The sequence below is a fragment of the Rhizobium sp. BK181 genome (genome assembly GCF_014193305.1).
In the GTDB taxonomy this organism is placed as follows: domain Bacteria; phylum Pseudomonadota; class Alphaproteobacteria; order Rhizobiales; family Rhizobiaceae; genus Rhizobium.
The window spans coordinates 1-57671 of sequence record NZ_JACHZA010000023.1 but is presented as its reverse complement, the minus strand read 5'-3'; the positions used below and the strand labels follow the sequence as shown (position 1 = coordinate 57671).

The following is a 57671-nucleotide window of genomic DNA, read 5'->3' as shown; positions in this document are numbered from 1 at the left end:
TCGTCAACCTCGATCATCAGGCCGGCGGCCCTGGCGTGATCGTCGGCGATCCATTCCTTCAGCCAGCGCTGCGGCGCACCCGGAAACAGCCCTTCCCCGAAGACGCACTCCCATTCGGCCGCCGTCCTGGTCAGGAAAACCTCCTTCATGCGGGCCGCAATCTTGTCTGCCCAGAATTTCGGAAGCGGATAGACGCCGAGCGAAACATCCGACGACCATTGCGACACCGGCAGATAGGTGTCTTCCTCCTCACGCAGTCCTTCAGCAACCAGTTCGTCGTAAATGCCGAGGGCTTGCAGGCAGCGCTTCGCATGGTTCTTGTGGCTGGGGCAGACGACGTAGAACATGCGCCCGTCGGCGCACACATAGCTGCGATAAAAGGGATCGAGGAACTCCTGGAGGGCGTCATAGGACATATCCATCGGCAGGCCCTCGCTGCGCCGCCGTTCGATCTCCCGCTCGCGCTGGGTCTGGTAGCGCAGCGGATAGTCGTCGATCAGGATGGAATTGTAGGAGAGGCCCTCCATCACCGCGCTTGCCAGCGGCACTTCGATGTGGTCGCCATGACCCGTGCGCTCCCGCGCCTGAAGCGCCAGCACCGTTGCGGACGCTGCAAGCATGGTGCCGTAGGCGGAGGACAGCGGCAGTGGCGAGAAAGACGGGTTAATGCCCATCAGGACGCGATTGAGGCCCATATCCGTAAAGACGCCGGACGAGGCCGCGATCACCGTCTCAAAGGCCCGCCAGTCGCGACGAAGCTCATCGTCGGAGGCGAAGCCGGGAATCGACAGGGTGATCAGTTCCGGCCGTGCTTTACGCAATTCGGCAAAATCGATCCCGAGTCGGGCAAGCACGCCAGGGCGGAAATTCTCGACGATAATATCGGCCTCGGCCACCAGCGCTTTCGCCTCATCCAAGCCCTGCTGCGATTTGAGATCGAGGGTGACGATCAGCTTGTTGCGGTTGAGGATGGCATTGGCAGGAGTGTCCCAGAGCGGACCACCGGGCGGATCGACATGCACGACGGTCGCGCCGAGATCGCCAAAGATCATGGCGACGGCCGGGCCGGCGATATATTGCCCGAAATCAACCACCCGAATGCCGGAAAGTGGAAGCGCGGAACGTGCGATCGATGTCATTGCTCTTATCTCCCCAAGACTTTTCTATGCGCGCGCATCGGCGACGATCCAGCCGGCCGCCTTTTCGGCGATCATCAGCGTCGGTGCGTTGGTGTTGCCGCTGGTGATCTTTGGCATGACGCCTGCGTCGACGACGCGCAGGCCCTCGATGCCGCGCACCCTGAGACGGCTGTCCACCACTGTCATCGGATCGTCGTCGCGGCCCATCTTCGTCGTCCCGACCGGATGAAAGATGGTGTTGGCGATATCGCCCGCCAGCCGCGCCAGTTCCTCGTCGCTCTGGAACTGCAAGCCGGGCTTCCATTCCTCAGGCTGGTATTTTGCAAGCGCCGGCTGCGACACGATCTTGCGCACTTGCCGCAGGCTCTCGGCGGCAATTCTGCGATCCTCTTCCGTGCTCAGATAATTCGGCGCAATCGCCGGGGCATCCGACGCCTTGCCGGAACGAATGCGCACGTTTCCGACGCTGGCCGGGTTGAGATTGCACACACTCGCGGTGAAGGCGGGTAAGCTGTGCAACGGCTCGCCGAAGGCGTCGAGGCTGAGAGGCTGGACGTGATATTCGAGATTAGCGTGGGCCTGTCTGTCGTCCGACCGGGTGAAAGCGCCGAGCTGCGAGGGCGACATGCTCATCGGGCCGCTGCGTTTCAGAACATATTCGAGCCCGATCATCGCCTTGCCGAATAGGCTGTTGGCGAGCGTGTTCAGCGTTTTTGCATTGCCGACCTTGAAGACGGCGCGGATCTGCAGATGGTCCTGGAGATTTTCCCCGACGCCCGGCAGGTCATGCACAACCTCGATGCCATGTCGCTTCAGCAGTCCGGCGGGGCCGATACCGGACAGTTGCAGGATTTGCGGCGAGCCGATTGCGCCGGCGGACAGGATGACCTCCCTGCGGGCACGGACCTCCGCGCTCTGCCGTTGGCGTTGGACCACGACGCCAGCGCAACGCCTGCGGCCGAAACCGTCGGTTTCCAGGATCAGCCGTTCGACATGGGATTGCGTCCAGACCGCCAGGTTTGGGCGGTTCTTCGCGGGGCGCAAAAAAGCCTTCGACGTATTCCAGCGCCAGCCGGAGCGCTGGTTGACCTCGAAATAGCCGACGCCTTCGTTGTCGCCGCTGTTGAAATCGTTGGAGCGCGGAATGCCGGCCTCGACGGCGGCCTCTGCAAAGGATTCGAGGATATCCCATTTGAGCCGCTGCTTCTCGATCCGCCACTCGCCGCCGTGGCCGTGCATGTCCGAGAACCGGCTGTTGCCGCCAGTCTTCGGGTCCTCACCGTTGTCCAGCCGGTAATGATCCTCATGCGCCTTGAAATCAGGCAAGCAATTCTGCCAAGACCAGGCGTCATCGCCGGTTGCCGCCGCCCAGCCGTCGAAGTCGCGGGCCTGGCCACGCATATAGATCATGCCGTTGATGGAGGAGCAGCCGCCGAGCGTCTTGCCGCGCGGGTAGCGCAGCGAGCGCCCGTTCAGGCCAGCGTCGGGCTCGGTCTTATACAGCCAGTCGGTGCGCGGATTGCCGATGCAATAAAGATAACCGACGGGAATATGAATCCACGGATAGTCGTCCTTGCGGCCGGCCTCCAAGAGAAGCACCCGCATCGCCGGATCGCGGCTGAGGCGGTTGGCAAGCAGGCAGCCGGCGGAGCCGCCGCCGACAATGATGTAGTCAAAAGCATGCTGTGTAGATAGCGAAGCGTTACGCGTCATTGTGCTGCCCGCCCGTTCAGACGGAACCACCCACACTCATAAGCTTCGACATCCTGTCGCTGCATGCCAGCCTCCCTGCCTACATCGTTCAGAGCCATAGCGGAGGTGCGGTCGGAAAATCCAATGACAAATAATAGAAGGCATTATAAATGAAACTAATATGCTGCAATCGGCCGACCTGAGAACATTGAGGGCATTCGTCACCGTGGCGCGGGAGGGCAACGTCACCCGCGCCGCGGAGCTATTGCACCTCACCCAGCCGGCCGTGACGCTGCAACTGAAACGTCTTGCCGCAGAGACCGGCCTCTCCCTGTTCCGACGGACTTCCACGGGTTTGGAGTTGACGCAGGAGGGCGCGCTGCTGGCTGCCAAGGCCGAGCAGGTGCTGGCGGCGCTGACGGATTTCCGCCAGACAGCCGGGCATCTGGCAACGCGCGTGCGGGGCAAACTCCGGATCGGCACCATCATCGACCCGGAGTTCACGCGACTGGGCGCGTTTCTGAAGGCGCTGATCGAAAACGGACCGAGCATTGAGACAACATTGCGACATGGCATGAGCGGCGATGTGCCGGAAGGGCTTCGGCGGAATGAACTGGATGCCGGATTCTTCCTCGGAGACCCGAGGGACTACGATCCTATAGTCGAGCGTTCTGACGAAACTGCCACCAAACTGTTTTATGGCAAGGAACTGGCACAACTGACCTATCGCGTCGTTGCCCCGCCGTCGCTTGCAAGCTTCGTCCGTGGTGCGGATTGGGTACAGTTGGCAGCACTGCCATGGATCGGCACACCGCCCGCCTCGGTGCATAACCGGCTGCTGGCACGACTGTTCACCGATCTTGGCCTGCGTCAGAACATCGTCTCCCAAGTCGATCAGGAAGCGTCGATGGTCGCCATGGTCCGCACAGGCGTCGGCTTGAGCCTCTGCCGCGAGTCGATCGCCCTCCATGAACAACAGGCCCACGGGCTCTTCATCGCCGATGCGGTGAAAATTTCGACGACATTGAGCTTCATATGCATGGAAGCTCGTAAGGGTGATCCCACTGTTGTGGCCGCATTCGATGCAATCAAACGTGTTTGGGGTTAAGCACCTTGAATTTGCACAACATCTTTCACACGGCCTCGGAGCCAACCCCTCGGACTGGACGACGGGACAGGTAAAAACCCGATACGCTCTGGGTCTCAATCGTAGAGGACTCATGAAGTCCCGAGCGCGATATCGGCGGCGCTCGACCCTGTCTAAGCTGCAGCTTTGCCAGGATATTCGAAACGGCGTACGAGATCACCCACTTACCGCAGCGCGCCTTCAACCGCGCTTCCTGGACGATGCGTTCGATAAGGGAATGGCGGGGCATGGAGCGCTTGTGCCGTGCTGGATCGTAGTTTCGGCTATTTTTGGATACTGTAGCGTGGTTGCGGGGCCTGATCGCACCGAGACTTGTCAAGTCGATGCACTGGCGCCGATGTCATTTTAGCAAGAGCGTACCCGCAGTAGGCGTCATTGCCACCCGTAGGCGGCAAATAAAAAGCACAGGATAGCAGCGATGTAGGCAATGTGGCCCGGTGTCTCGGTTGCAGTCTTGCGGAGCACATGCGCCATGCAGGCAGCTTTGATGATCTGGTTGCCGTAAAGCTTGCTATAGCCAGCAGGACGATGAATCGAGGTAGGCCCCTATTTCGCCCGGTGCCGACCGGCATCCTCCCCTTTTCCCCAAGGGGATTTGTCAAAGACTCAGGCTGACGTACGCGGCATGTCATAACGTCTGTGGCCACCGCTGATGGGCGTGCATGACGGTGATGATCTCAATATCTCGACTGACGCGGTAGGGGATGATGTAGGGAATATCGGCCAACACCACTTCGCGGGTGCCCTTGATACGGCCGGGTCGCCCACCGGCGGGTAAGTCGGCGAGCATATCCACGGCCGTCACAATTCTGGCAATCACGCGCGCTGCCGCATCCGGATTGTCTTGCTCGATATGAGCGCCGATTTCATCAAGCCGCCGCAACGCCCGAAGCGTCCAGCGAATGCGTTTTCGGCTCATGATTGGCGGTCAGACTTGACGTACTTCCCAATAACCCTCGCCACGTCTTCGCCGCTGGCGAATTCGCCGCGATCGGCCTCATCCAACCCGGCTTCGATCTCGGCAAGCTGCCACTCCTGCTGCTCAACGAAAGCCTCGATGGCCTCGGCAGCCATATAGGCGCGGGAGCGATCCAGCTTTTCCGCAATCTGATTAAGCTTGCTCGCGGTTTCATCCGAAACCCGCACGGTAAATGCAGCGGTCATGGCACCTGTCTTTCCTTGGTTCACTTTTATTATTGGTGCACCATGATGGTTCGTCAAGGTTCTCGCCACACGTGTTTTCGGGCGATTGTTAGGAATACGCGATGCCACCCTCCAGATTGACCGGCGGCAATACATCGTTGTCGTTGAGTGAAATTTGGTTGCGGGGGCCTGAGCACACAGAGACTTCTATATTCAACCAACTGCGTGTGGATATCACGGTGGCGAGCGAGGTGAGTGATCAGGTTCTCGGGCTGCGGTGCGGAAGATGATGCCGATGATGGGCAGGCGCCGCATAGGCCCTACGCGTCGAAACCGGAAAGAGATCAAGCACTTGCCAGTAACAATCACGATGGAAACCTCGATGCGACACCACCATCTGATCTCGACCATCGCCGTACGAAGGACGGTCTAAGTCGTACAGACTCAGTTGAACTGTCGCGCGGCCGCGTCGATGATCCCCTTGGCGATGTCGATCAGCAGCGCGGCCTCCTCATCGACGAAATCATGGTCAACGATGTCTTTCGACTCGTAGATCTCTTCATAACGCAGCTTGAGATTATGCGGCGGCTCTCCGCCACGGATCTTGAAGACCTTGTCGCCCTCCTTGATCCTCATCTCCCGCCGTGCCTTGAACATGTCACTGAGCGAGTTCCACCCCGTGGTAGAGTTCTTGCGCTTGAGGCCCTTTGCCGAGAGATGCATCTCGCGGGGGATTACCACGCAGGGCATCGTATCGTAGATTCTCTTGACGCGCTCGTAGGCGGATTTGTCGATCGCGTCGAACTTGAAGAATGATGCGGGGTGGACTAGTTGCGCGTAGGCTAGATCGGCGAACTCGACGATATGATGCTTATCGAAGTCGCTGTGCCGCTGCAGGATTTCTCCAAGGAACTTGTCGTCCAGGATCTTGCGGAACTCGGGTGACTTGGTGGCAAGGTACTTTGCCCGCTCAGGACCGGGGCGCTTGGCCACCTCGCCGAAAACGCGCGTCAACTCGTTGAGGTCCTCGTAACGGCCCACGATTAGGCCACAGTCGAAATTGAATATCTCGTATTGTTTCGTCGGATTGCTCTTTAGGTGCTTGAATGGCAGCCGCTTGCCACCATGCTTCGCCAACTGGGTCTCAAGCAGGTCGCTAACGACCATGCGCCATTTGGCGTAGTCCCACATGCTGGATAGGTGGCGCAGGCGCGGGATCAACTCGTCGCTCAGGGGGCCCCTGCCGCGAGCCTTGATCCAGATGACGTCGGTCGTTTCGTAGTAGCTGGCGGCGCTTTCCTTTGTGATCGTGAGCGGACTGGCCCCGGCGACCACCATCGCGGCGTCCTGTGGCATGTTGGCGAACTCATCGTACGATGGCTCGGCGGCGTCGAGGCGCGACCGGCTTTCGAGCATCTTGCGGTCGATCAACGACTCGCTCTCGTCGGCGGCCTCGTCTATGGCCTTGCGCATCCGTTCGGACAACCAGCCGGCGGCTTGCTCCAGAAACTCGCGCGTGGGTCGCTCGAGCTTGAGGAACTTTTTCAGGCTGGTGAGGAGTTGATGGGTCTGACCCGAGACAAAAGGGACAATGACGTCGATCGCCTGAGTGAGATGCTCGGAGACCGCCTTGAACAGTTCGACCGCTCGGTGCTTAAGCGTGACGGACTCGAACTCCTTGCGCAAGAACGCGATTGGGTCGCCTTTGCCGAGGTTACGTACAAAATCGGCCAGCCTGCTTACAAGTTGACCGCGCTTGCCCGCCAAATTCCGCATTTGATTCAGCAGGATACGCGCCGCCCCAGCGACCGCGCTGCCGACAGTCGGCACGAGGCCGATCAGGCTGATCACGAGCGCGACCCAGTTCAAGACCTCCTTTGTCTCCTCGGGGTCGGAAAGGCGCACCGAGACCGCGATCACGTCGCGCAGGTCGAGCACTTGGTCGAGGACTGGAACCATGGCGAGGCCCGCGTCGAAGAAGATCTGCCAACCGGTGCGGTCCTCGTTGAACTCACCCGCGAGAGCGCCGGCCATCCAGCCGACGACAATGTTCGCGGCTAGCACACTACCGAGGCTGGTGGTGCTTTGCAGATCGGCGAGGGTCTTGATCTCGCTCCTGTGCCGCCCGGTTGTTTTCTCGAGGATCGCGTCGATGTCAAATGGCCCGCCATCGGCCTTATATACGGGGTTGGGATGGGTTGTCAGGAAGGGTTCCCAGCCGCCACCAGGCCCCTCGCGCACCTCGACGGAGGCGACTGCGCGGTCCAGGGGGAGGACGGCCTCGCCGGCCGCATCGGCGGTCATGCTAGCAGTGACGCCGTCTTCAAAGACGATGACGATGCGCGCCCCGTCCATGGGCGAACCGTCAGCATGGCGGGCGACGATCCGGCGCTCGGAGGGCGCCGCCGAAGGGCCGGCATCGCTTAGGCCGCCTGCGGCCGGGGCGTTGGCGACCTGGCCCACGGCCCCATCGGGGGCGGGCATGGCGCCGCCGCCGGCTAGGCCGTCCACTCCAAATTGGGGCTGGGCCTTCGTGAATCTGAAGGTGCACGTGCAATGGAAAACGGCTCCGCTCTGGTCGAGCAGCATGCCGCTGCAGATGCCCGTGTCGCGCTCGAGCAGGACCTCACGGCTGCCGCAGCGGGCCTTATGGTCTCCGTCTAGCGACACCGTTCCGGAGCCGGCGCCCGTCGCCGCGCCGCCATTGGTGCATCCCACCATTTGGAAGGCGAGCGGATGTAGCACCACGGCCGAACCCACGCCGGATAGGGAGCCAAGATGCTCGATAGCCGTGAATTTGCCGTCCCCTTGGCCGACGGACTTCGGGTCGAGCTTGTGCTCGTAACCCTCTAGCACCGCCTTCGAGCCGACAATGGTGATCGCCATGGAAGGTCACTCCGCTCTGTTGTCGTCTAAATAGTGAAACGCACCTCTCCTGTCCCCCTGTCTGTCGCCTTGCCGGCGTTTCTGAGACAGCGGCCTAGCTGGCCCCTGCTCGGACTTACCCCCGGCGGTGCGATGCGGCGAGGTGCTGCGCGACATGAGCGAAACCATGCAGCGGACGGGCGCGCGCCACATGCCCATCCTGGACGTGCTTGAGAATAAGGACTTAGTCTAGCAGCGGTCTGGCGCTGGCTCGGGCCTCTAGGCTGTCTACGAGCGTGCCAAGGCTCTCCAGCCGCACATGCGCGTGGCGCGAGCCTAGGAGGCGGCGCGTCACGGCCGGGGTCGACTTCCTGATTCACGAGCATCTATGTCGTTCCCATCTAAGGGGCTAGCGTGCAAGCCGGGAGAACCATATCGCAACGATTAATTGAAACGTCGGACTAATTGTGCTCTATTCTAGTAAAATAGACTACAATAATTGCGTTTAGCGTCCGCTGTCTGCATGAACGTATATTTGAAAGCATCTCGGGGAACTTCGACCACTACACGTTTGGATCTGAACAGACTACGTCCGCGGGTGTCTGCTTCAGGCCGACTGATTACTCACGCATCCGCATGAGGCTGCTCTAGCTGCGGCCGGCTGAGGCGTGAGGCGTGAGGCGTGAGGCGTGAGGCGTGAGGCGTGAGGCGTGAGGCGTGAGGCGGAGATAGCACCATAGCGGAGAGGGACGCAAGTGAGCATAAGCGCCACGGTGACCTTGGTGATGCGGCCGACCGTCGAAGCCTTGGGCCGTGACTGGCCAAAAAGCGGCTGGCACCGGCTCGTCGCACTTACCGCAGAGGATGGGGGGCGGCTGCCAGAGAGCCCAACTCGGACGGCGGGGCTGCGGCTGCACCATACGGACGTAGGGCTCCGTCTCGTGCCGGTGATCGCGAGCGGTGGCACGCGTTCGCAGGTGGACAGGCGCGAGATTCGACGCGAATTGCACTACAGCCGCGGCACGCTCTGGCTATGCGACCCGGCGCTGCGAGTGCTTGACGGTTTCACTCTGCGCGACGAAAATGCCGCGGCCGCCGGGGATCCGCGTGGCCGCTGGCGGCGCTGCCTGCCCGTGGCGGACGTGTCGAAGCAGGTCCAAGCGCTGTTGCAGCCAGTCGATGCGAGCGATCCGTTTTGGCGGCAACTCGACGCGCTGCATAGCGGAAGTTTCTTCCGCTTCGATGCCGAGGCTGCAATCGGGCGTGACGAAATCATCGTCGCTATAGGCGATGTCGAGGACGAGGACGCAGAGGGCAGCCAGCTATCGGACGATGCCGAGACGACCGGCGGAGCCTTTGCCGGCTGGTGGAACCCGATAGTGCTGCAGTTCTCGCCGGATGCCGGCGGGGTTAAAGCGCACCCAGACGTGGCAGCACTGATTGGCGATCGCACCGCGCTCCTCGACGTACAGGTCGCCCTCGCTAGGAAGCAAGCGGACGCGGCCGACGGGGCGCTGGCCGCGCGACTATGGTTGCACGAGGAGTTGCGCCGGCGGGCCAACGAGGTGGGCATTGCCGGGGCGCCACTGCCCCGCCTCATCTTCGGACCAGACACGTCGCCCGAGCAGGCGCTGGCCTTCCTGTTGCTGGACATAGCGAGCGGCACCTTCCTGCTGGACGTGGCCTCCGGGCCCAGCGCGCGGCCGACGGTTTGGCTGCCGCCGGACTGCGACGGGGCCGGGTCAGAAGCGCGGGGCACGGTCGCGGACTGGCTGCGCGCGACCTGCTGCGCGCGACTAGGTGTCAAGATCGCGCAGGCCGGCATGACTGCGCCCGAGCCGATCAAGCCGGTGCCGCAGGGTACGCAGTTGGATGTCGGCGGGAGCCAGTCGGGGGGAGGCGCGCCGAACCTCGAGGGCCCGACGGGGCTAACGGCCATAGCCGAGGACCTACGCTTGCCCGCATCGCTCTCGGCACTGGCGCGCGCGCTCGACCATCCACGCGTGGACACCTCCCCCGGCGCCGTGATAGCGGCCGAAGCTGCCGCGGTGCTGCGCGAAGCGTTGGCTCCCGGTGCTGGGCAGACGGGAGGGCGCGTGGCGCTGATCGAAGGCTTAGCGGGCGCAGTCGCCCTGCCGAGTTCGGCAATCCTGCTGCGTTTCCCCGGCCCTCCCGATGCGCTTGGCCCGGCGCAGCGTGAGTTGTGGCAGGAGCAAGCCGAACGCTACTCCATCTCGCTGACCGAGAGCATGCACGCGCCCGGCTATTGGTGGCTCAACGGTCTCGGCGAGGCGTTCGCTGCGGGCAGTTCCGAGCCGCCCTGGAGCGTGCACGAGGTGCACTGGGCCGCGCGGCTGTACGTGGCGGCCTTCGTACAAGCGGCGCCCTCTTGGCGACCGACCTGGTACGTGGCGACCGAAGTCGGCCTCGGCGACGCGCAGCTGGGCGAGATGATCCTCGGCGGCGGCGGAGGCGCGCGCACGCCTATACTACCCGCACGTACGCGGATCCACAATTTAGTCTGGAACATGCACCGGAGCGGGCAATCATGAGCGGCAGGGGCGGACCGACAGCGGCGGCGAGCCTGCTGCAATCGAGCGCGAAGGCGTTTCGGGAGCAGCATCCGGACGCGCTCTGCTGGGCGGCGGTCCTCCATCTCTGCCTCGACCGAGCGAAGGAGTATTCGGCCTACGGAAAGGATCCACGCGTACCGCAGCTCATGAAGGCGATTGAGGTCGAAATCTTTACGCAATATCATGGCGTTGCCCTTGGCAGCGGGCTGACGGATGACGACCTCGCTGCCTCGCGCGAGAGTCTGGTCGCGCGCTACGGCGAGAACGCCCAGGCGGCGGGGCACGAGTTGATCCTCGCGTGGCGCTCTAGCTCCGAGAGCGGGACCGAGGATTGGTCGGTGGGGCCTTGGCAGGAATTGTTAACCCGCTTCAGAGTGACGCCAGAGATGTTTCTGGCGCAGAAGGCCTGGCCGTCGGTGCCCGAGGAGAGGCCACAGCCCATCGATTGGCGCGCGCAACTCGATGCGCTCGTCGGTCTCGGTGCTGTCAAAGAGCAGGTCAACGAACTGCGCGATCTCCTCTATCTGCAGCGGCTGCGAATGCGCCGCCGACTGCCGGGTGTCGAGCCCCTTGAGCTCTCAATGCACCAGATCTTCAGAGGCAATCCTGGCACGGGAAAAACGACCGTCGCGCGCATCCTGGGCGCGATCTACACTGAGTACGGGTTGCTCAAAAGCGGCCATGTTGTCTCGGTTCAGCGCTCGGACCTCGTCGGTGCGGTGATCGGCAAGACCGAGGAACTGACCAAGGGCTGGATCAAAAAGGCTCAGGACGGCGTGCTCTTCATCGATGAAGCATACAGCCTGACTGGCGGCGGGGCGCAGGATTTCGGACCGCGCGCCATCGACACGCTGCTGACGGAGATGGAGGAGAGGCGCAACTGCCTTGTAGTGATCGTCGCCGGGTACCCGGCCAAGATGGAGGAGTTCTTGAACAGCAATCCGGGGCTGGCCAGTCGGTTCAACGACGAGCTCCATTTCGAGGACTACTCCGATGACGAGTTGCTGGAGATATTCAGGCGACTGATCGCCCGCCACGGCATAGCCGCACCCTCGTCCGCACTTGAGAACCGAGTGGCAGCCTGGCTAGCAGCACGGCGTGCGGGTGCGGGGGAGCGCTTTGGCAACGCGCGCGACGTCCGCAACCTCGTGGGCGTGCTCTTCCGCCGCCAGGCGCGGCGGCTTGCGAAAGCGCATCCGGATGAGCAGCCGCCGGAAGCAGATTGGGACAGTTTTTCGCCGGACGACGTGCCGCCACCACCTGGTGCGATAGCCGGCCTAGGGTCGGAGAGGGGAAAAGGGAGAGAGGGAAGATGAAGCTCGACGAGATGGTGCAGCGCACGAACCGCCACGTGGCGATCCTCGGCGCGTTCAATCTGGAACAGCCCAAGGTGTTGCGGGGCTCCGCCACCGAGGTGCTCGATAGGCTGAAGTTCAGCCTGAAGTCCGAGAGAGTCTTGCTGCGGAAAAACGGCAACATAGGTTTCTACAGCTACGACGTGACCTCCCCGGCTGAACTGATGGGCCGAATTTCCGCTGGCATGACGGTCGATCAAAAGAAGCTGGATGTGCTGCCCGACGGCGATGGGGTCCTTGCGCGCTACCTGGGGGATACCGACAGCGGGCAGGAGGCGGCGATCGGCGCCGCCTTGCTGGCCACTCTGCTCGATGCGGCCGATGACCTGCGAGCCTACGACCACCCCGCCTTCGGCGTCCAACTGACCGAGGGCCTATACTACGCATGGGACGCCCGGGGCCTACCGCCCGAGATCGTCAGCGCCTCTATGCTGCGCGAGATCCTCTACCATCCTACCTTCAACCTAGCGCTGCTCGATTACCTCCGCGCCAATGCGCGTCGGCACGAAGGCGGAGCATTACACGCAGCGCTGCTGGAGGGAGCGCGCAAGGCGCTGGCCGATAGGGCGCCGTCGGTGACGGGCCAGGACAAGGAGCGGCTGGCCGAAGCCTTCGCCACCGAGACTGCCGCCTATCGCGAATGGCTGCTGACTCCCGCCGCGCCCAAAGAACCGCTGGCGGCGCTCCAGCATTTCGCGGTGCTCGAGGAACGCAGCGGCCACGGAGCCGAGTACCAGGCGGTGCGTAGCACCCACCCGATCCCGGAGCATCACTCAGGCAGCTTGCGCGAAGTCTACGGGCTATTCCGCGTGGCGCACGACCGCGTGGCAGATCTCGCTCAGTGCGAGCCGCTGATGGCCTTCGTCAACCAGTGGTATCTCGAGAGCTTTTCAAAGGACAAAGCGGGCGCAAAACTGGCAAGTGCGATCTTCCAGGCGATCTACAAGGACAACGACGAGGCCCGGCCGAGTAAGATCCCGCAGCGCGTCAAACGCGAGGCTGCGGCGGGCCATGCCGAGGCGCTGAAGGCGCTTTTGGACAATCCCAGCAGCAAGCCCCAAGACGTTATGGCCCGTGAGATCGCCGAGACGGCGCTCGAGGCCTATCTCAGCGCTCGCCGTCCGCTGGCCGCGTTCGAGCGCGAGGAACTGATCGGGCTGATGCGTGATGAGCTAGTGGCGCTTTCGATGAAACTGTTCCCCGGGCGCGACGCAGTCGACCGCAGCAACCGCAAACTTGTTGAGGCATTCCACAAGGCCGAGCGACTGGTGGAGCGCTGCTTTGATGTCCAGGCAGGCGACCAGGCGGTCGAGAAACTGCGGGCCGCAATGGGGCCGGTTTTCGCGACCCTCGGCGAGGAGGTCAGCGCCGTGGCGGGCAATGAGGAGGGCGCAAAAGCCTTAGCGATACTCGACAAGGTGCTGTCGGCGGCCGGCGAAGGCGCCCAGCCCGCTACCGTAGCCGAGGCACTGGTGCTGGCGCTCGGCCCTGCCGAGGGCGCGGCCAAAGCGGTGCTGATCAACGGCTTCAGGAACGCGGAGGGTGGCAAGATCGACGAGGCGGGCAACGCGTTACGCGACGCCTACGAACAGTTGCTCTCGACACCTGCGGGCCTTAAAGTGGCAGGGAGCCTCGCCGCCGTCGACGATCCGGATCTTCCGGCAGAGGATGCTCGTGAGGCGAAAGTGATTGTCGAGATCGGGCGCCTTATCTTCGCCGAAGGCGATGAGATCCAGGTCAAGCCAGCGGATGCAGCAGAGGCCGATGAGATGGGCGCTACGGCGGCTGCCAGTGTAGGTGGGGGCGCGGCGGATGGCGGCGATGGTGATGGCGGCGACTCTGTCGATGCCAAAGACAGTGAGGACGGCGAGTTGCCCGTCGTGGCCGCAACGGAGGGAGACGCGGCGGCGGAAAGGCCGCGCCGCTCTCCGGTCCCGGTCTCGCTGCCGCTGACCGCCGAGGAGCGCCACGGCCTCTTCCAAGACGCCCAGACGAAACTGAACGAGGGCAGTCGCGGCAAAGCCGCTGGCGTGCGCCGCTGGGCCGAGGCGCTGGTGGATGCGCGCGCCCGGGTCATGTGGGCCAAGGGCGAGATCGGCGCCGATCGGCGTGTCGACGACGAGAACGACGCCGTCGGCAAGCAACTTGCGGCCGGCAGCCGCTTCGTGACGCTCGGTGAATTCTTCCTCGCTGCGCCATCTGCCAACTCGCCGATCGGCAAGCCCGACACGTCCTTCAACGCGATGATCGCGCTCCATCTGATGCGCCAGACCGGCCGGGAGCACGGCCGGGGCGTTCGCGGTTTACTAAAGGACTGGAAACAGAAAGACGCGGACCCGAACGACCCAGCCGCTACCCCTGACCCGGCGACGACCGACATCCGCAAGGTGCCACTCTGGCAGATCTGTCCGGCGATCTTCGATACCGACGGACTGGACGACAAGCAAATCGCCAAGAAATTTCGGGAGGTCGCGCAACTGCAGATCTCGAGCTTCATTTCCGAGGTGCGCACGCAGACCGCCAAGCTATCCAGGCTTGCGGGCTTCTACCGCGACGTTGAGGAGGTAAAGGCGCTTCTGCGGCTCCTCAAGGCCGCCGGCAACTGCCAGGTCACGGTAGTGAACACCATCGCGAGCGACTATGCAGTGGCCGACGAGACGGGCGCCTATCCCACCGGCGGACCGCTCTTTAACGGTCGCAAAAACGCGATCGACGACTCCCCGCCTGGGACCGTCTTTGTCTCGGCGCAGGCATTCCCGCCGGGCGGCGTCAGGAATCTCGACATCCTTACGGGGCCTCTCGGCCTAGCTGACGGCGCGTCGGGAGAGGAACCCCTGCGCGCGATGGAAGGCTCGTCGTGGCTGCGCACGCAGCCCCACCCGGGCGTCTTCGGTGTGCCGGTCTTGATCGGGCGGGGCGTGCAGAGTGCCACGCTGCCGGTGGTGGGCTTTGACGTGCCGGGCCTACCTGCGCTTGTGGCGCTGGTGACCGGCAACGGAGTCGAGGCGCTCGGGCCTTTCCGCGAGACCTGGGGCAGTCATACCCGGGGAGGCGGCATGCCGTTTGAGATCGGGTCGGCCAACACGGTCCTAAAGGCGCTAGGCAAAATGCTTGAGGCCCCGGCCGTACATGGGCCGATCATCACCGCCCGGGTGTTGACGGCGCTGGCTCATCAACGCCAGTTCGGGCCTCTCGAAAAACGCGGCCGTACACTCGCCAATCCCCGCGACTTTGGGCCGACGGCAAAGGCGCCGTTGCTCGTTCAAGCGGTCGACGCGACGCTCGCTGCGCTCAGCCCGCTCGCAGGTCATCTGGACGGCAAGGATTTGGGAACGATGGTCTTTATGCAGTCCAACAATGGCTGGGAGAGCCGCAAAAATCGGCCCGAAGCCTCGGGGGATCCCAAGGAGTGGATCGCCTTCGCACCCCCACCAGCGCCCGGTACGAGTATCGCGCCGAACACAATCTTCACCCGCCTCTGAGTTCTCGCTCGGCCAGTATAAGGGAGGAACGATGCCTTACTATTTCTCGCACCACGACGGTTCGCCTATCGAAATCGCCGGCTATTACTACGTCCAGCCGTTCAGCTTCCGGAACAGCCTACTTCAGCGCAATCCCCGCTCGGCGCGGTTGGCGGTTACGGTCGCACTGACCGGCCATGACGACGACAGCTACCCCTCGGTAACCCAAGGTCTGGCGACCACCGGCGACATCACCATCGCCGACGAGGTCGAGGGCGCAATCCTGAACGCGAGTGGGTTCAAAGCCACTGCTGTCTCGTCCTCGCAGTCGCGGGACCTGGCGCTCACGACCTGGATCTTCCAAGGCTCCAACGACTCCTCTATCGGCTTCACGCCTGCCAGCATCAATGACGAGCCGAACCCGGGACGCGTTCACGCCGAGGAGCGTGTGCGCTGGTACGGCCATGCCGATACCGAGGGGCCGGGTCCAAATCGCTTAAACCTCAGCTATCTCGCGGCACAAATCAGCTATGGCCAGACGCATGACCTGACGGCGATGGACCTAATCGGTATAGCGAACATGAGAGGCTCGGGCAGTTTGGTGGCTTGGCTTTTAGGCCAAGCGTTGAACCAAATGCTGGCTACGGTCACTGTGTCGGACGTCTCGCGCGGCACGATCAGCAGCATTGCCGGCAATGATCCGGACGCAAGCCGGCAGATGGCAAGCGCACTCGGCGCAGCCTACGTCTTCAACGGCGTGTTCAAGGAACTACCCGCCGCCGAACTCGCCGCCTTTTCGCGACGCTTCAACGATCAGTCAGCCAGCGTCGTTCGCGACGCCGCACATGAAGGCAGCGGGATCTTCGTCGACATGACGCAGCGCGTGTTGGACACACCGGACGGCACCCGGAAGAACCCGAATTCTTATGCCATCAACGGGCCGGATTTTGAGGGCCTTTCGTTCTGGGGCCTCGAGCCACGCGGCACGACGGACGCCGCGCTCCTTTACTAAGGCGGGGCGGAGCATGACTGAGACGCTGGATATCGGCGACCCGCTCTGGATCGAGATGGTCGTCGAGGATGGCGAGACGGCGCGTCTCGACTATCGCGTCGTGCCCCGTGGCGCTGCGTTCAAGGCAGCGCTGGTGCGCGGCGTAGCACTGCACTCGAGCGTTGATCCAGACGAGCCGCATGGCCGGCTGGCTGCGCTCGCTCATAGCAGCGGCAGCCTGCACGAGAGCGCCGAGCGCGACCACCACGGGCTTGGCTACCTGCTCCGCGCCGAGAGTAAGGAGCTTTTCGCCGAGTCGATCGCGGTTGACCAACTCGCCAGTCTTGAGGTCGTGCAGCGGCAAAGCGAGCAAGCAGCCGAGGACTTCATCGGTGCGGCGGGGCGATTCGAAGTTTCGCCTTCGACCGACCGGCTCGATATGACCATGTTGGACGCCGCGTTACCGGACGGCGTGGTGTTCCTTGCCCGCACGGGCGAGAGCGCGCGGCGGCGGCGAGATCGGGTGCTGGCGCTCCTCTCGGCGCGGGCCGCGAAATACGTAGGTGCTAGCCGAGCCATAGGCGACAAGCACTGGCGACTCACTGCCTTTCCTGAGACCGAGATGGGCCGGCAGGTGACGCTAGCCGAGCCATGGGCACTCGAGGGCTTAAGCGACACGGCGGGCGGCTGCCGCCTGCGCCTCTCGCTTCGGGTGGCCACGGGCCGCGCGATTTATGCGGAACTGCTGAAGACCTCGAAGCAGGGAGACACGGCGGGGACTATCAAGCTGACCGATAAGCACCGCCTTCCGCGGGAGCCAATGACGGTGGTCTTCGGCAAAGAGACGCACTTCATGCGGCGGATGGCTCTGCGCTTCATCGGCGACGCGCTGGACGACAGTCCCCAGGAGAGAGGCGATGTCAACATCGAGATCGTGCTCGACCTGGTTCCAGACCCCGCGGTGGCGCGCCCGGCGCGAACACTGCCACAAGTCTCGGCGCTGCTGCTCGGGAGGCTGGTCGACCCTGTCGAGGCGGGGGCGGGCCGGCGGTTGATGGCGGTCGAGCCTGCGCCGGGCGACGCGTTCGAGGAGCCGGCACTCAAGGCACTGGCAGACTGGGCGACGCCCGACGGCACCTCCCTGCGCGCCGTGATGGCCGCTAACGCCTACGAGCGCCCTGGAGGCGCCGGGCTTCAGGTGCGCTGGCAGGCTGGTGACCTTGTCCTCGTCTCGGTTGCCGACGGTCTACTTCCAGTGATCCTGGGCGCGCCGCGCCTCTCGCGCGCGGCGCTCTCCGGCAGCGAGGCGGTGGACATGGCGATGCAAGGCGCCTGTGTCGCCCTTGGTGCACATGCTCCGGATGCGGAGCCTGATACCATGCTAACGCTCGAGCAAGGCGGGCAGGTCAGTATTAAGGCCGTGGGCGTTAATCTGGCCAAGCGGGTGGTGATCAAGGAAGACCTAGTGACGATTACTACCAACACCACAGTGCAGGGCAATCTGGACGTTGAATAAGGACCCCACGGCGCCGCGGACATCATCAGCAGGAGGGCGACAGCATGAGCGAGCTTCGGAAATGGCAGACGGCCTGGCCCGTCCCTGCGGACGGCAGCCCGCTCAATTCGGCTCATCTACGCGCACTGGCGCTAGGCACGGTGGCAACTGCGGCGGCGGGCATCGGCCGGCTCGGTTGGGGGCTGGCACTGCCGGCGAATGGAGGCATGGGGTCCGCTGCCACAGGGGCGGTGAATGTGCCAACACTGAGCGGCGGGAAGGTCCACGTTAAGGATCTTTCGGTCGTGTTGCCCGAAGGTGTTTATGTAACTCTGGACACGGCCTCGGCACCCCTGCCTGACGGTGGTATTGGGGTGCTCGGCCTCATCTACACGCTACCGGCTCATGCCAACGCGCCGAACCGGCCCGCCCCCGTTGAGCCATCGCTCGTCTGCTTCGCCGATCGCGACGCCGCCACGGCGACCGGGGCGACGGTGCTGGCCGAGATCTGCTCGCCGCGGCGGGGGAAGGCCGGGGGGCTGCGTTGGCTGGTGCCGGCGCTTGAGATCGGTGCCGCGCCCGAGAGCGCGGCCGCCGCCGCCGCGCTCGGTGACGCGATGCTGGCTGCGGCGGCCGCGGCAGGGGCCAATCAGCGTTACGAATGGCAGACCGTCGCGGCGGCGCTCCGCCTCGCTGCGGCACAGCCTCTGGAGACCTCGTCCGCATTCTACAATCGCGATGTCGCCCGCGCCCTCAGTGGCGTCGTCGCGCTCGTGAGGGGCGCGTCATCAGCGGCGGATAACGGGGCGCTGGAGGCAGTGGCGGAGCTAGCAAAGGCGATCGACGCTGCGCCGGGAGCCGCATCCCTTCCCGAGGCGCTGGCCGCTTGGGATGCGGCGCTGGCCGCGCCCTTTGCCCAGCACGGCCCGCTCATGGTTTGGCTGCGCGGCACGAGCGTTAAGCGACACCGGTTGCCCGGTTACCCGCAGGCCAACGGTATCGGCGGCAGACTAGACCGGTTCGACGTCGCGGGCGCCAAGCGCGTCGAGTTGCGCCTGCTGCTACGCGACCGGGTGGCGCCGACGGTGCGCGTGCGCGTCGACGAAGCCTCATTCAGCACCCTCGTGCTCGCGACCGTTCCCGGGGGCTTTGCGGGAATGCTGAGCCTTCCCGACAAGGCACAGTATCTCGATCTCGAGCTGCCGGCGGAGGTCGAGGCCGAATTGCGTGAGACGGTGGGCGACGGGAAATATGGTCATGAATGATGCGCAGTTGGCAGATTACCACGCGAGACCGGCGTACTGGACGCCCGAGCTGGACGACCTGTGCCGTAGTCTGGACGAGCCGGCGCGGGGGGTGAGCGCGCTCGAGCAGCAGGTGGTCGCGGTCGCGGAAGCGGCGACGGCGGCAGGCTCTTGGGCATCGATCTTCGAGGCTTGGGGAATCCTTGCACGACGACACGAACACGTGACGAGCGGCGAGGTTTTAACTGTCTGGGCCTCGCTCCGCCGCAAGGCGGTTGATCTGGAACGCTGCCGGCCGGAACTCGACTTCCGGCTATTCGAGGCGGACCTAGTCCTCGGCGTCTGGCCCGAGTTGCGCTGGTTGCCGGATGAGAGCCCGCCGGAGCACGCGTCGAGCGAGTGCGAGGGAAAATGGCTTGGGCTCTGGCAGATGCTGTTGCAAGCCGCAACGGCGGACCCGGGCGCGGATAACAATGCGACCAGTCTGCTCGACGAGGACCACCTAGCGCCCCTCGTCGCCTTCTCGCGCCTTATCGCGACAGTCTTCGCACCGCGACGCGGCGATGAGGCGCTAGGGATGCCGGCGCGCTGGCGGCTTGGCCTGCTCAACCAGGTGCGCGCGTTCGAGGCGTCGGCAGTGGGTGCACCCGGCGGCGAGGCGCTGGCGCGGCCCGGTAGCGAAAATGCCGGGGCCGAGACGGCGATCGCCGCCGGGTGCTGCGCGCTCTTCCACCACGCCGGACGGGGCCTAGGGGGCAGCGCTGGACGGGGACGTACTTTCAGTGCGGCGCTGGACGACCTGATCGCGGCGCCCCTGCCGGAGGCCGAGGCACCGGGGGAGGCTTGGCCAGACGGGGCGCGGCGCACCCTCGAGCGGCTGTTCCGTTTCTGGGCGGTGGGCGACGCGGCACTCAAGGCGCTGCTCGAGGGGGAGCTTGGCCTCGGCTGGGGCGACGCGCGCGGGGCCTTGCCCGCCCCCGATGCACCGGCGCCGCAAGACGTCGTCGAGCGTATCGCCCTCGTCGGCGGCACCAACGTCGGCAAAACCTCATTCCTCTTCGCCTCCGAGCATTTGCGCCGCGCCGGCCCAGGCGGCGAGGACGACCGCCTGCCGGTAATCCAGCATGCCTGGATGAAGGACGCCGCGGCAGGCAAGCGAATCACCATCCAGCGCGAGCGCTGGCGAAAGGGTACCCCCTCGAACACCGAGCGCCCTGAGCTAATAGCCGCCACCGGTGTCCACAGTTTCCAGGCCTTCGAGATCGTCGACATGAAAGGCGAGGACCTTTTGCCGCACGACAACGCGGTCATGGACTACGCCATGCGCGACCTCTTCACCTTCCGTCCGCCGGCGGCGCTAGCGTTGATGCTCGAAACGGTCGCGCCGCTCGGCAGCAGGGATCTAGTCGCCGTCGAGCGTCTCGTGACGCTCGCACTCAATGCCCATGACCAGCGGTCGTGCGGCTCTGCCGCAGGCCCAGTGCCACCAGTGCACCTGATCGCCAATAAGGCCGATCGATTCATCATGAACCTCCGCGCGTCGCTGCTGGGCGCCACCGCTGAGCAGCAGGAGACTGACGCCGCGCTTCTCGGCGTACTCTGCAAGGAGGCGCTCGATCTCGGCGTCCTAATGCGCCGAGCCAAACTGGCGGCGGTGGACAGCGATCGCTCAATCCGGGCACTCCTGATGCGCGAGGCGCTAGAGGCTGAGGTACTGAGCGCGAGCCCTACGTTAGGCGTCGCGGTCGACAGTCTCCTCCACAGCGAGGGGGCGCTGTTGGAAATGCTCATCTCGAAAGGCGCCACCAATGTCGTGCTGAACTTCACCTGCTCGGCTGCGCCGAACGGTTGGCCAGGCCTCGCCATCACGGGGATCCGCGCTTTCTGGAGCGAAATCTGGGGCTGGGCGCACGAGCGGCGGCGTAAGGCGCTCGCGGTCCAGCGGTGCGCATTTGTGAACCAGACCGAGAACGATCTCGAAGTGGTGAAGTCCCTCCTCGCCCGCAATGATCTCCGCCTCGAGGACGAGACAATCCTCAAAGCCTATGACGATGTAGTCGCTAAGGCTAGCGAATGCGCACGGACACTCTCAACGATGCTCGAGAACGGGGACCTGCCAAAGGCGGCTGAAGACTTCGCGACCTGGCTGGGCAGGCACCGCGAGAACGCGATCACGGGCTTAAGGGACGCGGTCGATGGCGCGGGCAAGGCCGCGCAGGATGAAGAGCGCCGGCTAAAGACTGCCGTCGATATGATCATCGGCCACCTGATCACGCTGCTCGGCATTGACCCCGAGGCAAAGATCGAGACCCTGATCGACCGGCAGCGCCATGGCAACATCGTTAACAAGGGGCGAGACTGGCTCGACGAGATGCAGGTCATGGTCGCCGGGCAGGACGACGCGCGAAGCCTCCCAGCGCTGGTTGCGTCCAACGAACTGCCTGAGCCCCTCGTGCAGGCAGGAGACCTCCTGCAGAACATCAAAGCGGAACAGCAGGATGCTGGCTTTCGGCTTCTCAGACAGATAGTGGAGCAGCAGAAGGCGGCGATCCGACCGGAAGCGAGCTTCGAGACGGCGCTTCCGGGCGGGCCGGACGGCAATCCGCGCCTTTTCCATCGTATCCATGGGGCCCTGCTCGATGACTGCTTCTGGAAGAACGAGCCTTGGCGCAAGGACCACTGGCAGAACAACAGCGTCGCGCTGCTCCAAGGTGAGGCTCTGCTCGGGGTGAAGGCGCTGCTGATCGACCGCGCGGGGGGGCCGGACCCCAAGAGCCCGCCGGACTGGCGCGACACACTGGCGCCGCTGCTGCGTCTGCTGGCGGAGTATTACCCGAAATTCCCGAAGCTAGCGATGCAGCGCTACGAGAGCGATGCCGTGAAGGTCGGCGTCCTAGCCCAAATGGCAACGAGACGTAGGGTCGAGGGGCTGATCGCGGCGCTCGAGGCGAGCCTCGCCGTCCGCGGGTCTCTTGCAGAGACGCCCGGGATCGCCGCGCGCGTGCGCCAACTCACGAAGATCGAGGCGATGCTGCCGGCTGTGCGCGAGCTCGGTTTCGACGCGCCGGCCTTCGAGGCGCTGGTGCGGCGGGGTTCGGCCAAGGCACGCAGTGACGCGATCGATGCGACGGAGGGAGGAGCGCCGAGGCTGATCAAAATCCAAGAGAGTGTCCGGAAGCAGTTGGAGCGCTGGCCCCGCAAATGGTTTCGCGCGGTACGCAACACGGAGCCCTTGATTCAACCGATCAACGCCGAACTCGCCGCCTTGCGCAGCAATCTGAGCGGTTTTGGCAGCCACGTCCTCCCCGAACCGAGGCACGCGGCCCCCAAGTCGCTAGATCGTGCCGTGATTCGCCTGGACGTAGGCATTTCGCTCCTTCGCCACACCGCCGGCGATGCGCGGCACGAGCGAACGGAGCTGGCGGCAGAGATGCGAGATCTGGGCGGTAAGATCGCCGACATGCGCGCGGCCGTCAACGCAGTCGAGGAGACAATCAGGACCGACATCCTGGTCGAGCGCTACCGCCGTTTCCTGGCGCTCGGTCTCGAGGAGAGCGCACTAGCCGTTGCCAGCCTGCACGACGGCCTCGGTGTTGTCGATGGCGGGATCGTGCGGGCCGGCGCTAATCTCGACGAGATCGAGCAGAGGTACCTAACAGCGATGAGGGGCTACTTCGACGGAAGGACTGTATTGTGACTGGCGCCTTTTTCTATAAGCCTGGCCCGGCAGGCACTGGTTGGGAACTGCAGGCCAATCCCGAGGTCGAGGCCAGCCTCCTGCCCCTCTGCAAGACCGTGCTCGTCTCTGACAATTTCCCCGCCGGGCGCACCACAATCGGGCATATCGCGCGCAATGGCGACTATGTCGTCGTCGTCTACAAGGACCGCCGCTTCGCCGGCCAACTGATCGCCACAGCCGCCTACGAAGCGCGCGGGTTCGATCCGTTCGTCGTGGTAGCCGAACTGCCCGCCGCAGACGCTGCGCTACGCGCAGCGGTGGCTTGGGGCGATGCGTTGGCTGTCGCAACCGCGCCGATTGCGAGAACTCCTCCACTCAACACGGTGCTCTGGCAGGCGCCGACTGACACGCTCGCCATCGCGCTCGCTCGGGCGCTATTCCTAGCCGGGGTGCCTCGGCAGCGCCGAGCCACCTTTTTCTCGCTGTCGCTGCGGGATCTGCCCTTTCAACGTTCGGTACTGACACGCTTGACGGACCAAGCCGGCCAGCCGCCGCCGGCGGCGCTGCTGGCCGCGGCGCGTGCACTTCCGGAAGCCGCGGCCGAGGCGCTGAACGTGACGCTCGCGCTGCCGAGCGCCGGCCCTTCGATGCAGCACGAGCAGGCGGACGCATGGGAGGTTTGGTCCTCAGTCCGCAAGTCGGCGCCGCCCTCGCCGTCACCAGCCCCGTCCGCGCCCCCCCCGCGCCAGGACACTTCAACCGCTGCGACGAAACCGGTTGCGCAGGAGGGAATGATGCCCCGGCCGACAGATACTTTCCCACCAACCTCCGAAATGCCCTCTCCCGTCCGGGCGCGGCACCCCTCCACCGCGCCCTGGTGGCTCTCCCCCGCCGCGACTGCCGCGGTGGCGCTGCTACTCGTCGCTTGGATCGGGAAGGAAACGGCGCTTCTGAGGGGCGTGCGAAACGATACCAAGACGGCTGCTGAGGCTGCGAACACGGCCAGGATCGAAGCAAATCGTTTGGCGGCCGAGGCCGCTGCCGCCACTATCGCCGTAGCCAAAGACGCGGCCGCTGCGAATGCCGCCAGGGCCGAAGCGACGCGTTTGGCGGCCGAGGCCGCTGCCGCCACCGACGCGGTAGCCAAAGACGCAGCCGCTGCGAATGCCGCCAAGGCCGAAGCGACGCGTTTGGCGGCCGAGGCCGCCAACAGCGCGGCGGCAGCGGCCCAGGCCGCCGACAGCGCGGCCGCAGCGGCAGATAGCGCTAAGCGGCGGCGCGACAGGCCTTAATTAGGCGATTTGTTCCCTTCACTTCCGGGCCAAGGCCCGTCCTTTGGCCACTGAGTGCCACCGCGGTTGCACACGCCCCGGGACGGGGAGCGGACGGCGCAAGCTCGGTTTCGCTTCGATTAGTTACTCAGGTTTTCACGCCTCCTTGCGTCCACTGTGCTTCCACGGGTTCTGGAATACAAACGCCGCCTCGAGCGATTGATGCCACCTGCCCGACCGCAGTTGCTGGCTTTCGAAACGGAAGGCAAACGGCACTCCTTCTCGGCAGCAGGTCCAATTTTTTTCGTTTGGTGGACGACAGAGCTTCAAACCAGAATAGCAGCGCTTGCTGGGATCGCCCGGAATCAAAATCTCAGCTACTTGGTGCAGCCACTCTCGGCCGCGGACCATGCATGGTCGGGCAACCATCTCTATCAGCCGGAATCGGACTTCATTTTAAATAGCTATCTATGCATATCACCGGAGGCTGCCTGGATAGAATGGTACCGGCGGTCGTGGCGTGGGGAGGACCCACCGGAGCGGCACTGAACGAACAAGTTCAAATTGCGTGACGTTCTGCCGATCGATCTTCTGCCTCCGGCCATTGCCGAAGCGAGGGTCAAACCATATCAGTCGCGTCTGCAGGCGCTCGATGAAGCCGAACGGATCTACGAGATGATCACCAAATGCGGCTTATGCCATGGATAGGTCGGTTCCAAACGACATGTTGGCCATGGCTGATCGGATCTGGTTTGGGGCCGACCGACCCTTTCAGGCCGCCCGCGAAGCATTTGCCCCTATCGAAACTGATCTGGAGCGCTGGGAACAGCAACTCGAGACCGAGCGATGTCAGTTGGCGCAAGCCGTTCTCGGCGTTAAGCTTGGCGACATCGTTGCCTCACAACAGAATGGCGCGTTCGTGCGCATTCCAGCGGAGTCGATTTCGCTCTACTCAAGCGAGAAGCGCGTCACGTTTGTCGGCTCTGGTAGGCGATTCCGCAAAGACGGAACCCTTGGCAAGATGAGTGAGACAATGAGTTTTGTCCTGGATCGCGCGGGTGGGGACTACAGCTAGAACTTGCGAGTGAGTCTTTCCCTGGCACCGAACCACTGTCGATCCAAACCGACGGTAGCATTGCTGTCACGACGCGGCCGTTCGATCACGCCGAAAGCGCTGGCGTGAAACTCGCGTCATTCCCCAAGTCTATGAGCGGTAGCCATACCAGCGGTGCTCTAGCCCCTATTGCTTCATCCCGAAATCTTCGAGACAAGGTCCACGATCTTGTCGACGGTCGTCACGACACCGGGGCCGGCTTCACCTATGGTTTTGGCCGTGGACCGTAGACCTTCCCCAAGAGTACGTAGCAATGTTTTGTTGGGAGCAGGTGAGGCTGCGTTGCTCAAAAGTAGTTCGGTGGATTTGGCTACCGCGATTGCTGCTTCGGACTTCGTGGAGTTAAGTCCCTCAATCTCTAAGCGCAGCGTATCTAGTAGCATTTTCAACTCTTGAATATCGGTCGGCGCCGCAACGAGCGTGTTGGTTGCGAGCCTTGCATGCTCAAGCTTGCTTTGAATAGCGACATTTGCGCCGCGAAAATCTCCTGACAGATTGAACTGATCGCGCATGCTACCTCCCTTTGTGCGCCTTCAGCGCCCGTTTATCCACCTCTGAAGCTGGCGTAAGATATCCTGCCAGCCTGGCCCCTTCATTTGCTTCACCAAGCGCCTCGATCGCTTCCAGTTGCGGAGCGCTGCCTCACGATCTCCCAGAGCGGCACATGCTATCCCCAATGTGCACAACACGATCGCGAGATTTTCCCGGTCCCCGCTGGTAGTAGCTATTGTAGCTACCTCCTGTTCCAGCAACCGCCGACAGCTACCGAAGTCTTTTTCCTCGAGGTAGATTCTCGAAAGTGCCTCTATTGCCGGCCTCAAACCAGAATATTCCAAGCCTGTGCTACGGTCAGTGGTGTCAACCGCGCGCTCGAGGGTCTCTTTTGCCCCTGCGACATATCCGCTGCTGTACTGCGCCTGTCCCAGCGAAATCAGAACCTCCCCCAGAAGCGGTGAATCGTCACCTTGCCGCTCTACAATGAGTTGCTTGGATCTGAATAGACACCGGACAGCCGGTTTGAAGTCCTTCTTCAGACGGAAGATTTCGCCCAGAACATAGAGCGGTCGCCATAGGACAAAGGCGTCCGGGCCAAAAACCTCTTCTGCAATGGAAATGGCCTTCTCTGCCTCGCTCTGCGCATTGGGCTGGTGAGAGATGAGTCGCGCTTCCGCCAAGCCAGTCAATGCGTTTATTAGCAATATCTTTCGCTCGGAAGTGTCGAGGTCCTCGAGCTCTTCGCCGGGAACGCTCTCCTCTTCGGCAATTCGCGCAGCCTTGTCAAAAAGTGCAGCAGCTTCATCTGGAGCACGCGACAGCAATGCGCGACCAAGATTGTATGATATTTTGCCAATCAAGAACTCGCTCCCAAAGGAACTTGCTTCTAAAAGTGCGAGGGATTCCCGTTGCCGTTCAATTGCAGCCTCAACGTTCCCGGTGATCCGATCCACGACTGCGATGTTCAGAACGATTGCTCGAGACTCGTCAGATGATCCAGCTATGGTCGCAGACAAAGCCAGCGCACGTTCGAACGTGGCTCTTGCCTCAGTGTAAGTTCCCCTGGCGTACTGCGTTTCACCAAGCTCCCTGTATAACTTAACCGCGTTGATGTCCCCCCGTTTGGCCGCAGAAGTAGCTGCGTGAATAATGTGTGGCTCCAAATCGATCAGCAAGCGTGAGTCCGCAATTGTGTTTACGCTACGCGCAGCATAGATCAGATAGTTCTCAACATCCTCGGCGGCGCTTCCTGCCGGAGGCGGTTCCAGTTGGCTAAATGCTGCGACCAGTTGATGAAGGACGAGAGACCCGTCAGGCAACTGATGGATAATACCTACCTCAGCGAGCCGCAGAACGGCTTCTTCTTGCAATTCAAGGATGGCAGGATCTGAGCCAGGAGCCTCTGAGGGCGACAGAGTGTAACGAGGAATTGGCACTCCGGGAGCGAAATGGCTTGCAAAGCGCAAAAGCGCTCGCGCCATTTCACCCAATTCGCCCTCTGAGCGGAGTTGGTCGTAGCTCAACGCGAAAGTACGGGCGATATGCTGTTCATGGCCCGTCGGCGACCAACCACCGGCCGTCATGGACCGGTGCCGCAGGACTGGTGCTCCGCGGAGAGCGTGCAAGTATTTGTCCGGGTCTCCAAGTGCAGAATGCCGGAACTTGGCCAAGAAAAGGCTAGCAAGATGGAGCGCCAGCGGCAGATCTCCCAGTTCTTCCGATATCGCATTCAACGCCGGATCGTCGGCAGTCAGATCGCTTCGCGTGTTTCGAAGCAGACTTATGCTATCCTCCCTCTGCAAAGGACGGATGCCAATTGGCGTCACGCCGAGTGCGGGGTCCCAGTCGTGCCGACGGCTGGTCAGAAGCACCCTCGCCCCGCCGGTCGTCGGGCGCCACTCAGAGAGCGTACGTTCGTCCTCGCACGCGTCTAAAATCAGGAGGCGCGGTATCATCCGCTGCCAGGCATAGCGTAATAGTATTAGCTGGTCGGGAAGGTCCAAGTCCGCATACGTCGGATGCAGATTGAGGCCCCATCCGCACGCCGCCAACTGGGAGGGAATTGCCTCAGGCTCCCCGCAACTGATCCAGAAAACACCCCCTTTGAAGTACTGAGCGTATCGATGAGCAAACTCCGCGGCGAGTTGCGTTTTTCCCACCCCACCGAGGCCAGTTACCGCCACGGTTGGGACAATTTTTGTAGACGGCGGTCGAAGAAGAAACTCCGCCAGTTCCTTGAGGTCGTCGTCACGCCCCTTGAACGTGGGGTTAGGGCTCCATGGTAGGACAGAGCCGGAGGGCAGCGGTGCTGGAGTCGGTACATCGACGCTCGCTGCCGCATTAAGAAGCGCGAGAGCATCCTCCAAGGCGGAGGCTTCATCCTCTTGCGACCCTGATGCACGTGTGGCTATCGATATATTTGCGTGCCTGAAGTCGCCGCTTAGATCGTACCTGTCTCTCACCTCTGCAAGGTATACCGGCGGCGATGTTTAGCAAAGGTGATAGGAAGGATCATGCTGGTTTGCCCACATTTCGCAGGCGGCAGTGCATCTATGGAATCCACTGGCGCCGCCAAACTCAAGCGCCAGCAAACTTTGTTTTGCTGAGCAGTGCGACCGACGTGTCGATGCGATGGACGTGCCGCGAAGCGGTGTACAATCGAAATACCCGGCATTTGACGTTCGCTTTAGATCTCCAAGAACGGCAAGAACATCTTCGCGTGAGTTGGCCATTTCTCTGGACTTGAGAACGCGAACCCAGAATTTCAGTCAGGACTCGCAACTGTCTCTAAGTTGTCAAGCAGCGGCGCCATTGTGTCATTGATCAAACGCACTGTAAGTTCAGTCTCTACGCTCGATTTTCCAGTCTTTTTGCACCTGGGCGAACGACGCAGTTGAGCGTAAAAAACGTCCACTGAAACCGCACCGGGGTTTTGCAAGTCGGCTCGGGTAGGCAGCCCTGTATACGGCCTGGTCTGCTCAAACGCGATCAACTTTGCTTTGCCTTCATTGCAACCTTTACAAAGGATCTTCAGATTTTTTTCGCCATTATCGCCAAATAGACTGATCGGCCAATCATGATCAATCGTCGGTTGCCGCAGCTTTGAACCCTTAGCCGTCTCCCAATGAGGCTTCAAAAGGTCATACTTCTCCTTACGTCGATTACCCCACGGCGACTCCCAGTTGCGTCCAACCAGCTCTTCGTTATAAAATCGAAGCCCACAGTGCTGACAACAATGATTTGCTTCCTTAAGCCTCTCGTTCGTCAACTGCGGGTATCGGTCGATCCTTTCAGTCGCAAACTGATTGTAGAGAGCAACGGCGTTCTCTACACGTCCGTTCGTTTCGGCGATCCTTTGTGCCGCGAAATGACGCCTGACGTGCGTTCGGGGATTGTCAGAGTCAGTGATCGCGCGGCTCCAAAGTGACGTCGGTAACGCAAAAGGCCGAACACGCTCGACCAACAGCCTGAGCATGGAATTTTTCATTTCCACCTCTGAAATCTTCAACCTATCCGAAATCGCCCGAATCATCTCGTCTCGGTCTTTGTGGGTCAAGTTCTCGAGTGCTGTCGACAGTGACAGTTCGTCGGGCATTAAGGCAAGATCTATCCATTCAGGCATCGAAGGCTCAATCGCTAAATAGTTTCAGACGGCGGTGGCCCCAATTTTTGCGACCGATATTACGCCTGGTTTCCCTTATAGCGTCGCTCAAGATCCCTCGCCCCACCGATGTCTGAAGGCCCTTCTGCCGCCACTCATCGGTAAAAAAGGTGCTCGGGAAGTCCATCCAGAATGAATGCGTTGCCACACACGTACCATCAACATCATCTAAGCGAAAAATGCGGCTATCCGCCCATCCGTCTAATACAACCTGCTGCATAACCTGCAGCGAGACGATCTTCAGCAAATTGTTGGGACGGTCAGAAGAAGGCTCGCTCCACAGACGGTTATCTTGTCCCTCGAAATATTCCCGTATTCCTCTCCAAAATGCGAAGAAGTGATCGATCCAATCTCCGGCAACATCATCCCACGAGCCAGACCGCAGTAGAACTGAGTGTGTATTAGGAATGTTTTGGAAGTCGCGAGCGAGTTTTGCCATACCCGGGAACTGTAGATAGCCCGGCGCACCTTCAACCTCAAAGTCGATCATTCCTTTGAATGGAGACGAGGGCTCAGTGTTTAAGCGCTCCATGACTTCGGAGCGCTCGACGTCGATGCTGGAACTGCGCAGACGTGTGTAGACTTCATCGATCTCTTTGGTGCTTAACGAGGTGGCGATAATCGAACTCAAGAATGCCGGCTTTATTGGCTTTGCTTTTTGGTTGATGATAACGAACTGAAAGACGCTCTCCGCCCATGTCGAACCAGGGATGGCGCAGACGGAAAAAAGCATGCTTTCATCGGATGATGCGCCACCAAAAACTCTGTGTTGACCGTCGACGAGCACTGCAGGTTTCAGAATAGAGTATAGCGTCTCGCGGAGCGTGTTTTCAGCAGGTAGGTCATCCAGACGCTCTTGATAGCCTCGAAGTTGCGCGTAAAAGTCCGCCAAATACGAGCGGCCGTCTCCCTCTGCCGCAATGCCACCGCCGTCCTCTATGATTTTGTCGGACACTATACCAAATGACTGATCAACGTCCTCCGTCGTCACCGCATCGGCAAACGCCCGGTTGAGATTTTCTTCAATCTGCGTGACAGCGGTCTCGTTTAGTCGAGTGCGCACTGCCACGACAGCGGCGTCGATCAGTTCCTCGATGGGCATCGCAGCGTAGTCGGGAGCGTTGATTGTGATCTTTACGATTTCTGAGAAATTTCCCGCGACGTCTTTAAGTGGCGTGATCTCGACCGCACCTGTCAGACCGACGACAACGGACGTGGGCGATATGTTGCGCTCGCTGTCTTTGAAATATTTCATCACGTCCCCGACGCGCCCCGGGTTCAATGTTCGCTGAAACCCGTGCTGGTAATCGAAGGCTTTTCTGGGCACCCCTGCCCAAGACCGGATATCCTCTGCAGGAGCAACAAAGAGCAAAAGTTGCTGATCCGTCCCTTCGCGGGGTTTGAAACGTTGCCCAATGTACTCGTAGGGGATGGTGTTCATTTTGTCGTTGTCCTCATTTCCGTTGGGACTTTCCACCAAACCCGTAAAAAAATACCTATTTTGAGTTGTTGTCTTGTTCCGATTGTTGAGATTTGTCCTAAAGTTGCATCCGCCACGGCCGCGCTATTTCTAGGTGTTTGAGCACGATAAGGCGACAATCCGGCTCTTGAAGAGGAATCATGTAGAGGCCGCAATGACGGCTGGTCACATCTGGTCCACGTCAGAAATGACTGGTTATAGATACCCCCGGAAAACCGGCTGCTCCTGCGGCAGCATATGCAGTAATTTGGGGAGCTGCCCAAACCTCTGCAGTTTTTGTATTGACCAGAATGCTGCGGCGCAGTTATTTGGAGCGCACAATTTGGTTGCTCCAGTAACCGGATAACAACCACAGAGACAACTATTATGACCGTCATTCTCACCGCTTGCACTCAGAGAAAGCGGGTTTCCCACAGCCCGTTGCTCTGTGCGAGAGACCTGCCTGGCGGTACGCTTTCGGACGTGGTCGAGGCTTGGACCGATCGCCTAAATCAAGTGAAGGTTACCTGCCCAGCAAAGCATCTTTATTGCGGCCGATCGTTCTCTGAGGCAGTCAAAGGGGCCCAAAATATCCAGGCTGATCTTTATATCGTTTCGGCTGGTCTCGGCCTTGTTCCGGGCGATGTCAACGTGCCTTCCTATAACCTAACGGTCTCGAAGGGGACCGCCGACTGCGTCATGCACAAGCTCAATGGCGAATACTCTGAAGCCGACTGGTGGGCGGCGCTAGGCGGCGCCGAAGCGCTCCTTCACGTTATCAAGCAGGCTGACCCGGTGGTCGTTATCGGACTCCCCTCCCCTTATTTGCGCATGATCGCACCGACGCTGGCGCTGCTATCGGATGGACTCCGCAGCAAGCTGAGAATTGTCGGAGGTCGTGGTGTGCCGGAACTGGATCCGCGCCTTGAAGACTTCCGGCTCCCCTATGACGATCGCTTGGATGGCCCCGACAGCTCCTTGCCGGGGACAAGATCAGATTTTGCTTCTCGTGCAGCTCGCCATTTCGCGGAAGAAATACTGGTCAAGGCTCCGGTCGCATCAATCGACATTCACCGCACCCTGGCTGAGGCCTCGATGTCAACATGGACACGTCCGACCACGAAGTCTGGCACTCGAATGTCAGACGCGGCGCTCAAATCGATCATTCTTGATCATTGGTCGCGTGCCGGCGGCCGTTCCACCAAGCTCCTACGGATATTGCGGGACGAATTGAACGTCGCTTGCGAGCAAAAGCGCTTCGCAAAGCTGGCGGCCGAGATCCGGAAAGAACAAGCCCTATGAGTATTGACGAGAACAATCTCATAATACGTGCGGTCAAAACCCAGCAAGGGGACGGCGTCGATGTTTACGCCTTCTTTCTCCACGGTTCGGACCTCACGCGGATTGCCGATATCAGCCGGATTCATCGTGACGAGAAGGACCTGAAGGGTTTTCAGCGCAAGGAAATCCGCAGCCATGTGAATGCGATCGCGGAGTTCCTCGACAGCGGCCCGGTTCTTTTCCCCAACGCCATCACGCTGGCCCTATCTTCTGACGTCATGTTTGACGTATCTCGAGGGCCGAAGCCAAAAGGGCTGACCGAAGTCGGCCAATCGGGAACCCTAAACATCCCGATTAGGAAGGCCGGTGAGCGTGCCGCTTGGATAGTCGATGGCCAGCAGCGTTCGTTGGCACTCGCGAAAGCCAAGGATAGCCGCTTCCCGGTTCCAGTCGTCGGCTTCGTCTCTCAGGACGTACAGGTCCATCGCGAGCAGTTTATCTTGGTCAACAAGGTCAAAGCCCTCGACGTCAGGCTGATCAACGAACTCCTCCCGGAGGTGAGCTCGTTGCTGCCGAAGGATCTGGCCGCCAACCGTCTCCCGAGTGAGTTGTGCAACCTTCTGAATCGGCAACAGAAATCGCCCTTTCACCGTCTGATCCGTCGCGCCTCCGATACTGGCAACGAACAGAGTGTCGTCAACGATACAGCTTTGATCGACGCGATTAAGAAGAACCTCAAGGGGCCCTATGGCGCATTAAGTCAGTACCTTTTGGCTGAAGGCTATAACCCCGATGCCATGTTCGATGCTCTCGTTCTCTATTGGTCTGCCGTCCGCGACGTGTTTCAAGAGGCCTGGGGTAGGCAACCCAACGAAAGCCGGCTTATGCATTCTGCTGGCATTAAGGCGATGGGTGCTTTGATGGATCAGATTATGCTGCGCGCCGATAGCTCCGCGACACCGGAAACCGAAGTCAGAGAAGCGCTGCAGCGGATCGCCCCTTTCTGCGCCTGGACAGAGGGAACATGGGAGGGCCTCGGCCTACCGTGGAATGAAATTCAGGGAACGCCGCAGCACAATCGGTTACTCGCAGATCACCTGATGCAACTGGACCGCAAACTATCCAGGCCGACACGATGAAGTTCATTTTCGCCGACAGCCTCGATCATGTCGATCCCGGTTACGACTTTCTCAGAGATCGGTATTCTGAAGGCCGCACGCCCTATTGGGACGACGCATATCCGCATGAGATCATGGGCTATGCTCCGTACAAAGGAATGCTAGTTTCCCGCGGCATCGTCGGGGGCGCAGCCGTCGGCGGAAAATATACAGAGGCCCAGGCAATGCGCTTCCGCCGGGTCGGAGCGCGCGAGTTCCTTCGTCTGGATAAGCCGCAATTCGAGCATCTGCCGATATTCGGCGATTGCGGGGCTTTCACCTATCATAAGGAAGATAAGCCGCCCTACACACCAGACGACACTGCGGAGTTTTACGATGATGCGCGCTTCACTCACGGCTGCTCCGTCGACCATATTATTTTCGATTTCGATGAAAGCCTGAAAGGTTTTGAGGGCGGGACGGAAGAAGCCCGCCGGCGTTTCGAGATCACGCTTGAGAATGCGTCAGCTTTTCGGACGTCGACGCAGCACATGTCGAACCGCTTCACGCCCATGGGCGTTATTCAAGGCTGGTCGCCGGGAAGCATGGCAGAGGGAGCCCGCCGACTGGTCGCGATGGGTTACGACTACCTTGCACTTGGTGGTACCGTGCCCTTGAAAGCTTCGCAGATCAAAGCCTGCCTCGCCGCAATCCGTGACATCATCCCGGAGAACACCCGCATACATATTCTTGGATTTGCTAAGGCTGACGAGATCGATACGTTTGGCTCGTTCAATATTACGAGTTTTGATACGACCTCGCCGTTGATCCGTGCCTTTAAGGACGCCAAAGCTAATTATTACTTGCCGAACAAAGCCGGCAAACTCGACTATTACACGGCGATCCGAGTGCCTCAAGCGCTCGAGAACCCCAAGCTGATGCGACTTGCCAAACGCGGCTCTCTTAACCAGGAGCAGCTCGTCTCGATGGAAAAGGACGCCCTAAGCGCGCTCAGATCCTATGATCGCGGCGAAACTGATCTCGAAGACACCCTCGACACGGTTCTCGAATACGCGACGCCGGCCGTCATGGGCGAGACGATTGGCGATTTGCCCGGAGCGAAAGCCGTCAAGGATCTCAGAGAAAGATACAAGCGGACGCTGAGCGACAAGCCCTGGAAACGCTGCTCGTGCCCAATCTGCTCTGCACTTTCGATTGAAGTGGTGATCTTCCGGGCAAGCAATCGTAACAAGCGGCGCGGCATTCATAATCTGGGCGTCTACAACGCCCTTGTTGACCAACTCCCAATCAATAGCGGGCGAAATGACGATACTCAAGTTTCCAGCGATCAGAGCCAGACAGAGCGAAGCACACACGGTTCTATCATTTGCAGCGCTAGCGTCTGACCTGCAGAAATTTGCGGTTATCGAACGGGTCGCGCGCGATGCCGAGGGCGGACTGAGTGGGTTTCAGCGTCCGCAGATTGCTGGTCATATTCGGGAGATCCGAGATTATCTCGAGAAGCCGGAGGCGATCTTGCCGAACCCAATCGTTGTGGCGTTTACAACGAATGTCGATATCAGCGACGAGGGTGTCGACGGGCGATGCATGGTCGAGATCGACATCGCGTCGGGAGCGCCGGGCATGGTCGTGGACGGCCAGCAGCGGTTGACGGCGCTTGGCCAGGTCCATGAGAAGGACTTCCAGGTGTTCGTCTCGGCGATCATCTGCCGCGACGACGAAGAACTGCGCCGGCAATTCGTATTGATCAACAATACGCGGCCGCTGCCGAAATCGCTGATCTACGAACTGCTGCCGACCGTAACCGGCCTGCCGCGCCGGCTTGGTGATCGCTCGGTCGCCGCCGATATCGCCGCACGCCTGAACTATGACGAACAATCGTCGCTCAAGGGTCAAGTCTACCAGCACACGAACCCGAGCGGCCTCATTCGAGATACGGCGATCCAGCGCGTCATCATCAATTCGCTGAGCGACGGCGTCATGCGTGAATTGATCCGCGAACCCGACGGCGCCGACCTCTGCTTCAAGCTGATTAGCGATTTTTACCAAGCGGTTCAGTATGTATTCAAGGACGCGTGGAAGAATCACACGCCAAAGACGTCGCGCCTTGTTCACGGCGCGGGCATCATGTCCCTCGGCTATGTCATGGAAATTCTGGTGCTCCTTGACGGCGCCAGAACCTTCGATGATTTCGCCAAAGGCCTTGCTTGTCTGGTCGACAACACCGCCTGGACGTCCGGCGAATGGAATTTCGCGGAAAACGACAAGCGGCATTGGAAGTCGGTGCAGAATGTCAACCGCGATATCGTGACGCTTGCACAGTATCTGGTTGCGATCGTTCGTGCTGACGTCCGCCGCCGGCGCAACGAGGGTCAGGTGAGCGCCGAGGAGCCACGCCAAAAGGACACGGGGACCTGATGAGCTACGCGGTCAAGGAACTCTTCAAAACGCTCCAGGGTGAAGGTGCCCAGGCCGGCAGGGCAGCGGTATTTTGCCGTTTTGCCGGCTGCAATCTCTGGTCGGGCCGTGAAGAGGATCGCCCCAAGGCGGTCTGCCAGTTCTGCGACACGGATTTCATCGGCACGGATGGCGAGGGTGGCGGCAAGTTTCGTGATGCAGCGGAGCTTGCTGCAGCGATTGCCCGCACCTGGGGAAACAAGGAAAGCAGGCGATACGTTGTCTTTACGGGCGGCGAACCGCTGCTCCAGATTGATGCAGAGTTAATCGACGCGGTTCACACGTATGGATTCGAGATCGCGATCGAGACAAATGGCACGCTCGAGCCGCCAGCCGGCATTGACTGGATTTGCGTCAGCCCGAAAGCAGGCGCGCCCTTGAAACTTCGAGCCGGGAGCGAAATAAAGCTCGTCTTTCCGCAGCCGAACCTCCTCCCGGAGGCACTGCCGGACCTCCGCTTCGAGCACTATTTTCTGCAGCCAATGGACGGGCCGCGTCGGGCTGAAAACACGGTCGCCGTGACCGAGTATTGTCTGGAACATCCCAAGTGGCGCCTTTCGCTACAAACGCACAAGATGATCGGAATCCCATGAAAATCACCCAAGCTTTCACCTTCGAGGCGGCCCATCGCCTGCCGAACGTCCCGGCCACCCACAAGTGCCATCGGATGCATGGCCATTCCTACCGGGTCGAACTCCAGTTGGACGGCAAGGTCAACCCTCAGACCGGGTTCGTCATTGACTTCTTCGACCTCGAGAAAGCCTTTAGCCCCCTTCTTGCACAGCTTGATCACCACACACTCAACGAGATCGAAGGACTGGACAATCCGACGGCTGAGAACATCGCAACGTGGATCTGGACGAGAGTTTGCCCGCTCGTTCCGGAGTTGAGTTCCGTGAAGGTGTTCGAGACGCCCATGTGCTGGGCTGAATACGATGGCAATTGAGAGGTGAAACACCGATGACAGCAACTGCACTCGTTTTGTTTTCCGGCGGACAGGATTCGTCGACCTGCCTTGCCTGGGCACTCGAGCGATACGAACGGGTCGAGACGGTTGGCTTCGAATATGGCCAACGGCACCGGATCGAACTCGATTGCCGTGACACCTTGCGTCGCGAACTCAGCGCGATGAATCCGATCTGGGCAGAGCGCCTGGGCGAAGATCATACGATTTCGCTGGCTTCTCTCGGAGAGATCTCCAAGACCGCACTAACCAGCGAAATCGCGATCGAAATGGAAGACACCGGCCTTCCGAACACCTTCGTGCCGGGCCGCAACATCATCTTCCTGACCTTTGCAGCGGCACTCGCCTATCGGCGGGGGCTGAAACACATCGTCGGCGGCATGTGCGAGACGGACTATTCCGGATATCCCGACTGTCGAGACGATACGATCAAGGCACTGCAGGTCGCGCTCAATCTCGGCATGGAAAAGCGGTTCGTGCTCGATACGCCGTTGATGTGGCTGGACAAGGCAGACACATGGCGGCTGGCAGACCGTCTCGGAGGTCCGCGCCTCGTTGAGACGATCGTCAAGGAGAGCCATACCTGCTACCTCGGCGAACGGGGTGAGTTCCATGATTGGGGATATGGATGCGGGACGTGTCCGGCGTGTGATCTTAGGGAAAAAGGCTATCGATGTTTTGTCGCTGAGGAGGTTGTAGGACAATGACACTCGAAAAACGGAAACGGATCGAGGGACTACTGTTTCTGGCCGCGTTCGCGGCGTGTATCCCGCTTGCGAATTTCATGATTGGCAATGTCGGGACGTTTTGCGCGCCGAACGGACCCTGCGTCATTCCGGTGGTTCCCGGCCTGACCGCGCCGAGCGGCGTCCTGTTGGTCGGGCTAGCCCTTGTCTTGCGCGACCTCGTCCAACGCCGCCTGGGTCTCATCTGGGCGTTCGTTGCGATCGTTATCGGGGCCGGCCTCTCGACCACTTTTACTGCACCCGCCCTGGCGCTCGCCTCCGCTGCCGCGTTTCTGACATCGGAGATCGTCGATCTCGGCGTCTACACGCCGCTGCAGAAGCGTGGCCTCATGATTGCGGCTATCTCCAGCAGTGTCGCAGGTCTGGTGGTCGACAGCATCGCTTTCCTGTGGCTGGCCTTTGGTAGCCTCGATTTCCTGGCGGGTCAGGTCGTCGGAAAACTTCTCATGGTTATTGCGGTCATTCCGGCGCTTTACTGGCTGCGCAATCGCGATCTTAAAATAGGATTTGCTCCCGCATAAAGGCATCGGGCAGTTGAACTGTGCTGGCTTGAGTAAAAATAAGGCAAATTGAAATCAAACCTTAACCTGCAACCTAATTCTATGTCACACTCAGGCATTGCCGAATCGGGGGTTCGGCATCTTTCGAGGTAGGCATAAGTGCATGGTGTATGGCTTGTTGCAGGGGAACGGGTTCCAGCAACGCTCAATATAAAGAACGGGTTCCTGACATGCTGATTCCCGGCATGTTTGTTGAACTGCCGGACCGCAAGGGTTTGGCCAAGCTCGAGGCCGTCTATGGCCGAACCTGCACAGTGACGGTTTTTCGATCAATTCGAAAGGTGGAGACCCTCGAGTTTGACGTTGCACAACTGCAACGGGGATATTTAAGCCCGCAGACGCGCGTCTATGTGCAAGACCGCAAGCGAACCCTTGTCGGGCGTGTGATTGGCTTCGCGCCGGCCGATAACGGCCAGATCGACTATGAGATTAAATTTCCGAACGGCAAAGTCGACGATTTCGGCGAGCGTGTTTTGCAGGTCAGGCCGTGGAATGCGCCTGAAGACCCGGCGGAAATGCTTGCGATCGGAGCGTCGGAAACCCAGTTCCTTCATGACCGCCGACAGGATGCGATGGGGGCTCTGCTGAAACTGAGGAGTGCCTCCCAGGGCCTCACCTCAGTACCCTCGGCAAGCGTCGACTATGTCGCCCACCAGGTTGCCGCCGTCAAACGTGTCTTGAGCGATCCGATCCAGAGATACCTCCTCGCCGATGAGGTTGGATTGGGCAAGACCATCGAAGCCGGGCTCATCATCCGCCAGCATCTTATCGACAATCCCGAGACCCGCGTTCTGGTTTGTGTGCCAGATCACCTCGTCGGGCAATGGCATCGCGAACTGGTCGAAAAGATTCGGCTCGATCAGTTCGCGAATGGGTTCGAGTGCTGCGGTCATGCCGATCTGGCCCAGGTTTCGCAGGCGCCAGATATCCTGGTCATTGACGAAGCCCATCACCTCGTGGGCATCGATGCCGGTCCGCTCCTGCCTGCCGCCGACCGATTGCGCGTCCTCAGCCGAGAGGCGCCTGTCCTCCTTCTGCTTTCGGCGACCCCCGCTCTCGGCGAAGAAGCCAAATTCCTGGCGCTTCTCAACCTTCTTGATCCGATCAATCATCCGATCGAGGATTTGAGCGGATTTAAAGTCAAGCTTGAGCAACGGCGAGAGACTGGGCGCTTGCTCCTGAGCCTATCTCCAGATGGGCCACGCATTGTTCTTCGGCAGCGCGGCGCTGAACTGATGCGGTTGTTCCCATCGGATGAGATCGTTCAGGAATTTGCACCGCAGTTGATCGAGGCTGCGAAGGATCCGTCCAATGATCTGACACACCTATGTTCGGTGCTGAAGGATCATATTGCCAACAGCTATCGTATCCATCAGCGCCTCATCCGATCGCGCCGTGTGGATGCAGCAGGTTGGGAATTTGTCGCGCGAGGGCCGATCACCGACGGTGAACCGCTCCTCTCGCATGTGAAGGTCGAAGAAGATCCTGCCGACATAGCGTCGGCCTTGCTGACAGCGCTGGAAGATTGGCGCTTCAGCGCCGCCGAGTCATCGATCAGCGACGACGGCGGGACAGCGCGCTTTGCGCTTCGATATCGAGACTTGCTCGGTGCGGTGAGTGAGGGTGCCGATGCCCTGCGAGAATGGCTGAGAGACGCCGAGCCGATTTTCGACGGCGAAGACGAACTCCTTGCCGCGCTCGGTGCCATTGCGGAAAAACAGGACGATCGCCCCCGTATCGAGACGATGGTTGAGAGTACGACCCGGTTGATCAAGGCGATCAGGCCCGACGCGCAATTTCCTAAAGTGGTGGTGTTTGCGTCTAGCGAGCGGGTGGCGCGCCACTTTTATGACGTCTTCCAAACTGACGGGGACGGGACGACCGCGTATTTGCTGACCAGCGACTCCGCTGATATAGATAAGATCGCGCTGGAATTCAGCGGACGTACCACGTCTTCGATCCTGGTCACGGATCGTTGGGGTGAAGAGGGCCTCAATTTAAGTTTCGTGGATGCGATCGTCCATCTCGACCTGCCAATGGCCGTAGCGCGGATCGAACAGCGGATCGGCCGCCTGGATCGATTTGGCCGGCGGAAGAACTCGATCCGCCATCGCCTTCTGCTGCCGTCTGAGGAAGACGTCAGCCCTTGGAGAGCGTGGTTCGAGATGGTTGCCGACGGCTTTATGGCCTTCAACCGCTCGACGAGTGATATCCAGTTTATCCTGGAACGATTGGAGATCCGAGTCTTTGAAACCCTTCTCCAACATGGTCCCGACGCGCTGAGAGCCATGACTGGCGATTTTCGGTCCCAGATCGCCGATGAGCGTAAATCGCAAGACGAGCAGTATGCGCTCGATCGTATCACGCTTGCTGAAGAGCGGGTAGAAACGTTTATTGAAGCTTTGGAGGACGCCGAAGAGGACGAAGAGGCGCTCGAACGCGCCGTTGATGGATGGCTTGTGGAGACGCTGCAGATTCGCAAGCAACCGTTCAAATGGCCGGAAGAGGACCCGTTCAAGTTGGTGACCGCCAGCCACACGCTGATTCCGCGGGTCCCGTGGCAATCGGAGCTTCACATCGACCATTCCACGGCACTGACCTGGAGACGACGGGTCGTCACGAACCGGCATGAAGCCAATCTTCTGCGTCCGGGAATGCCACTGCTCGACTCGCTTGAGCGGTTCACGCAGTGGGACGATCGTGGAACGGCATTTGCGACGTACCGCGTGGTTCCAGATTGGAACGACGAGATGTGGATTGGATTCAAGCTGTGTTTCGTCGTCGAACCGCAGATCGAGTTCACCGACTTCCTCGCGCCTTCCCGATCGGATCTGGCCTTGTGGCGGCACGCCCAACGGTATCTGGCGCCAACCGCGCATACCGTCTACATCGACCTCAACGGCGTTGCGGTCACAAATCCGGAACTTATCGCTATTATTAGCCGGCGATATTCCGACAAACCGGTTGACGGCTTCCCGAAGGACATCAATCTCGGCAGCCGGCCTCAATTGCTTGCGGACATCATCGATCCTTCAGCCTTTCAGACAATCTGTCTCTCCATCCGCGATGCGGCGCGCGAGCGCCTGGCCTCGACGGATGAAATTGCCTCTGCTGTCGCGCGTGCTGTCACGATGGCGGAAACAGACCTCGGGCGCCACGAGCGGCGGATGAGGCGAGGAGCTTCGAGCGACGGGGCCTCGGCCAAGTCGGATATCGACGCAATGAAATCGATCCTCCAGTCCATTCGTCAGCCTTCAATTCGGTTGGATGCCATGGGTTGTTTTATCGTCGCACAACATGCGCCAAAGAGCCCGGCAAATGGATAATTTACACGGGCACGCAGCGTTTACGGCAATCTCGCAACTGCTGGCGGGCATAGGCGATGGTGAAGCGTGGCGCGGGCAATCCCCGGCGATTGAGCGGCTTCGCGCCGCACTTTCCGATACAGGCAATGACGCAAGCGTTCTCGACCTCGCCGTCCTCGTGCGCCAGGTCTTGATCTATGAGTATGCGCGGCGCGCCTACGAGGTCTCTCCCACCTTGCGCATCGCGCATCCGAAACTGGCGCAGTTTGAAGGATGGGACAAGGTCGGTATCGCGGCGGTTCGATCGGCTGACTGCATGCTGATCACCGCCCGCCCATGGCAGCCGAACTGGTTGTCGAAAGGCGATGGTCAAGGTGTCGAAACGCTGGCATCGTCCGAGAGTATCCGGCGCGTATTCAATGCAGAGGGAACGGAAGGCGACCCTTTCCTTCAGTCTGTTGGCCGTTCTTCCTACCGAAGCCCCGGACAACGCGCGGCCGTCCGCGCCGCACTCTCCACGCCAGCTAGCGCCACCTTGGTGGTCGCCCTGCCGACCGGCGAAGGAAAGAGCATGATCTTCCAACTCGCACAGAAAGTCGGCTTTGTTGGCGGCACTCCCGACACGAGGGGTGTCACGCTCGTGATCGTTCCGACCGTGGCGTTGGGCGTCAACCATGAGCAGGAGGCCGTCAAGGTTTGCGGCCTGGCCCGCCCGCTCGCCTTTCAAGGCGGGAATGATGCCGAAAACAGCATCATCGCCGATCGTATTGCGGATGGTTCGCAAGGTATCTGTTTCGTATCGCCGGAGGCTGCCTGCCATCGACTGCGCAATCCCTTGCGGCGTGCCGCCGAAGCCGGTTTGTTGCGAGCGCTCGTGATCGACGAGGCACATCTTGTCGATCAGTGGGGCACCGGGTTTCGGAGCGAATTTCAGGAATTGAGCGGACTGAGGCGCGAGCTTATAAGTGCCGCGCCCCCAGAGCACCGTCTGAGAACTGTGTTGCTCTCGGCGACTTTGACGGATTCCTCCCTGGAAACGCTTCGCATGCTGTTCGGTGCGGATGGTGAGTTCGGGAGCATGTCTGCCGTCCAACTCCGGCCAGAGCCCGACTACTGGATTGCGCCGATCACCGATGAGGCCACCCGGGTTGAACGGGTCTTGGAAGCACTGCATCACGCGCCGCGGCCAGCGGTTCTCTATGTGACCGAGGTCGGCGAAGCCGAGGCCTGGTATCGAAGGCTGGTCAAGGAAGGATTTCGGCGGGTTCGCAAACTCCATGGCAAGACCGGCAGGGCCGAGCGCGAGCACATCGTTTCGGAATGGCGCGACGGCGCGCTTGATATCGTGGTCGGGACCTCTGCGTTCGGCCTGGGCATCGACTATGCCCATGCCCGCAGCATTGTCCATGCGTGCGTTCCAGAAACGCTCGACCGTTTCTACCAGGAGGTTGGACGTGGCGGTAGAGACGGGATGGTCTCCCTGTCCTTGGCAATACCGTCGGCGAAAGATTTCTCCATCGCCGAAGCGATCAACGCCAAACAGGTCATCAGCGTTGATCGTGGTCTCCACCGGTGGTCCACGATGTTCACTCGAAAAGTGTCCCTGGGAAATGGGCGATTTGCCGTGCAAGTGGACGGCCGCCCGGGCGCCGACGAGCGAGACATCGACATGTTCGGCGAGACCAACACGGATTGGAACCTCCGGACGTTGGCGCTCATGGCCCGTGCCGGTCTTATAAAGCTTCTGGGGACACCCTATCCGCCAGTCGAGAAAGAAGGAGATTGGCTGGAAGTCGCCGTTCTTGATGATCACCATCTGGAGCAGCGCCTCTGGGCCGAAAAAGTTGAAATGGTGCGCTCTGGCGACTGGATCGCGAGTAAGAGGAACCTCGATTTGATGCGAGAGTTTCTCAAGGACCAGCGCTGTCCTGCCGAAATCTTCGAGGAGTTGTACGGCGCGCACCGATTGGCCAGAGTTTGCAGTCGCTGCGAACGGTGCCGGCTGGACGCGGGCAAACGCCACCTCGGAAAGACCGTCGGCGAGCCGATCGCACCGTGGTTGCTCCCGCTTCATCCCTCCCTGGCGAGGCTTTTCGACAATAACCTGAAGCTGCTTGTCACGTACCAGCCAGACAGCCTGCCGCGAGCGGCTTCAAGAAGACTGGGTGAAACATTACAACGACTGCAACGCATGAATCTGGCAAAGCTACTCATGCTCGGCTCACAGCCCTTCGACATGGGCCAGGTCCTCAAGTTCTCCGCGAACACGCCGTTTTTTGTCAGCGACGTGGCATCGCTCGCGATATCCCGGTTACCAAAAGGACCGGAGATCGTACTGATCGGGCGCAATCAGACCCTGGAGGAACAAAATCTCACCAGCCGCTCGGAATCGCCGCGTATTCTTTTGGCGCCGCTCGGGCAACCTGCCCCCGACGGCCGGCGGCTGCGTGATGTTTTTGGCGGACGCGTCCTGACCTTTGAAGAATTCAATGAAAGGGTATCACGGTGAGCATTATCACAACCGTTGAAGCGGTCCCGAGCCGGCTCTACGCAATATACTCTTCGCTGTTCGACATTGAAAATGGAGAGGCGAAGGACCGCTTGGAATCCTGGGCTACGCCGCCGTCACTCAAAAATACGACGGAAGATAGCGGCGGATCGCCAACGAAACTGTTCGTCAATTCTCTGCTCGAGGCACGCAGGATTGGCCTCGTTGAGGAGATCGACGACAAACTGCAGTTGACGGCAGACGCCCGGGGCGGAGGAAAAAAGGGGGACAGAAGCGAGGCCTATTTCCGCAGGTATTTGCTTCGCACGTTGTTCGACCCGATCCGCGCGGAGGAGACCCAACAGGATTCTTTCATGTTGGCTCTCACCTGGCTCCTGAGCACGAACCCGCTCAAGCCAATGAGTTTTTCCGACGACCCGAATTCTGCAATCAAGATGACGCTCGGGGAAAATGCCCGAAAAACCGATTGCACCATCCCGCTCAATTACCAAAACATGCTCTATTGGGCGCGATATCTGGGTTTTGCGACAGTGGTTGGCGTCGGACCTTCGAGGCGGGTCATCCCCGACCCTGTCAACGCCATCGATGACGCCCTTCCGGCAATTTTCGCCGACGGCAACGAGTTGCCGGTCGAGACGTTTCTGGCGCGACTGGCCGCGATCTATCCGGTCTTCGAGAAAGGGAGCGTTTGGGAGCGCTTTAATGCAATGCGGCTCATTCCCTTGAATGGTGCCGAAACGCGGCTTTCTGCCACGACAAGTATCGCCCTGCAGAGGCTTGCGGATCGCCAGCGCTTGGCGATGAGAAGCGTGGCCGACGCGCCAGACAGAATTCTTGATTTTGGCGTTCGTGAAGACCGGGTGAGCCACATTGGTCTGCGGGGGAGCAACTGATGCGTAATGTCGTTTGTTGGGATCCCGGCGCAGTTCGTCAGGTCATCAATCCCTTCGCCGAACATATGCCGGATACCCTCTTCAAGGCGGTGCACAGCGACTGGGACCTCAACGTTTCCCCGCCGGTCGGAACGAAGTTCCAGGAGATTTCCGATGCCTCCTGGGACAAGATGAGCCAGCGCCAGTTTGTGGCGGATTTCTTGAGCGATGAGCGACCGCACGCGCTCGCCGCGATTCTTGGCGATACCGGGTCGGGAAAATCGCATCTTGTTCACTGGATGCGGTTCCAGATCCGTTCCGATGAACAGCGCCTTGTCTTGCTCGTCCCGAAATCAGGAACGAGTTTGCGGGCGATCGTGAAAATGATCATCGACGAGCTTCCAGTCGATGAACAGAGAAGCTTTCTGGAAACCTTGCAGTCGGCGGGCGACGGCACGCAGACCCGCGCTGGACAAAAACAGCAACTGCTCAACGACCTGGCACAGGTGATAAGGGAGGGAGTTCTCTCTCCAGACGCCGACGAAATCGAGCAAGAACTGGCGTCGTATCTCCCGCATCTGTTTCAGGATCCATATATGCGGGCGACACATTTTCTGGGCGACGAAACGGTCATTTCCGAAATCGTTGACCATATTTTCGCGCCTTCGAATGCTCAGGATCGTCCGGAAACGCGGCGAAGCTTCGCGGTCAGCGATCTTCCCCTTGGTGGTCTGGATTTTGCGAGCGCTTCGAAACTGGCGCAGGACGCGATGAAAATCATCGCGCTGGACACCGAAAAGCACACGCAGCTCGCGGTCGACATCATCAATGACAACCTCGACAAGGCGATCGCCCGAACCTTGAGTTTCTCAGGCGATCGTGTCGAGGAACTGATGACCCGATTGCGGGCGCACCTGAAGGTACAAGGCCGGGAGCTTGTCCTTCTTGTCGAGGAGTTTGCGCGCCTGCAGGGGATCGACCGGGCGCTTCTTCAGTCGATCACATCCCATGGTGACGAGCGCTTGTGCAGGATGCGCTCAGCCATCGCCGTCACGACCGGCTTCTTCGAAAGTGTTGCGGCAACGGCCTATATGCGAACTACGCATATTGTCGATATGGATCGTTCCGCCGGGCGGGCGGAAGGACATTTGGTGACAAGCGAATCCCTCGCTCGGTTCGCGTCGCGATATCTGAACGCCGTCAGGCTTGGACGGGCAGACATTGATCTTTGGGCAAACGATCCGACAGCCCCTGACAATCCTCCGTCGCGGTGTGCTACGTGCGCTTACCGCAGCGACTGTCATTCGATCTTCGGTGAGGTGGACGGCTACGGTCTTTATCCGTTTACGCCGCGTGCGCTATGGAACTCTGCGCAACGCGCCAACGACACGCTTCCGGAAAGTCTCAACCCACGTATACTTCAGAATGATCTGCTGGTCGAGGTGTTGGACAATTATGGTGATAGTATCCGCACCGGGACATTTCCCCCGTTCCAACTACTGGAAAAACTCAAGGGCGTTAAACTTCTCCCCGTCGCGGCTGAGTTGCAACTCGAAGCCAGAAGTCCGCAATATGCCGGACGCTGGAAAGCGTTTCTCGAATTATATGACGGCTCCGGCGAAATCAGGAATCTGGACGCGAACCTGAGAGAGGCTTTCGCCGTACCGGAAATTCCCGGGGCGAGCGCTGGCCTACGGGTCGCCGTCGAAGAGGTGGTCGAACAACCGGCTGAAAAAAACAAACCGGCCCCGAGCCGTGAGGAGGTCCTGCTTCAAAACTGGAGCAACGGTGGCGATCTCGACACGACGCTCGCAACACAATTGCGCGTTCTCGTTTTCTCGGCGGTTTCAGACACGATCGACTGGGATATGCTCGGCCTCGCCAAATCGGGCTTTGTGAACGCATCCACTGGCCGCCCGTTTCAGCGCGGCAGCATTAGCTTTGCACGGCAAGCCAGCCTTGTTCGTTCCGATCTCCGCGTCAAACTCGAAATACCCGGGACATTGAGCCCCGCCTTGGCAGGTGCTGCCCTCGTCGGATTGCTGAAAGCCTCGAAAAGGGACTTCAACTGGGATTTCGAGAACGGCGACAGAATGCTCGCTGCGTTTCTGGACTGCGTCGCGGTATGGGCGCGTAGCGTTGAAGAGCAACTGCTTGCGTTGTGCAATCCCACACCCGATTGGAGCCAGGCACGTGCCGCCATGGAACTGCTTTGCGTCGGTGCGGCAATCGGAGGCAAGATCAAGCCCGATGCGACCATTGCGGAATTTCTCGATGGCGCGTTCAGCTCCTGGCCGCAAGAATGCGCCAGCCGCTCAAAGGAGATGAGAGACGCTTACGACAGTTTGCTGAACGGGCGCGAGACCGCGGCACAGATGGCCCGCTTCCAGATATCCAGCATGAAAGGCGGACAAGCCGGTGCAATGCTCGCTCCGAGCCGGGTGGTCTCGGTTATTCGGAATATCCGGCAATCGAAGTGGCGCCTTGGGCTTGTTCCTCCGAGCGACGACCGGACCGAACTGGCAACCCTTTACCGCCGCATCCAGGAAGCGCTTCCGGCGGCTGCAACAGCGGAGATGAATGACCGGAGCCAATGGCTTAAGGAAATGGAAGCAGCCTTTGGTGAGGGAGCCTCCCGGTCGGCAATTGTCGCCGGTTTAGAGAAGGCACACGCTGCGGCCTCTGAAGCAGGAATAGGGTCGAACAATACTGCCAAGCCACTCGCCGACGCTCTTGAGCGGATCCGCAACGTAAATTTCGACGATTCATTGGCTGCCGCGCGCAGCCTTGCCAAATTCGATGACGGTCTGTCGGCACTTAGCCATTTTGGACGCGGGCGACGGAACGGGGTAGAGGCCGGAAGCGCGCTGGCAAACGCCGCCAAGGCATTTCTGGACGCGATTGATGAAAATGTCGCAGCCAACAGCCATAGTCAGGATGCAAAGCACAGCGCGATCGTGTTGAGCATCGACTCGATCCACGGCGCATTGGAGGCGATCGAAACCGATCTCCGAATGATGGACGACACGTCTGGGGGAACCTCCAATGCTGCTTGATAGAGCCGCCGGGTTAGCCGACAAGATCAATCAATACCAAACACTCAAAACAGCGGGTGACGAAGCGCTTCAGTTTCAGTCGCGCGCAAACCAATTGAAGACCGCATCCGAGAAGCTTTCATCCGCCCGAAAAGCTCTGAGAAAAATGCGAGATGCTGGCATCGAGGTCGATTTCGTGCCTTCCGACGGATTGACGCTTGCAGAACGGGCGAAGAATCTCCGAACCGCCATGTCCGGAAACCCGTCTGCGATCAACGAACCGTCTCTAAATCTGAAGTATGAATTTCTGGACCGTCTGGCCGGCATCGCCTCAGCGGCGGACCGGATGATCTCGGCTTCATGGAAATCTTACGTCCGAAAACGGACCGAGTTCGGATCATCCGACATTCTGGACGCCCTCGCCGCTATTCCGCAGTTCCGCCCAAGCGTCAACCGAATACGTCAATGCCGGGCCGCAGTGGAGGCCTTGGGTGAAACAGTTCCAGAAGATCCAAAGGCCACCGTGTTGAGGCTCGACGCCCTCGTGGCCGAGCATGAGAAATCGTGGTCCGAACTATCCGCGAAGGATATTCCCTCCAGTGTGGTCAAATTCATCCGCGACGCCGCGAATGACGGGGCTTCCCTTACGTCTTATTCTGACGAGGTGAGACGTTGGCTTGATGAGCAAAATCTCATCGCATCGTTCCGCATACGGTTGAAATAGGTAAGTTTCGATGGCGCTCTCGCTTAATGCAGCCAAGCTTCTGGATCTAATCGAAGCGATCGAAATGCGGTCGCTAGAATGGGGTTTCACAGACGGTTTTCTGAGCGAAAAAGAAGTGCTTGCGCTGGCGAGATCGGTGGTCGCAGCCGGGAATGCGTCAGCGGCGGATGATGCTATTGAAGAATTGATTTCCGCACGAACTCTTTTCGAGTTGCATAATCCGGGCGGCGAGATCCACCTACGATCGCGTTTTGGCGAAATGATGCGGTTGGCGGCCGCCAACCGGCAATTGTTCCCCAACAAGCCATGGCAGGCCGCGCCGCATCTTGTGTCTGATTTCCGCGTTGACCGGCGGCCACGGCGATTTCCCAAGCGTGACCGGTTGCCAGAAGCTGTCCTAACCGAACATTCCGCGATACTTGCCTCCACGCCGCTGCGCCTAGATATCTTTCGATCGTTGACTGCACTGCCCGCCATGAAATTAGCGGCCTTTCAGGAACGCGCCACCGTCCGGTTGACTGTTCCGACCGACGACGGCGGTACGATCGTCACCGCTGGCACGGGTAGCGGCAAGACGATCGCGTTCTATTTGCCGGCAATGATCCGGATCGGCGAAGCGATCGGCGCGGATCACTGGGTCAAGGCGGTTGCGATATACCCCCGCACCGAACTGCTCAAGGACCAGTTCGGTGAAGCGTTCCGCATGGCCCGTACCGCCGCCGGAGCGCTGGCTCAGCATGGGCGCCGCCAAATGAAAATCGGCGCACTGTTTCGATCCTCCCCGCGACGTGCGACGGGGAAGGAACTTGCCGACAAGGAATGGGGCCGACGGGGACAAGACTTCGTTTGCCCATTCTTGCGCTGCCCGACCTGCGCGAACGAACTGATCTGGCGTCGGGCCGACATTGAGACGGCCAGAGAGCGTCTCAACTGCGCGCGACCCGAGTGCAGCGGGGCGGTGAGCGAATCGGAAATCGTGCTCACGCGCGAACGGATGCAGCGCCAACCGCCAGATATCCTGTTCACGACGACCGAAATGCTGAACCAGCGGCTCTCCGATCCCTGGATGCGCAGCGTGTTTGGCGTGGGTCTGCCCCAGGCCAAGCGCCCGTTCTTTGGTCTTCTTGACGAAGTCCACACCTATGAAGGCATATCAGGCGCTCAGGCCGCTCTAACGCTCAGGCGATGGCGGCATCTGCTGGGGTCGCCGATATCCTGGGTCGGCTTGTCGGCGACCTTGGGCAACGCGTCGCATTTCTTTGCTGATCTGACGGGGGCGCATCCCGATCGCGTCGTCGAGATCACGCCGGCGCTGACGGAGTATGACGAGGAAGGCGCGGAGTACCAGATCTTGCTTCGGGGCGATCCGACCTCGCGCGCGTCATTGCTTTCGACCACGATCCAGACGGCGATGCTTGTACCGCGCCTCCTCGATCCGCCAGGAGCAGCCGATGTCTCCGGGGCTTTTGGCCGCCGCGCGTTTCTGTTTACGGACGATCTCGACGTTACAAACCGACTCTATGACGACCTGCGCGATGCAGAGGCGTACACCATTTTCGGTCAACCGGACAATCAGCGCCGCCCGCTCGCGGCATTGCGCGGCGACGGCGGTGACGCTGCACTGCGTGATGTCGAAGGACAGCGATGGAGGGTTTGCGAAGATATCGGTCATCACCCTCTCGACAGACGATTGATTGTCGGTCGCACGACGTCTCAAGACGCCGGGGTCAATCAGTCTGCCAACATTGTGGTCGCCACCACCGCGCTCGAGGTCGGTTTCAATGATCCCACCGTAGGCGCTGTCATTCAACACAAGGCCCCCCGTGGCATGGCATCGTTCTTGCAACGAAAGGGCCGCGCCGGCCGTGCGCGAGCGATGCGCCCCATCACGCTTACGGTCCTGTCGGACTATGGACGAGATCGGGCCTTCTATCAGGCCTACGAGCACCTGTTTGATCCCGCGCTCGAGCCGCAGAACCTTCCGATCAGAAACCCCTACGTTCTAAAAATTCAAGCCGTCTACGCCATGTTCGATTGGCTGGCTGCGAGAACGGCTGGCTACGAGAAGGCGTGGCAGTGGGACCTGCTGAGCCGGCCACAGGACGATCCCAGCCAAGCCGTCCAGGCAGTGTTGGCACGCACCAAGGCGATCCTTTCGGATCTTATTCAAGGCAATCAAGCCACCATAGACGACCTCGCCCGACACCTAACGTCAGCATTGGGCATTGATTCGGCCGCGGCCAACACCTTGCTTTGGGAACCGCCACGCTCACTTTTGCTCGAGGCGATCCCGACGCTGGTGCGGCGCTTATTTCGCGACTGGCGCTTGGCTTTTCCAAGTCAAACAGGTGAATTCGATCTGAAGACCGACTATCACCCTCTTCCAGATTTCGTCCCGCGGAGCCTTTTCAGCGACCTCAGCCTGCCGGAAATCAGGATTATCCTGCCCCCGGCAACGGCAAATCACGCCGAGAGGGTGGAGATGATGCCCATTCTCCAAGGCCTCAATCAATTGGCGCCTGGGCGTGTCACGCGACGGTTTGCCCCTGAAAGGGGCGCGTTGTCGCATTGGGTGTCGGTCGACCCCTCGCATCCCGAGCAAGATTGCCGGATCAGCGACTACGCAGAGGAACATGAGTTTGTCGGAGAGTTCGCTGGCCGGTTCAACGACCACGCGAGCACGGCGCCGGTCCTTGTATTTCGTCCCTGGACCGTGCGCCTGACAAAGGCTGCCCGTAGCGACGCACTGCCGAGCAGTAACGCAAGGCTCGCGTGGCAGACCGACATCGTCGTGAACGGCGATGCGCTGAATGTCCCAGTCCCGCCTCGCTCAAGTTGGCGTCGGTTGGTTGGATCAATAGACTTCTTTCTTCACCGCTTTCGATCAAGCGTTAGCGTGCGCAGGTTTGCCTCGACCGCGCATGCAAATGTTCGGACGTTACAGGACGATTTTCCCGTTACGGTGCATTTCAAAAGTGATGATGGCCGCCCGGCCGCACTTGGCTTCGAGCTTGAGGTTGACGGCCTTCGGATCGATGTGCGGCTGCCTGAAGGCGTCGAGGACGCGGGAAATTCCCTTCCCGCATCGTTGCTCGCGACGAGTAAGCTGAATTTCGCGCGTGACACTTTCAAAAAAGACCCGGACCTTCCTGCCGACCTAAATCAATTCCAGCGTGAGTGGCTTTTCCAGATCATGGTCTCAGCGCTTTTGGCGGATGCCGCCAACACAGAGCGTTCCTTGCCGGAGGTCGCTTCGGATGTGTTGAGCGAGCTTCGGTTCGAAGGCGTCTTTCACGACACGATGAGCGAGTTGTTCGGTGCGATGCCGCCTGTCGTTCCGGATGACGAGGACGGCGACGACGATGATCATGACGGAGCCGGAAACAGCGACAGCGTCGGCACGCTCCCGGCTCAACAGCGACGAGGACCGGGACGGCTGCAACAGGCACTTTCGAACCAGATCAGCCTACCGATCGTTCGAGAACGTATGCGAATGCTCGCGCAACTCCTTTGGGAACCGGATCCGGTCGCGTTCGGCGCATGGATTCGGGCTGTCATTCTGGAAACGCTCGGAGAGGCGATGCTTCAGGCGTGCATCGCCGCTGCACCGCGGCACGCAACAGTCGACACACTTCTGGTCGACATTCGTGACGACCATGAGAGCGGCGAGACAAGCGTCTGGATTACAGAGGCGACACTGGGTGGGGCGGGCGTCCTCCAAGCGTTTGCCGAAAAATTCGCATCCGAACCGCAGATTTTCCTGACGGCGCTCGAGGCATCTCTTGCTCCAACCGATCTCGAACTGGTTGATCCTGGGCTTCGCCAGATACTCCGTCTTGCCCGCACTGACGCGAACGTGACGGGAGAAATTGCGCAATTGCGTGCCACCAACTCGCATGGCGAGCGCGCTGTTTTTTGGAAGCCCCTGTCCCAGCGTCTTACACAACTGGGCGGTATCGATGTCAGCCATGCACTTTCCGTATCCCTGAACATTCGCCTTTTGCGCGCCGGTAGCGGACCCCAACTGGACCAGCTTCTGCTTGATCTGCAATCTCACTGGGATCTCCTCGAGGATCGATATTCAATGTCGATCGGGCTCAGGGAATTCGCTTACATTTGCAGCAAGGACGCGGCATTGTCGTCGTCTGTTCGTTCGTTTCTGTCAGCGACGCTACCAGCGGCAGCGATCGGAAACGTCACAGTGCTAGCGGCCATCACCAGTTTGCTTTGGCCGCGGGCAGAGGAGGTGCGGCTACGCTCCCTTCAATCGTATAATCCCTATCGGCAGGCGCGCACCACCGACCCGGCATTGGTCCGGCACATGGTGTTGACGAGGTCGACGCCAACGGTCGAACTCTCCGCCCCCGACTGGTTTGCCCAACTGACGCATGCCTTCGAAACGCATGGGGTTTGCCAGTTGGCCGCGGCTTCGGAAAATGCAGGGGCGCTGCGCGAAGCAATGGTGGTTCTCGCCGCAACGCCAATCAATGTCGGTGTCCTGCAGTTTTTCCCGGTCGTCGAACGTGTCGACCGAGCATCCGGTCGCATCCTGTCCACTTTGACACTGCGGGAGCAAATCTGATGCTCGGACCTTCACGTGACCTGCACGGTCCCGCCCAGTCGCGCGCGGTTCGCGACCTCTTTCAAAGCCTTTTCATAGCGGAATTGATCAGCCGTAGCCCGAAGCTTTGGTTTTTCTTTGCGTGGATTTCCGACATCGAGGTCATCGATAATTCTGCCCGACAGTTTGCGTCGATCCAACCGGACTGGCCGAGCGCGCCGATTAGATTGTCGGAGGTGCTGCGGGCACTTCTCTCGCGCGGCCAGCAAGTTCGCCTGATCATTCGCGAGCACGGCCACAACGAATACTTCATTGCGAAGTTACAGACATTGAAAGCAATCTTCGGAGATCAGGTGCGGTGGACGATCGAGAAGGATTTCCACGCCAAGGGCCTTCTCGGAGTCGACTATTTCTTGAGCGGGTCAATGAATCTCACGCTAAACGGAATATCGATTAACGGAGAACATCTCGTCCTCCGGACAGACCCTGCTTCAGTTGCAGAGCAGACGATCGAATTGGAGTCGCGGTGGGAAGGGCTCCTGAAATGATCGGCTTGGATATCGCAGACGCACAATCGGTTCTTTCTGATCTCGAAACGATGTCGACGACCTCGACCTTCGGTCCCGAGGTCGAGGACGTTTGCCGACAACTTCGTACGACGGTTGTCGATCCGGCATTTCCGGGTGCTCTTATTCCGACTGCGAGTGCAGCCGGTCGGCTGCAAATCTTGGTTGCTACGCCAACGATGATGGCCTGGCGTCGGCTGTCGCCGGTCCTAAAGGCCTTTGCGGGACCGACCATGACGTCCTTCAACGGTATCACCGCGCCACTCCCACCTGGCGAACTGGCAACTCAAAGGCTCGCGCAGACACTGCCGGCCGCGACCTGCGTCATTCAGATCCCGCAAGACCGCAAGAGTGTCTTGTCAGCTTTGCGCGCGCTCATGCGTGTCCGTGAAACGATCGCCCGCGCTCCCGATCTTCAAGCCGCGGTCCCAGAACCGACAAGTTGGCTGCTGGCAAGGTTTCAAGACAACCTCAACGTCGGGCGTCGGGATGCTGCGACCGTCATTTTGGAACGGCTTAAGGATGAACTGCGTCTTGATGCGCTAAATACCAAATTCCTCGAGGTTCAACTTCTTGCGGCGTTCGGCGACTGGGCAGCGATCGTCTCCCTGGCAGGCTTTGGCAGCTTGCGGCTCGCTCGCAGACCGCCCGCGATCACCGCACTCTTGCTGGAAGCGCTGTACCGCACGCATCTGTCGGATTTGTTCGATGCCGGCGATCGCGGCCGCGTCCATGACACCTACCGAACGACCGTGCGCGACCTGGCTCAGCCAATGCTGTCTGTACCGTTGCCATCAACCCTGACACCCGGCGGCTTGAAACTCTACGCCCTAGAGACCCTGGTGTCGGCCTCAAGGTCAGATATTCAGGAAGCGCTTGCCGGTGAAAATTCGTCATTGGGATGGCTTGCTGATGAGTTGGGAACGCGCCCTGGCGCTATCGCGCCTCATCCGACCTTGACGCCAGCGTCATCGCCCATCGACGATGCTCGTGCTGCGTTGGTTCAGGTGGATGCCGTCGAGGCTGTCGACAACGTTGCTGCGGCGTTGGCCGCCCTTGCAAAGCTCGCGCCGGCGGAACTCGCTTTGCTTCGGGACGCCGAGCCCTTCAGCACCGCCTTTCGCCTTATCGAGGTAAACGCTCCAGGCGGTGTGCCATCATCATGGATCGAGTGGCTCGAAAAGACGGCTGATCCAACCTTCACCAACGCTCTTGAGATAGCCCGTCACGGGAAAGATGAGTGGTCCGTTGGGTCGTCGACAAGCGATCCGGTCCAAGTTGCTGCGCTCGTGGCTGCTTTGAACCATGCGCAGGCCGACCAACTCGCGTCGGAAAGGACGGCGCAAGCGCTCCCCTTCCTCGTTGCATGGCTTCAGCAAGACCCTGCGTTCCCCGGCCCTACCATGGCGCCGGTCTATTCGAGCCTCCTTACCTTGTTTGCGCTGAACTCCACGCGCGGTGGATCGGTTTATGAATCCAGCCAGGTATTGGTGGAAGCGCTGCTGACTGTCGGAATAGACGGCGCGGATTACTCATCACTTATCGCCGATATCGACGAGTTGGCAGGGCAGGCCTTTGGCGTCGATATGATTTACTGGGTTCTGGACACGATCGAAAACTTCATGCGGGCGAGCGCACCGGACGCTAAGATTCGTGAAGGCTTCCTTCACAGCATTCTTGCTCGAACGGCACCTCTTTACGGGCGGCTGAGCACCTTACAGCGGACAGCCGTAAGGCGTCTCGCCGGCGAACTTGGCTGGTCGCTGGAAGCATTCGGCGTGAACGTCGATTCCGAACCGAACGATGGTGTCAGCTATAAATTGGACGGGTTGCGGATCGCGATCTATTCGTTAACAGAGACGTCGAGCCGCCAGGCCAAGAATGCCATAGAGGAAATGTCCCCGAATGTGGTCGTCGATTGTGCTGCAGATCATGGCGGATCGGCCCGTCTTAAGGCGATGGCTGAGAACGCAGACATTTTTGTTGTGACTTGGCTTTCCGCGAAACATGCCGCCACGGAGTTCATCCGCGAACACCGTGGCGATCGGACGCTATTGTATGCGCAAGGGCGTGGCTTTTCGAGCATCCTTCGCGCGCTCGAGGAACACCTCAAATGACTGGACTTTCAGTAGTTTTTCGTGGCTGACTTGAGACCGTCAGCGCCGAGCAGGCCAAGCGCTGATCGTCTACAGGGGGGTGAAGATTGGACGCCGATAGGGGGTCAACTGCGCGACCGAGCGATGTTTTTGATCGGGTTTGCCGGTAGATTCGACGTACGAAACTGTTGGGTTGGATCTGAAAGGCGAATCAGACCGAGGACGCCCGCGCTGGATCGATATCCTCTACAAGGGAATGCTCGTCACTTCGCAAAGCCTGCCCATGGCCTTCTCTTTTCGCCGCGCCGCGGCGCAAGGGAAGGATGTCTGGCCCGAGTAGCTAAACGACAAGGAGGTCGACGGGCGCGTGAAAAGGACCGCAATGGCTTTAGGCGTGCGCAGCGATCTCGCCGAGATTGAGCGAGCCTTCAAGTACTCTAGCGATTCCCTTCGCGCAGGCTTTGCCTCCTCGGCCGAGGTCGACGAACGCTATGTCCAGAAACAGCTTTCTCCCGCGGAGATGACTCGCAGATAGCAGTGGCGGCGCGATCGCTTCCGCGTAAACCTTACAATGGCTTCCGGGCTTTAGCTTGCCCCTCCCCAAGCTAGTGGCCTTCCCGCCGGAGCATTCCTCGCGAGCTATGCTGCGTCTTTGAGTGACCGTCTGGAGAGGACGAACGCCTGAAATAATTGGCGCCAGTAGTTCATCGAATGTACGGAATTTTTCATTGCTGCGAGTAGCTCCGGGTGATCCTCCAGCATCCTGCGGCTGGGAAAGGTATCCCCCGACAAACATGCGCATGCCTCTAGGACCTTCTCAACTGACCAAAATCCATTCGATTTCTTTTTCAAAGGGTAGTCGAGTTCCTGTGCCAGGCGTTCGCGCGGATATTGCTTTAGCGCCTTCTTCGCACTGCCGATGCCGTGGACATCCAATTCGCGGTAACTGGGGAAGTGGCCAATTGTGGCCGCGAGTGCTTCCACTTCCTTTCGAACATTCTCTGGCGACCAGTATCCGTGTTCTCGCATGCTGCGACCGGACCCGTGAACCGTTCCTTCTGTGCCAAGCTTGGCTGCAATAGAAGAGATTAGTTCTGCTCTTCGATCTGTATTCACCACCTCGTGAGGATGGATCTCGACAACCTGAAAGCCTGCTTCGAGATACAACGCGATTTTAGCTCTGAGCCTTGTGAAATAATCGAGGCTTCGTTGTGATTCATTCTCCCGGGCATACATGACGACCTCAACGACGACATTTCGTATGATGAAGTCGGGAAAGGCTCGCTTGCCAGTATGAGAAAACTCTTGATGGATTAGAATTTCTTCTGGCTCCACACCCAAGTTCAGGAGGATACCCTCATAGGCAGCCACCTCGCGGAAAGAATCAAGAGCAATGCCATTCGCCGTGACAGGCTTTTCCTTAAAATTCATGCCCGGACATCTGGCACGGATTTTTGCTTCGAATCGGTGGAAGCCCCCGTATTTACGCTCGATCATCGCTTTCAATGCGCCCTCACCCATCTGGCGCAATTCAAAGGGTCGCGGACCGAAGGCGAAGTGCGCAAACTTCTGGACATAGGCATCCGCGACCGTTTCCTTCGTCCAATATCCGACGGGCATACGCTTCCGATTTTGCTGCAAATTTGCCTCGTGCCCAATGAGGTCAATGTCGGCCGCCTTTAGGAGGGTGACTGCCCGGCTATGGCCATGATCACGGAGATCTTGATGCGTCGGTCGTCGACCAAGTTTTCTCCATACTTCTTGCACAGCCTCTTCGCAGCGTGACTTAGTCCAGGTCACAGGGGCTTTTGGCTCCGGAAAAACGGAGATCCCGCATATTTCTCGGATCTGCCGCGCGCTAAGCTTTCCTGCGAGAGCGCCGCAATCATTATTTCTAAGGTCACTGTGGCTGGGTCGACGGCCCAGTTTCGTCGCAACGGCACGGATGGTTGTTTCTACGATCTTGGCGGCCTGCGAACCATTCCTGAGCATATCGTCTGACCTTGCCCCGTTGAAATAATCCATTTTGAAGTAAGCTCTGGCCCATTGAGAGGACCAGGGAATGAAGCGCAGCCGTTTCACAGACGAACAGA

At 60.2% G+C, this 57671-nt stretch carries 36 protein-coding genes and 1 pseudogene (1 of these 37 running past the window's edge); 27 read left to right on the top strand and 10 right to left on the bottom strand.

Annotated features, from left to right (window positions below; translation table 11 throughout):
• On the bottom strand, positions 1-1139 hold the beginning of the coding sequence (locus FHT77_RS28175) for a CoA transferase (protein ID WP_183758556.1). It extends 1372 nt beyond the left edge of the window; the window shows 1139 of its 2511 coding nt (coding positions 1-1139); its start codon is at positions 1137-1139; the stop codon falls past the left edge of the window.
• 24 nt (positions 1140-1163) lie between these two features.
• Entirely contained in the window at positions 1164-2852 is a 1689-nt protein-coding gene (locus FHT77_RS28170) for a GMC family oxidoreductase (protein ID WP_183758554.1), read from the bottom strand.
• 160 nt (positions 2853-3012) lie between these two features.
• Here FHT77_RS28170 and FHT77_RS28165 point away from each other — a divergent pair, with 160 nt between their 5' ends.
• Positions 3013-3939, top strand: coding sequence for a LysR family transcriptional regulator (locus tag FHT77_RS28165; protein WP_183758552.1), 927 nt, complete (start codon positions 3013-3015; stop codon positions 3937-3939).
• 667 nt (positions 3940-4606) lie between these two features.
• On the opposite strand, the gene FHT77_RS28160 is transcribed toward FHT77_RS28165, so the two are convergent.
• The 3 genes from FHT77_RS28160 to FHT77_RS28150 all read right to left on the bottom strand — a co-directional run bounded on the left by FHT77_RS28160 (position 4607) and on the right by FHT77_RS28150 (position 8007).
• Complete coding sequence (locus FHT77_RS28160) at positions 4607-4897, bottom strand: type II toxin-antitoxin system RelE/ParE family toxin (RefSeq protein WP_183758550.1); 291 nt, start codon at positions 4895-4897, stop codon at positions 4607-4609.
• On the bottom strand, positions 4894-5142 hold the full coding sequence (locus FHT77_RS28155) for a CopG family ribbon-helix-helix protein (protein WP_183758548.1): 249 nt from the start codon (positions 5140-5142) through the stop codon (positions 4894-4896). Before FHT77_RS28155 ends, FHT77_RS28160 begins: the two co-directional genes overlap by 4 nt.
• Before the next feature lie 423 nt (positions 5143-5565).
• Positions 5566-8007 (bottom strand): hypothetical protein, encoded by a 2442-nt coding sequence (locus FHT77_RS28150; protein ID WP_183758546.1) that lies wholly within the window; start codon positions 8005-8007, stop codon positions 5566-5568.
• Positions 8008-8741: 734 nt separating this feature from the next.
• On the opposite strand from FHT77_RS28150, the gene FHT77_RS28145 reads away from it, so the two are divergent.
• The 9 genes from FHT77_RS28145 to FHT77_RS28105 all read left to right on the top strand — a co-directional run bounded on the left by FHT77_RS28145 (position 8742) and on the right by FHT77_RS28105 (position 25130).
• The gene (locus FHT77_RS28145) at positions 8742-10538 is read left to right on the top strand and encodes a hypothetical protein (RefSeq protein ID WP_183758544.1); all 1797 of its coding nucleotides are present in this window, start codon (positions 8742-8744) and stop codon (positions 10536-10538) included.
• Positions 10535-11875 carry an AAA family ATPase gene (locus FHT77_RS28140; RefSeq protein ID WP_183758542.1) on the top strand — a complete coding sequence of 447 codons (1341 nt, stop codon included), beginning with the start codon at positions 10535-10537 and terminating at the stop codon, positions 11873-11875. Before FHT77_RS28145 ends, FHT77_RS28140 begins: the two co-directional genes overlap by 4 nt.
• Positions 11872-15396, top strand: a complete 3525-nt coding sequence (locus FHT77_RS28135; protein WP_183758540.1) for a hypothetical protein — start codon at positions 11872-11874, stop codon at positions 15394-15396. The genes FHT77_RS28140 and FHT77_RS28135 overlap by 4 nt, the downstream gene beginning before the upstream one ends.
• Before the next feature lie 31 nt (positions 15397-15427).
• Positions 15428-16387, top strand: coding sequence for a hypothetical protein (locus FHT77_RS28130; protein ID WP_183758538.1), 960 nt, complete (start codon positions 15428-15430; stop codon positions 16385-16387).
• A gap of 13 nt (positions 16388-16400) precedes the next feature.
• The gene (locus tag FHT77_RS28125; RefSeq protein ID WP_183758536.1) at positions 16401-17882 is read left to right on the top strand and encodes a hypothetical protein; all 1482 of its coding nucleotides are present in this window, start codon (positions 16401-16403) and stop codon (positions 17880-17882) included.
• Positions 17883-17926: 44 nt separating this feature from the next.
• The gene (locus FHT77_RS28120; RefSeq protein WP_183758534.1) at positions 17927-19126 is read left to right on the top strand and encodes a hypothetical protein; all 1200 of its coding nucleotides are present in this window, start codon (positions 17927-17929) and stop codon (positions 19124-19126) included.
• Positions 19119-22802: a hypothetical protein gene (locus FHT77_RS28115; RefSeq protein ID WP_183758532.1), complete on the top strand. Its 3684-nt coding sequence runs from the start codon at positions 19119-19121 to the stop codon at positions 22800-22802. Before FHT77_RS28120 ends, FHT77_RS28115 begins: the two co-directional genes overlap by 8 nt.
• Positions 22799-24076, top strand: a complete 1278-nt coding sequence (locus FHT77_RS28110) for a hypothetical protein (RefSeq protein WP_183758530.1) — start codon at positions 22799-22801, stop codon at positions 24074-24076. The genes FHT77_RS28115 and FHT77_RS28110 overlap by 4 nt, the downstream gene beginning before the upstream one ends.
• Before the next feature lie 712 nt (positions 24077-24788).
• Complete coding sequence (locus FHT77_RS28105; protein ID WP_183758528.1) at positions 24789-25130, top strand: hypothetical protein; 342 nt, start codon at positions 24789-24791, stop codon at positions 25128-25130.
• Positions 25131-25303: 173 nt separating this feature from the next.
• Here FHT77_RS28105 and FHT77_RS28100 read toward each other — a convergent pair whose 3' ends face one another.
• The 4 genes from FHT77_RS28100 to FHT77_RS28085 all read right to left on the bottom strand — a co-directional run bounded on the left by FHT77_RS28100 (position 25304) and on the right by FHT77_RS28085 (position 30766).
• Positions 25304-25681: a hypothetical protein gene (locus FHT77_RS28100; RefSeq protein ID WP_183758526.1), complete on the bottom strand. Its 378-nt coding sequence runs from the start codon at positions 25679-25681 to the stop codon at positions 25304-25306.
• 21 nt (positions 25682-25702) lie between these two features.
• Entirely contained in the window at positions 25703-28030 is a 2328-nt protein-coding gene (locus FHT77_RS28095) for an NB-ARC domain-containing protein (RefSeq protein WP_183758525.1), read from the bottom strand.
• Between the two features lie 398 nt (positions 28031-28428).
• On the bottom strand, positions 28429-29286 hold the full coding sequence (locus FHT77_RS28090; protein ID WP_183758523.1) for an HNH endonuclease: 858 nt from the start codon (positions 29284-29286) through the stop codon (positions 28429-28431).
• A gap of 7 nt (positions 29287-29293) precedes the next feature.
• Positions 29294-30766, bottom strand: coding sequence for a hypothetical protein (locus FHT77_RS28085; RefSeq protein ID WP_183758521.1), 1473 nt, complete (start codon positions 30764-30766; stop codon positions 29294-29296).
• A 405-nt stretch (positions 30767-31171) separates the two neighbouring features.
• On the opposite strand from FHT77_RS28085, the gene FHT77_RS28080 reads away from it, so the two are divergent.
• The 17 genes and pseudogenes from FHT77_RS28080 to FHT77_RS31750 all read left to right on the top strand — a co-directional run.
• Positions 31172-32086, top strand: a complete 915-nt coding sequence (locus FHT77_RS28080) for a DUF6884 domain-containing protein (protein WP_183758519.1) — start codon at positions 31172-31174, stop codon at positions 32084-32086.
• A complete protein-coding gene (gene dbpB, locus FHT77_RS28075) occupies positions 32083-33204 on the top strand; it encodes a DGQHR domain-containing protein DpdB (protein ID WP_183758572.1) in 1122 nt (373 codons plus the stop codon). The genes FHT77_RS28080 and dbpB (FHT77_RS28075) overlap by 4 nt, the downstream gene beginning before the upstream one ends.
• Positions 33201-34568: a tRNA-guanine transglycosylase DpdA gene (gene dpdA / locus FHT77_RS28070; protein ID WP_183758518.1), complete on the top strand. Its 1368-nt coding sequence runs from the start codon at positions 33201-33203 to the stop codon at positions 34566-34568. The genes dbpB (FHT77_RS28075) and dpdA overlap by 4 nt, the downstream gene beginning before the upstream one ends.
• Positions 34486-35601 (top strand): DGQHR domain-containing protein DpdB, encoded by a 1116-nt coding sequence (gene dbpB, locus FHT77_RS28065; RefSeq protein ID WP_183758516.1) that lies wholly within the window; start codon positions 34486-34488, stop codon positions 35599-35601. Before dpdA ends, dbpB (FHT77_RS28065) begins: the two co-directional genes overlap by 83 nt.
• The gene (queE, locus tag FHT77_RS28060) at positions 35601-36233 is read left to right on the top strand and encodes a 7-carboxy-7-deazaguanine synthase (RefSeq protein ID WP_183758514.1); all 633 of its coding nucleotides are present in this window, start codon (positions 35601-35603) and stop codon (positions 36231-36233) included. Before dbpB (FHT77_RS28065) ends, queE begins: the two co-directional genes overlap by 1 nt.
• Positions 36230-36586, top strand: a complete 357-nt coding sequence (gene queD / locus FHT77_RS28055; protein WP_183758512.1) for a 6-carboxytetrahydropterin synthase QueD — start codon at positions 36230-36232, stop codon at positions 36584-36586. The genes queE and queD overlap by 4 nt, the downstream gene beginning before the upstream one ends.
• Positions 36587-36600: 14 nt before the next feature.
• Positions 36601-37311 carry a 7-cyano-7-deazaguanine synthase QueC gene (gene queC, locus FHT77_RS28050; RefSeq protein ID WP_183758510.1) on the top strand — a complete coding sequence of 237 codons (711 nt, stop codon included), beginning with the start codon at positions 36601-36603 and terminating at the stop codon, positions 37309-37311.
• Positions 37308-37871 carry a VUT family protein gene (locus FHT77_RS28045; protein ID WP_183758509.1) on the top strand — a complete coding sequence of 188 codons (564 nt, stop codon included), beginning with the start codon at positions 37308-37310 and terminating at the stop codon, positions 37869-37871. The genes queC and FHT77_RS28045 overlap by 4 nt, the downstream gene beginning before the upstream one ends.
• A gap of 149 nt (positions 37872-38020) precedes the next feature.
• Complete coding sequence (gene dpdE / locus FHT77_RS31995) at positions 38021-41236, top strand: protein DpdE (protein ID WP_312859784.1); 3216 nt, start codon at positions 38021-38023, stop codon at positions 41234-41236.
• Positions 41229-43724 (top strand): protein DpdF, encoded by a 2496-nt coding sequence (gene dpdF / locus FHT77_RS28025; protein ID WP_183758502.1) that lies wholly within the window; start codon positions 41229-41231, stop codon positions 43722-43724. The genes dpdE and dpdF overlap by 8 nt, the downstream gene beginning before the upstream one ends.
• Positions 43721-44617, top strand: a complete 897-nt coding sequence (dpdG, locus tag FHT77_RS28020; protein WP_183758500.1) for a protein DpdG — start codon at positions 43721-43723, stop codon at positions 44615-44617. Before dpdF ends, dpdG begins: the two co-directional genes overlap by 4 nt.
• Complete coding sequence (dpdH, locus tag FHT77_RS28015; RefSeq protein ID WP_183758498.1) at positions 44617-47652, top strand: protein DpdH; 3036 nt, start codon at positions 44617-44619, stop codon at positions 47650-47652. The genes dpdG and dpdH overlap by 1 nt, the downstream gene beginning before the upstream one ends.
• Positions 47642-48355, top strand: a complete 714-nt coding sequence (locus tag FHT77_RS28010; protein WP_183758496.1) for a hypothetical protein — start codon at positions 47642-47644, stop codon at positions 48353-48355. Before dpdH ends, FHT77_RS28010 begins: the two co-directional genes overlap by 11 nt.
• A 10-nt stretch (positions 48356-48365) precedes the next feature.
• Positions 48366-52937 carry a protein DpdJ gene (dpdJ, locus tag FHT77_RS28005; protein WP_183758494.1) on the top strand — a complete coding sequence of 1524 codons (4572 nt, stop codon included), beginning with the start codon at positions 48366-48368 and terminating at the stop codon, positions 52935-52937.
• On the top strand, positions 52937-53464 hold the full coding sequence (dpdK, locus tag FHT77_RS28000) for a phospholipase D-like domain-containing protein DpdK (RefSeq protein WP_183758492.1): 528 nt from the start codon (positions 52937-52939) through the stop codon (positions 53462-53464). Before dpdJ ends, dpdK begins: the two co-directional genes overlap by 1 nt.
• The gene (dpdD, locus tag FHT77_RS27995; RefSeq protein WP_183758490.1) at positions 53461-55599 is read left to right on the top strand and encodes a protein DpdD; all 2139 of its coding nucleotides are present in this window, start codon (positions 53461-53463) and stop codon (positions 55597-55599) included. The genes dpdK and dpdD overlap by 4 nt, the downstream gene beginning before the upstream one ends.
• 271 nt (positions 55600-55870) lie before the next feature.
• Positions 55871-56113 (top strand): annotated as a pseudogene (locus tag FHT77_RS31750) (integrase); the annotation flags it as partial.
• A 104-nt stretch (positions 56114-56217) separates the two neighbouring features.
• On the opposite strand, the gene FHT77_RS27990 reads toward FHT77_RS31750, so the two are convergent.
• On the bottom strand, positions 56218-57671 hold a 1454-nt coding region (locus tag FHT77_RS27990), incomplete at its 5' end, for a hypothetical protein (RefSeq protein WP_210281057.1).

What these genes read in the sequence shown, in the direction of transcription:
- FHT77_RS28170 (WP_183758554.1), bottom strand. Translation starts at nt 2,852, where the DNA reads ATGACGCGTAACGCTTCGCTATCTACACAGCATGCTTTTGACTACATC.
- FHT77_RS28165 (WP_183758552.1), top strand. Translation starts at nt 3,013, where the DNA reads ATGCTGCAATCGGCCGACCTGAGAACATTGAGGGCATTCGTCACCGTG.
- FHT77_RS28160 (WP_183758550.1), bottom strand. Translation starts at nt 4,897, where the DNA reads ATGAGCCGAAAACGCATTCGCTGGACGCTTCGGGCGTTGCGGCGGCTT.
- FHT77_RS28155 (WP_183758548.1), bottom strand. Translation starts at nt 5,142, where the DNA reads ATGACCGCTGCATTTACCGTGCGGGTTTCGGATGAAACCGCGAGCAAG.
- FHT77_RS28150 (WP_183758546.1), bottom strand. Translation starts at nt 8,007, where the DNA reads ATGGCGATCACCATTGTCGGCTCGAAGGCGGTGCTAGAGGGTTACGAG.
- FHT77_RS28140 (WP_183758542.1), top strand. Translation starts at nt 10,535, where the DNA reads ATGAGCGGCAGGGGCGGACCGACAGCGGCGGCGAGCCTGCTGCAATCG.
- FHT77_RS28135 (WP_183758540.1), top strand. Translation starts at nt 11,872, where the DNA reads ATGAAGCTCGACGAGATGGTGCAGCGCACGAACCGCCACGTGGCGATC.
- FHT77_RS28130 (WP_183758538.1), top strand. Translation starts at nt 15,428, where the DNA reads ATGCCTTACTATTTCTCGCACCACGACGGTTCGCCTATCGAAATCGCC.
- FHT77_RS28125 (WP_183758536.1), top strand. Translation starts at nt 16,401, where the DNA reads ATGACTGAGACGCTGGATATCGGCGACCCGCTCTGGATCGAGATGGTC.
- FHT77_RS28120 (WP_183758534.1), top strand. Translation starts at nt 17,927, where the DNA reads ATGAGCGAGCTTCGGAAATGGCAGACGGCCTGGCCCGTCCCTGCGGAC.
- FHT77_RS28115 (WP_183758532.1), top strand. Translation starts at nt 19,119, where the DNA reads ATGAATGATGCGCAGTTGGCAGATTACCACGCGAGACCGGCGTACTGG.
- FHT77_RS28105 (WP_183758528.1), top strand. Translation starts at nt 24,789, where the DNA reads ATGGCTGATCGGATCTGGTTTGGGGCCGACCGACCCTTTCAGGCCGCC.
- FHT77_RS28100 (WP_183758526.1), bottom strand. Translation starts at nt 25,681, where the DNA reads ATGCGCGATCAGTTCAATCTGTCAGGAGATTTTCGCGGCGCAAATGTC.
- FHT77_RS28090 (WP_183758523.1), bottom strand. Translation starts at nt 29,286, where the DNA reads ATGCCTGAATGGATAGATCTTGCCTTAATGCCCGACGAACTGTCACTG.
- FHT77_RS28085 (WP_183758521.1), bottom strand. Translation starts at nt 30,766, where the DNA reads ATGAACACCATCCCCTACGAGTACATTGGGCAACGTTTCAAACCCCGC.
- FHT77_RS28080 (WP_183758519.1), top strand. Translation starts at nt 31,172, where the DNA reads ATGACCGTCATTCTCACCGCTTGCACTCAGAGAAAGCGGGTTTCCCAC.
- dbpB (WP_183758572.1), top strand. Translation starts at nt 32,083, where the DNA reads ATGAGTATTGACGAGAACAATCTCATAATACGTGCGGTCAAAACCCAG.
- dpdA (WP_183758518.1), top strand. Translation starts at nt 33,201, where the DNA reads ATGAAGTTCATTTTCGCCGACAGCCTCGATCATGTCGATCCCGGTTAC.
- dbpB (WP_183758516.1), top strand. Translation starts at nt 34,486, where the DNA reads ATGACGATACTCAAGTTTCCAGCGATCAGAGCCAGACAGAGCGAAGCA.
- queE (WP_183758514.1), top strand. Translation starts at nt 35,601, where the DNA reads ATGAGCTACGCGGTCAAGGAACTCTTCAAAACGCTCCAGGGTGAAGGT.
- queD (WP_183758512.1), top strand. Translation starts at nt 36,230, where the DNA reads ATGAAAATCACCCAAGCTTTCACCTTCGAGGCGGCCCATCGCCTGCCG.
- queC (WP_183758510.1), top strand. Translation starts at nt 36,601, where the DNA reads ATGACAGCAACTGCACTCGTTTTGTTTTCCGGCGGACAGGATTCGTCG.
- FHT77_RS28045 (WP_183758509.1), top strand. Translation starts at nt 37,308, where the DNA reads ATGACACTCGAAAAACGGAAACGGATCGAGGGACTACTGTTTCTGGCC.
- dpdE (WP_312859784.1), top strand. Translation starts at nt 38,021, where the DNA reads ATGGCTTGTTGCAGGGGAACGGGTTCCAGCAACGCTCAATATAAAGAA.
- dpdF (WP_183758502.1), top strand. Translation starts at nt 41,229, where the DNA reads ATGGATAATTTACACGGGCACGCAGCGTTTACGGCAATCTCGCAACTG.
- dpdH (WP_183758498.1), top strand. Translation starts at nt 44,617, where the DNA reads ATGCGTAATGTCGTTTGTTGGGATCCCGGCGCAGTTCGTCAGGTCATC.
- FHT77_RS28010 (WP_183758496.1), top strand. Translation starts at nt 47,642, where the DNA reads ATGCTGCTTGATAGAGCCGCCGGGTTAGCCGACAAGATCAATCAATAC.
- dpdJ (WP_183758494.1), top strand. Translation starts at nt 48,366, where the DNA reads ATGGCGCTCTCGCTTAATGCAGCCAAGCTTCTGGATCTAATCGAAGCG.
- dpdK (WP_183758492.1), top strand. Translation starts at nt 52,937, where the DNA reads ATGCTCGGACCTTCACGTGACCTGCACGGTCCCGCCCAGTCGCGCGCG.
- dpdD (WP_183758490.1), top strand. Translation starts at nt 53,461, where the DNA reads ATGATCGGCTTGGATATCGCAGACGCACAATCGGTTCTTTCTGATCTC.